Here is a 44,208-nt window from a genome sequence, read left to right as displayed (position 1 = left end):
GAAATTCTTTGATAGCTTCTGTAGAATCAGCGCCAAAAGCGGGATGCGGGTGAAGGGCAAACCGGTTGCCCGCACAGAAAGCTATCATTTGTACGCTGTTACAAAAGGCTGAATTCGTTCATATCGGGTGCGGGCTATTTCACCAGCCAGAGTAATTACCAATCAATCAAATACCGCCGGATTTCCATGCCTGTTGGGTACAACAAGCATGGGGGGGGGTTAAAATCGTCCCTGTAAGCAAATTGTATTGGCTCAGTATGTTGAACGCTTATGGGGCATTTACACGTCTTTGTCTTATTTTGGACACACTTGAAATGGGCAACCCATCAGGCACTGACCGTCTCACGCTTGTTTAATTCCTCTTCGCGCAATTCCCGACGCAGAATCTTGCCGACATTGGTTTTCGGCAAATCATCGCGAAACTCCACCTGCTTTGGTACCTTGTAAGCGGTCAGATTCTCCCGACAAAAGTCCACAACCTCTTTCTCGGTGAGAGGCTGACCGGCCTTGACCACAAACAGTTTGACATGCTCGCCGCTCTTTTCGTCGGGAATACCAATGGCCGCAGCTTCGGCCACTTTGGGATGTGTACTGACCACATCCTCAACCTCATTGGGATAAACATTGAAACCGGATACGATAATCATATCCTTTTTGCGGTCCACAATTTTGATATACCCATCATCCTGAATAACCGCCATATCCCCGGTATTCAACCAGCCCTCGCTGTCGAGCACTTCGGCGGTGGCCTCCGGGCGCTGCCAGTATCCTTTCATCACCTGGGGACCGCGCACGCAGAGTTCACCGGGAGAATTGTTGGGCAGGTCGTTGTTATCCTCATCAACAACCTTGACTTCAGTACCTGGTACCGGAATACCCACGGTGCCAAGCTGAACGCCACCGATCGGATTGAAGGAGACAACCGGGGAAGTCTCAGTCATACCGTAGCCCTCCATGACAATACAGCCCGTCATTTCCTCCCAGCGCTTGGCTGTATCGCGAGTCAGGGCCATACCGCCGGAAGCCGTGGTACGCAGCTTGCTAAAATCCAGCTCAGAAAACGCCTTGTTGCGCATCAGGCCATTGAACAGGGTATTCAAACCCACAAAACCGGTAAAGCGCTGGCCTTTCAGGGCTTTCACAAAAGCCGGAATATCCCGTGGATTTGGAATCAACAGCGAGTGGTTGCCCGAGGCTAAGAGGCACATACAGTGGATGGTGAAAGCGTAAATATGATAGAGCGGCAATGGGGCGATATAGTATTCTTCCCCCTCTTTCATACTATCGCCAAAAGCTTCGCGCACCTGTTCCATATTCGCAACCAGGTTCCGGTTGGTCAACATTGCACCTTTGGCAACGCCGGTGGTCCCGCCGGTGTACTGCAACACGGCGATATCTTCCGGCGCTCTTTCCACATCCCGCTGGGGCTTCCTGGCACCCAGGGCCATGGCTTCACGAAAACGCACCTGCCGGGCAAAGAAAAATTCAGGCACCATTTTTTTGATGTACTTGGCCACGCTGTTGATCAAGGTGCGCATAAATGGGCTGTGAAGATCCGCAATTTCACTGACAATCACTGTTTCAACACTGGTTTCCGCAACGACCTCAGCGGCGGTATCAGCTATATTGGCGAGCACAATTAACGCCTTTGCACCTGAATCGTTCAGTTGGTGTTTCAGTTCGCGATGGGTATAGAGCGGGTTGGTGTTGACCACCACAAGGCCCGCACGCAAGGCACCGAAGACAACCACCGGGTACTGCAGAACATTGGGCAGTTGAACGGCAATACGATCACCGGGCTTCAACTGGGTATGATGTTGCAAATAGGAGGCAAATCTGGCGCTCAGGGTATCGATTTCACCCACTGTCAGAGTGTGTCCCAAACAGGAGAAAGCTGGTCGGTCACTATATTTGGCGCAAGCGCCCTTGAATACATCGAGTATGCTGCGATCAATGTCCAACTCTTTTCTCCCATTCCGGATTGTTGTTGTCGCCACCCAATTCCTCAGACTTTATAGGGGAAACCAACCAGGGTGCCAGCGACAATTTATTTATTGTTTGTCATATTCTGCAAAATAGCGCATAGCGGGGCATCTATGCCTCTACTAACAGGTCTCCACTCTGTGCGGGAAATAAACTTGCCAGTGCAGCCGCCAACTCCCGGTCCCCGAAGTATCGGACATCTCCCAGCAAAAAAGCATGCCGCGCGTTTAAATGGCCGTCCAGTATGGCGCTGAGCGTTTGGTTCGCCATTTCCAATACCAGTGCCGGTGCGCCTGCCTGTCCAAATTCGGATACCACTTCGAAATTGTCCGGCGTCCCCGCTATATACACGTAGAAATCACAGGCATCCGGCAGCCGAAACTGTACCCGAGCAAGTGGGTGCAAACAAGCCAGGTGTCGCAGACGCGTCTGCACTGAGTCCGGCAGTTGCATTGGAATCCCCCTGATATTAGCCATTTCAGCACTGCTAAGAAAACCGCCGGTGAATCACCGGCGGTTTCTATTGTTTAGGGGGTTAGAACGCAAAATGTGCTGCGTCCAACTCCATCAGGGAAGCCGCACCACTCTGCATGGCGGTGGCATGGCTGGTTGTGCGGGGCAGAATGCGCTCGAAGTAGAAACGTGCTGTGGCCACTTTCGCGCGATAGAAATCAGCCTCATCGGCACCTTCGGCCAGCTTCAGGTTGGCCGCTCGGGCGGCGCGCGCCCACAGGTACGCCAATACGGTGTAACCGGAGAACATCAGGTAATCCACTGAGGCCGCACCGACCTCATCGGCATTTTCCATGGCTTTACTCCCCACCTGCAAGGTGAGGTCGCCCCACTGCTTGTTCAGCGCCTGCAATTGAGTGACAAAAGGCGCAAGGGCTTCGTTGTCAATTTCCGCCTGGCAGAACTTGTGTATTTTCTTGGTAAACCGGCGCAGCAGCTCGCCCTGGCTCAGCAGCACCTTGCGGCCCAGCAAATCGAGTGCCTGGATACCGGTAGTCCCTTCGTAGATAGTAGAGATACGCGCGTCCCGCACGTTTTGTTCCATACCCCACTCTGTAATATAGCCGTGACCACCGAAGCATTGCAGGCCCAGGTTCGCAGACTCAAAGCCCACTTCAGTAATAAACGCTTTGGCGATCGGGGTCAGCAGGGCCAGCAGATCCTCTGCCTCTTTTTTTGCTTCCTCACTCCCCCGGTAAGTGATATCCACCAACTGGGCACAGTGAACGACCAGCATCCGGCTGCCTTCGGCAAAGGCCTTTTGGGTCAGTAACATGCGGCGAACATCCGGGTGCACGATAATTGGGTCAGCCGGACCTTGCGGGTTTTTGGTGCCGGACAGGGAGCGCATCTGCAAGCGCTCCCGGGCATAGGCAAGAGATTTCTGAAAACCGATTTCAGCATGTGCCAGTCCCTGCAGGGCAGTACCCAGGCGCGCGGTGTTCATAAAGGTGAACATGTAGTTCAGGCCTTTGTTCGGTTCGCCGATCAGAAATCCCTTGGCCCCATCGAAATTCAACACTGCAGTGGCGTTGCCGTGAATACCCATTTTATGTTCGAGGGAACCGCAAACCACACGGTTGCGCTCGCCGACGGAGCCGTCTGAATTGGGCAGGAATTTGGGCACAATAAACAGTGAAATACCCTTGGTGCCCTCTGGGGCATCCGGCAGGCGTGCCAGTACGATATGGACGATATTTTCGGTCATATCGTGCTCGCCGGCAGAAATAAAAATCTTGGTTCCGGTGATTGTGTAGGCGCCGTCGGGACCGGGCTCAGCTTTGGTACGCAAAATACCCAGGTCGGTACCACAGTGTGGTTCGGTCAGACACATGGTGCCGGTCCAGCTACCCTCGACCAGCTTGGTCAGGTAGGTACTTTTCTGCTCTATGGTACCATGGGCTTCCAGGGTGTTCATGGCACCGTGGGAAAGGCCCGGGTACATGCCCCAGGACCAGTTGGCGATACCCACCATTTCGCTCAGCACAGTCCCCAGTGATGGTGGCAGACCCTGGCCACCGTATTCCGGATTATGCGGCAATGCAGGCCACCCCGCCTCCACGAACTGCTGGTAGGCCTCTTTAAAACCCGTGGGGGTAGTGACTTCACCATCACTCCAGGTGCAGCCCTGCTGGTCGCCGATCTGGTTCAGTGGCGCCAGCACGTTTTCGCAGAACTTTGCCCCCTCCTCCAGGATGGCATCGACAACATCAGGAGTAACCTCCCCATATCCAAGCGATGCGTAGTGCGCATCTGAGCCCAGCATCTCGCGCATCACAAAACGCAAATCGCGCAGTGGCATTTTGACATCGGTCATCCTGATACCCTCAATTCAATGATTTTCTGGGCCGAGTGAAAACTGGCCAGTCATATTTGTGACTAAATTATGCTATTGGTTCATAATAGTAGTAAGCCGGCAGCGCCCTCTATGGCGAAATCCGTCCAAAATGGTGACAAATCGAGGCGGGAATTGGAAAAGGTGTGACCAATGGGATCACATGTGCCGACCGGCAGCGGCGCGGCCACTCCGGCGATATTCTCCCGGTGTAATGCCTGTCCACTTTTTAAAAGCACGGAAGAAGGCGCTGGACTCGTCAAACCCGAGCATTTCCGCAATCTGGCTATTGGAGAGGTCCGGACAACTCAGATAGTGGAAGGCGGCCTCCATACGGCACTCATCTTTCAGCTTCTGGTAGGAGGTGCCCTCCTGTTGCAGGCGACGGCGCAAGGTGGTTATCGACATATTGAGCCGCTCCGCCACCGCCTCTGCCGCGGGCATGGACTCGCTCACATCCCGGTTCAGGATGGTCTTTACCTTGGTCTTGATACTGTTAGCACTGCCGTCACTGATCACCAGATGATAAGGAGCCGTACGGATAAAATCCTCTACTGTTTGCGGACTCTGCACCACCGGGTATTCGAGATAGCGGGCGTCGTACTCAAGGGCGTTAAACGGCTGGTCGAAAAGCAGTTCTTCCGCCTCGCTCTGGGCCAGACTGCGGAACTCTTCGGGGCAGGGAAAAGAAAAATACAAACGCGCCAGGGGTATCTCGCGCCCGGCCAGCCAGCAATAGAAGCGATGCCAAACAGCCAGGGTGGTGCGAATCACGCTGGGGCTGGTGGATGCGAGTAACTGCTCGAACTCACCTTCTCCCAGTGAGCTGATACCGCGAATCTCAACACGCCCGCGCCCAGAATCTCCGGATTCCAAGGCCGGTTTCACCTTAAAGCCACGGCAAATCTCCATAAATTCGGCACAGAGCGCAATCGCCTGGCGCAAGGTGACACAGTTCACCACGGCCAGGCACAACAGGCGAAAAGAACCGGAGCGCACCCGCCCCCCACTGAGCATGCCAAACCACTCGTTCTGCACCAGCCACATGACACGCTGGTACAAACGCCCGTATTTGATGGCCGAAAAGGCCGCGACACCATGTAACTCCGACTCGCCAATATCCACTGAAGCCAGCAGCTCACTGCGGTCACAGCCGTGGCGTGTTGCCTCTTCCAGCAAACGCTCCAAATAAGCAATGGGTATGCGGAGTTCCTCCTTTGCTGATGCCATCGATCTACTTTCGCCTGCGCAACCAACTGAGCAAGGCCCCGAAGCCCATCGCCACTAAAATGATGACAAACAGGACTACCAGTATAAAGGCCAGATAGTACACAACATGCTTTACGGGCAGGTCCCAACTAATAACCGCCGCGGCGACAAATGCGACACAGGCGAGAACACTGATGATAAAAGAGCGGCGACTTTTATTGGCCATGATGACTTGAATATAGTGATTTTGAAAAAAGGAGAGATTACCACTTTCTGTGGCACTACCATTGTATTGTCGGTGTTAGGTACCGGTGCGGCGTCGAATCGTGAAGGATTGGCAGGTTCCTGTCAACGACGCAGGAGGAGCGAATGCCCAGAAGAATGCTGGAACCCGAGGATCAGGTTACCCTGAAACGCCTGTTCCAATGGCTGATGTGCCTGACGGTGATTATCTCCCTATTGATGCTGGGAATCGCTTTTTTCGCTTGAAGCGCAAGGGGGTACCCCAGTGTGCGGGATCAGCTATTGCCCCACCAATCCGCCTTTGGCCAGATGGTTGGGATCCAACAGATCCTGCAGGGTCTCCCGATCCAGTGTGGTCATTTCCAGGGCAACATCCAATACTGGCCTGCCGCTGCTGTAGGCCGCCTTGGCAATCTCGGCGGCTTTCAGGTAACCGATTACCGGGTTCAGCGCCGTTACTAAAATCGGGTTGCGCCCAACTGTGTTCTCAATGTGCACCCGGTTCACGGTAAAGCTTGCGATGGCGCGATCTGCCAACAGCAGGGTGGCATTGGCCAGGAGGTTGATACTTTCCAGCAGGGTGCTGGCCACTAGCGGCAGCATCACATTCAATTGGAAGTTACCGCTTTGCCCTGCCACGGTGATGGTGGTGTCATTACCCATCACCCGTGCCGCCACCATGCCTGTGGATTCGGCAACTACCGGATTCACCTTGCCCGGCATGATGCTGCTGCCAGGCTGCAACGCCGTCAACTCAATTTCTGCAATGCCCGCCAATGGGCCACTGTTCATCCAGCGCAAATCGTTGGCAATCTTCATTATTGCCACCGCCAGTACCTTGAGCTGTCCAGACAGTTCCACCGCCGTATCCTGGCACGAGATTGCAGCAAACAGATTGTCCGCCGGACGGAACTGCTGGGAAGTGTGCGCACTCAATTTTTGCGCGAACAGTTCGGAAAAATCCGGCGGAGCATTGAGCCCGGTACCGATCGCCGTGCCCCCCTGGGCCAGTTGCGCAAGGCGCGGCATGGTGATGCGGATGCGCTCGCGGCAGGCTTCTATCTGCGCCGCCCAGGCATCCACTTCTTGGGCCATGGTCATCGGTACCGCATCCATCAGGTGGGTGCGACCGGTTTTCACCACATTCTGCACCTCGACAGCCTTGTCGCGCAGACGGGTATGCAAATGCCGCAGAGCGGGCAGTAACTTATCCCGCACGGCCAGCAGCGACGAGACGTGAATCGCGGTGGGAATGACGTCATTACTGCTCTGGCTCATATTGACGTGGTCATTGGGACTGATGGACAGACCACTGCCGTCTCCAGCGAGGTGCGCAATCACCTCATTGGCATTCATATTCGAGCTGGTCCCGGAGCCGGTCTGGTAAATATCAACCGGGAAGTGACTGAGATATTCAGGATCACCGAGGCGGTTACAGGCGCCGATAATGGCCGCTGCCTGGGCCTGGCTCAGCAGGCCCAGGTCTCTGTTGGCCTCTGCCGCCGACTTCTTGATCAACACCAGGGCGTGAATAAACTCAGCCGGCAGGCGATGGCCACTGACGGGAAAATTTTCTACCGCACGCTGGGTCTGGGCCCCGTACAATGCCTCCCGTGGTACCTGCACCTCACCGAGGCTGTCTTTTTCGGTTCGAAATTTTTCGCCCATTTCCCTCTCACAGGGTGCGTAATACGCACCGGTCAAGGATTGCTATTGGCGCCGAGGAAACTATTCCACTTCGACCGTAATCTTCTTGGACATTACCGGATTTTGGTGGGGAATATGCAGATAGTTGCCCAGTACCAGTTGCAGTGTATGTTTGCCAGGCGGCAGGGTAATTTCGGTTTCGGTCTGGCCACCCCCATAGTGAATAATATTCTTGCTCGCCGGTAACGGTTTGCTCAAATCCGGCAGAGTATCCACATCAATCAGCAAGTGGTGATGCCCGGTATTTTCAAGATTCACACCCGCAGGTGCCACACCCATACCGGACAAACCAAACCGCACGGTAAAAGTCTGGGAAACCTTTTCACCATCCTTGGGTGAAATGATATAGAGCCTGGCACCCTCCGGCGCCTTGCTGACCATATCGTTTTTGGTGCCCTGTTCCTCTGCGTACGACAATGCAGACAGCATCAAGGCGCTGGCAAAGAGTAGGGAATTGGCTCTGGTCATGTTCCATCCTTCCTGATCAGGCGCGGGCTGGCGCCATTTTTTAATTCCACTTGGCAAGCCATGGTGGCCGTACAACGGCATCCGGCGACATGGGCACTTTAGCAGATCAACGCTGTTCTGAAAGAGGTTCTCCGTGAATGTCGTTGCCGCAAAAGCCAACGTCAGTGAAGCGGAACCTCCATTTTTCAACCACTCCGGCGCAGCGGTCGCCTCAGATACTCACCCGCCCCTCCTGGGTCCATTCGCAGCGCACCCGCATATCACCACTGCCGGGCACATGGTAGAGGTCAGCGGCCTCCCAACTGAAGGAGTGCACACCGGAAAGCTCGGTTTCCAGATGCACAGTAGCCGATACCCAATACATATTATTGAGTAGCTCTTCAAACTTCTGGATCCACAGGTTCCACTCATACTCCACTGCGCGGTAAGAAGCGCCAAAGTGAATGACATCGGTCTGGTACTGAGACTGTTTCACTTTAATAGTAGGAATGGCAAACATATCGCGGCAGAGAAAGGGCCATTCATCCGCGCCAGGCAAGGCGAGGACTGCCTCACGATTGACTCGCCGGCGGTCACTGCCGCCGGTAAGACTGTTACTGTCCTTGATACAACCGTAGACTATGGATTCCTGATCGCCCTGAAACATTCGTTCCATTCCTTACCGCAGCGCCACCGGACATCAGGTATCCAGGGCAATATAGGTTGAGAGCCCCAACTTTAACGGCGCAGTGGACAGAAAGCCATAACACCAGCAGCAAACATCACGGCTGCAGAGAGATTGGCTGAAAAACAAAGCTGATTGCGCAACCCTGAAAACGTCACCACAACCCCGATCCACCCTGCCAGGGGAATTCCACTAAAGATCAAACCCGCGCTGGCGCAGCATTTCCAACAACGCCTCTTCATCCATCACCGGAATATCCAGCTCACGCGCCCTGTTCAGTTTCGACCCTGCACCCGGTCCGGCTACGACACTATCGGTTTTGGCGGAGACGCTACCGGCCACCTTCGCACCAAGGTGTTGCAGATAATCCTTGGCTTCACTGCGGGACAGGGTTTCCAGCTTGCCGGTCAGCACCCAGGTCTGCCCGGATAAAGGCTGTTCTTCCCCTCCGCGCTCCTCCGCCCGCCAGTGCACGCCTGCCTGGCGCAAGGCCTCTATTTCCTCCAGAGCGTGGGGCTGTTGAAAAAACTCTGCAACGAAGTGAGCAACGACCGGGCCCACATCCTCCACTTCCTGCAAGGCCTCATCGTCCGCGTGCATCAATGCTTCCAGGTCACCAAAATGCCGGGCCAGGTTCCGCGCTGTCGCCTCTCCCACCTCGCGGATGCCGAGTGCATAAAGGAACTTCGCCAGGGAGGTCTCTTTACTGTGTTCCAGCGCATTGAGCAGGTTCTGTGCAGACTTTTGCCCCATGCGCTCAAGCCCTGCCACCTGCTCTAGATTCAAGTGATAAAGGCCGGAAACCGAGTGCAGAAGCCCTTCATCCACCAACTGCTCCACCAGCTTGTCTCCCAGACCGTCGATGTCCATCGCCTTGCGCGAAGCGAAATGTTTGATCGCCTGCTTGCGCTGGGCACTGCAAATCAGACCGCCACTGCAACGGGCCACCGCCTCTCCTGGTGCCGACTCCACCGGCGAGCCGCAGACCGGACAGTGGGTCGGAAATACTATGGGACGGGCATTGCGTGGGCGCTTACTTTCCACCACCGAGACCACTTGGGGGATCACATCGCCGGCGCGCCGAATCACCACCGTATCACCGATCCTGACTCCAAGGCGCTGGATTTCATCACGGTTGTGCAAGGTTGCATTGGACACTGTCACGCCGCCAACAAACACCGGCCTGAGTCTGGCCACCGGGGTTACTGCGCCGGTGCGCCCCACCTGGAACTCCACATCCAAAAGCTCGGTCATTTCCTCTTCCGCGGGGAATTTGTAGGCCACGGCCCAGCGCGGTGCCCGCGCGACAAAACCCAGACGCTTTTGCAGAGAAATGCTGTTGACTTTAAAAACAATACCGTCGATATCGTAGGGCAGCGTATCGCGCTTTTCCCCGAGCGCATTGTAATAGTCGATACAGGCGCGGATACCAGTGACCACACGCATTTCCCTGTTGAGACGAAAACCCCATTGCCCAAGCAGTTGCAGGGTTTCCATGTGCTCTTCCGGCAGGGATACGCCTTCCACAAGGCCGGTGCCATAGGCACAGATCTCCAGGGGTCTCTGTGCAGTGATACGGGAGTCCAACTGGCGCAGACTGCCGGCGGCTGCGTTGCGGGGATTGACGAACAGTTTTTCGCCGGTGATTGCGGCCTTGCGGTTCAATTCGGCAAACCCCGCTTTCGGCATATAAATCTCACCGCGCACCTCCAGCACGCGGGGATATTTCGCTATGCCTGTATCCTGCCGCAGACGCAGGGGCACCGAACCCACAGTGCGTACATTCTGGGTAATATCTTCTCCAGTTGTGCCATCGCCACGGGTAGCCGCACGCTTGAGAACCCCATCGCGATACAGCAGGCTGATCGCAATGCCATCCAGTTTAGGTTCGCAGGCATATTCGATTGGCCCTGTGCTGTTCAGGCGCTCACTCACGCGACGGTCGAACTCCAATAGCTCTTCATCGCTAAAGGCATTCTCCAGCGATAGCATCTGCACCTCGTGGTGCACTTGGGCAAAAGAGGCTAGCGGCTCGGCACCGACACGCTGAGTGGGCGAGTCGGAGGTTTGCAGTTCCGGGTATTCCCGTTCGATATCCTGCAATTCACGCAATCGGCGGTCATACTCCACATCCGGCAGATCCGGATCATCCAGCACATAGTACTGATAGTTGGCCTGTTGGAGGATTTCTCGCAGTGCCTGAACCCGGGCGCGCGCAACGCGGGGAATAATTCGATTACTCATCAATTCAGTCGAGTGAAAACGGGTTTATTATTAAGAAAACTGGACTCTACGCGTAACCGCGGTTCCGGTCCGCGACCAAACTCCTGGCAGAATTGGATGGAGCCATGGCTTGGCGCCATTGTCGCCTAACAAAAATGGCCTAAATCCCACATCTGCACAATCAGCTTTGTGCCAACGCCAGGGCCCGGCAGCGCTGGTATTCCACCACACGCTGGCGATAGTGTCCGGCAGTCTGTGCGGTAAAAACACTGCGGTTTTCATCCTTGAGTTCGCCACCGAGCAACTCGGCAATTTTGTAAGCGGTGGACAGCAACTGATCAAACGCCTTAATGGCCTCCCCCTCAACCGGCAGCGCCAGGAAAAGGCTGACGCCGGGTGTGGTAAACTCTTCCATCTGAGTGAGATCAAACACACCCGGCACCACAATATTGGCGAGGCTGAAAATCACCGAGCCATCGGCACCGCCACCCTCATGGTAGTGAAATATATTCATTTCCCCGAAGCGCATTCCCGCGGCCAGCATCACGCGCAGCAGGTCATTGCCTTCGAAACAATCCCCCTCTGGCGCCATAACATTGATCACCAGCACTTCATCGCGCACCGGAGATTTTTCCTGGGACTGTCCCGTGTCGCGGGAAAGCGTCTGGGAATACTGGTCGTCAAGCACCTCCTGGCGAGGATTATCCTCCTCTGGCGGGGCCGACGGATGTGATTCAGTGCCGAGCACCTCCAGGCTTTCGAACTCATTCAACTCCGGCTCGAAGCGCTGCCCATCCACTATGGATTCCATCAATGTGGGTACCTGCTCCTCAAAATCCAGCATGCCCTGTTCCTGCAGATTACGCGGTGGCGTACTGCCTGCCAGGGGCCTGCGCGAGGAGATAAAACTTTCCTGTACCTGGCGGTTTACATGCAGCGCATCCTCCAGTGCCCGGCGCTGGACCACGCGGACCTGTCCGGGCAGCTCACTGGTTACCTGTCTCGGTTTCACTTTGTCATAGGTGCCTGCTGAAACGTCGTCACCGCCCTCCGTGCTCAGCCGGGTTCCGGACACCGGATCGGCATCACCATCTACCTCAAATTGCATTGCCCTGGATAACTTCCGGGAAACCTTCACTGCAGCACGCTGCCGCACAATTGCGCGGCGCACTCCATCGAGTACTGCCACAAGCACCACGACTATTAAGATTGTAACCAGCCAGTTGTTCATTTAAGTGCCTCTCATTTCTGCGCCCTATGCGGAAGCCAGCTCGGCTGCTTCTTCCACATTCACCGATACAAGGCGCGACACTCCCGGTTCGTGCATAGTCACACCCAGCAGCTGATTCGCCATTTCCATGGCGAGCTTGTTGTGGGTAATATAGATGAACTGAACGTGCTCTGACATTTCTTTAACCATTCGTGCGTATCGACCAACATTAGCGTCATCGAGTGGAGCATCCACCTCATCCAGCATACAGAAAGGTGCGGGATTCAAGCGGAAGATGGAGAAAACCATTGCGATCGCAGTCAGCGCCTTTTCCCCACCGGAAAGGAGGTGAATAGTACTGTTGCGCTTGCCGGGCGGGCGCGCCATGATCGCAATACCGGTATCCAGCAAATCATCCTCGGTCAGTTCCAAATAAGCATTGCCGCCGCCAAACACCTTGGGGAAAAGTTCCTGCAGGCCTGCATTGACCTGATCAAAGGTTTCCTTAAAGCGGGTTTTCGTCTCTTTGTCGATTTTCTTGATTGCATTGTCCAAAGTCTCCAGCGCTTCTGTCAGATCACCATATTGGCGATCCAGATAGTGCTTGCGCTCCGACTCCTGCTTGTATTCATCAATGGCTGCCAGGTTAATGGGCCCCAGGCGCGAGATGCGCGCAGCCACCAGTTCCAAATCTTCCTGTATCTGGGCGATGGTCAAATCCCCTGGCATTTGTGCGATCAGCAGATCCACATCGTGATCGCTCTCTCGCAGCTGTTCCGCCAGCCCGCTGCGCTGCACCTCCAGGGTCTGGGCAGAGAGGCGCGCCTGTTCCAGTTGGGCCCGTACCTCCTGCAGGGCCGCCTCCACTTTGTGGCGTTCCTGCTCCTGCTCGCGCAAGTCGGCCTCCACCGCCTCGAGTTTGCCACGCGCTTCGGCCAGCTCGGCTTCCGCTGCAAGGCGCGCACCTAATTTCTCTTCCAGCGCTCCCTGAATGTCCCGGGACGGATCGTGCGTCTCGGCCATCTGTTCCTGCAATTGCGTGCGGCGGCTACGCAGCCGCGCCAACTGCTCATTGATGACCTGCAGGGTGCGCTCCAGAGACACCACCTGTGTACGCACGGACTGCTCGCGCATGGCCAACTCATGGGCGCGGTCCTTGCCTTCGCGTGCACGCTGGCGTGCAGTATCCAAAGCTTCGCGCAATGCTTCACGACGTTCCATTAACCTTTCGCGACGATCTGTATCATCACTCATGGCCTCAACCGCTTCTTGCAACAACAGGCGCGCCTCGGAAAGGGATTCCGCTTCCAGGTTCTGCTGCTCGCGCACCTCGATCAATTCCTGCTCAATGCGGCTGTGGCGTTCACTCACCTGCTCGGCGCGAGCGCGACGGGCAGACAGTTGGCTGCGCAGTTCTGCTTCGAGACGGCCGAATTGCTCGGAATCGCTGCGCGCCTGCTCGATCTGACCATCGAGTTCGGCGACCTGCTCACGCAGGGACTCGCGATGCCCGCTGAGCGCACCGATTCGCTCCTCACACTGCGCAAGCTCCTGAGCCAACACCTCCAGTTCCTGCTTGCGCGCCAGCACACCGGACTCAGCATCGCTGGCGCGGCGCACACGCAGCCAGTTGGGTCCCAACCAGAGCCCATCGCGGGTCACAATGGACTCCTGATTTTGCAGGCCCGAGCGCAGTGTCATCGCCTCGGTCAAATTGTCGGCAGTATAGATACCCGCAAGCAGGCCTGCCAGGGAGGCCGGTCCCCGAACCACGTCCGCCAGGGGTGGCAAATGGCCCCGAACCGGGGCAGCCAGGGCACTGTGATCAATAAATACCGCCTGGCCGTTTTGCAACTGCGCAAGCCCTTCGGTAAGGCTTTCCAAACGCTCGACGCACACCGCCTGCAGCTGTTCTCCCAACACCGTCTCAACCGCAGTTTCCCAGCCTGTGTCTGCCTGTATTTGTCCGGCCAAACGCGGGCTGTCAGCCAGGGCCTGCCGCTGGAGCCAACTCTGCACCGCTTCCCCCTGCCCGAGTGCCGCCTGCTGCAGGGCCTCCAAAGAAGCCTGGCGGCCCCGTCCGGTTTGCAATTGCAACCGCAACTGGTCCAACTCCGTGGCCAGATCGCCCTCGCGAGCACGTAATTCCTGCAGACAAGCACGCCATTGCACCATTTGCTCGCGGTGCTCTTCGACCTGTATTTCCAGCTCGGCCAACTGCTCACCCAACTGCAGGGTTTCCCCCTCATCAGTGGCAACCTGTAGGCCGGATTGCTCAGCAGCCAGCTTGTTCACTCGCTCCAGCAATCTCTGTCCGGAGGTTTCCAGGTGCTGGATACGAGACTGTTGCACTTCCGCTTTCTGGCGCGAGCCCGAAGCGACCTGGTTGAACTGGTCCCACTCACTCTGCCAGTTGCGCATGCGCTCCTCTATCTCAAGCAGCGCACCGGCGGACTCCTCCTCTGCCGCCAGCACCATCTCCAAGTCTGGTACGATAACCGTCAGCTCCTCTTCGAACTGTGCAGCCTTTTCCCGATCCACCGCCAGAGTGGACTCCGCTTCAAGGTATTCCTGCTCGGTTTGTGCCAGATCAGATTGCAGCCGCGTAGCGCGTTCGCGTGCGTGGTCGAGAGTCTGCTCCAGGCGTGCAATATCCGCACCCACTGCATAGAAGCGCCCCTGAACCTCATTGAAGCTGTCGGACAATTCATGATAGCCCACACGCTTTTGCTCGATACCTGTGTCGCATTCAACCTGTCGGGTCACCAGCGCCTCAACAGCGAGTTCCAACTCGCCAATCTGCTGCTGCTTGTCAGTGGCCTGTTCATTTAACCCGCGATATTTCAGTGCCTGCAAATTTGCCTTGTGACTGCGTTCCTCCCCCTTAAAACGACTGTACTTCTCCGCTGCGGCGGACTGGCGCTCAAGGCGTGATAGCTGGCGGTCCAGTTCGTCGCGGATATCCGCGAGGCGTTCCAGGTTTTCGGAGGTACGTCGCATGCGGTTTTCAGTATCGCGACGGCGCTCCTTGTATTTGGAGATACCGGCAGCCTCTTCGATATAGACTCTCAACTCCTCGGGCTTGGCATCAATCAATTTCGAAATCATGCCCTGCTCAATGATGGCGTAGCTGCGTGGGCCGAGGCCGGTTCCCAGAAACAAATCCTTCACGTCTCTGCGGCGGCATTTTTCTCCATTGAGGAAATAGTTGTTCTGCCCTTCGCGAGTGACTTTGCGCTTGACGGAAACCTCGGAAAAGGCAGCGTAAGCACCGGGAAGCTTGCCCTGGGAATTATCGAAAACCAGCTCGATTGAGGCCTGGCCAACAGGCTTACGCCCGCTGGAGCCATTGAAAATGACATCGGTCATGGAATCACCGCGCAGGTTCTTCGCGGACGATTCGCCCATCACCCAGCGCACCGCATCAATGACATTGGATTTGCCACAGCCGTTGGGACCAACCACTGAGCTGAGGTTTGTAGGAAAAAAAACGGTGGTGGGGTCTACAAAGGACTTGAAGCCCGCGAGCTTGATGCACTTCAGACGCATGTATTCTTTAACTCGGTATCTCTTATCTTTGCCGGCCAAATCCTCAAGCCGCCGATTGTACATGGCGCTGTCCGGGCTTTCAGCGCTATTTTTAACAGTGGCTATTCAAAAGGATTTTCGACCGGTCCGGCCAGCGCTCAAGTCAAGCTGTTGCAACTGGTACTCATCAATGGCATTTCCGGCAGATCTGAAATCACATGGCCACCGGCAACAGCACAGTTTGGAAATAGTTATGCGCCCTCGCCCAGTTGAGCGCAACCTTGTGCTCGCGTCGTGGCCGAATATAGAAACTCTGTGGGGGCTTCAGCCAACCCCATTGAATTTCTCGCAAAAGCGCAACAAGCGCCAGATCACAGCCACCTAGAGTTTCCGATCAATCGTGATGGACTGGGTCTTTCCCCAGTTTTCCCTGGAGAGAGACTCAATGGTACCCTGCCAATCGCCAGCCAGGGGGCGCGCATCGCCGTTCAGGGCCAGACGCGCCACCAGTTGCACGGAATCCACCGTAGCGATGGAGCGCCCCGGCATCATCGCGCGCGACTCATCCAATACCACCTCCACCGGCAGCTGGCCCGCATTCAGACGCACTATCGCCAGGGGCATTGGGCTGTCTGCGCTACGCGCATAAATATAGACCGGCGTAGCGGAGTCTGCAGCGATCTCTCCGCTCAAACTCACCTGTACACGAATCGCAGGTCCGCCCGGCGCTTGCGAACTGGCGGGCGCCATCGTCGCTTTAGGGTTATCGGCAAGGGCCTGCTCCGCCCGCGCCACCCCGGCAGCCAAGGCCTCTGCCGCAGCCGATCCACGCTCGAGCTGCTGCAATGCACGCTGCCAGTACTCGCGCGCCCGGCGGTAATCCCTGTCTTCGTAAGCGGCTATCCCCGCCAAACCCAGGGCGGTACCATTGGCAGGCTGACTTTCCAAAACCTGTTTGACCAGCAGGCGAATCTCTTTGGTCATCCTAGAGCCTCCGGCAAAGAACAGCGCCTGTGCCAGATCGGCTTTTACCGACGCCGCCTGGGGCTCACGCTCAACCACAAAGCGATAAGCCGATACCGCACCGGCGATATCCCCGGCAAGCAGCAACCGCTGTGCCAAAACATAGTGACTGCGCAAATCCTCCGGATGCTTCTGTACCCAAGCCTTTAGCTGGCTGGTAATGCGCGCCTCTGAAGCCGTATCTGCCCGCCCCTGGTAGCTGGCCACAATCTCCCGGTAGAAGGCCACCTCGCCGGGGCGTTCGGACCAGACATAAACGCCAACGGCCATTATCGGCACCAGCAGCGCCAGGCCGATTAATACGCCGGCGCCGCGCCGGTTGGGCGCAGCGGCTGGTGCCCCACTCCGCACGGCCAGCAGCTCCCGGGCCATTTCCGTTTCCAGTTGGGCAACCTGCCTCTCATCCATCGCGCCCCTGCCCAAAGCGTCCTGCAGCTCGCTGGTGCGTGCCCGGTACAGCTCAATCATTGCAGTGCGCTTGCTGTCATCCGAGCGCCCGATACGGGTGCTGCGTATGGCCGGCAGCAAAAAGACCAGAGCCAGCAACAGCAGCAGAATGGCCAACCCAAACCAGATATCAGTCATTTACTCTTTTTCCCGCTGCCAGTCCAATCGCCCGGATCATGACCCAGCAGCTTGTTCAATCGGCGCCGCTCATCGTCACTCAGTTCACCGCTATCGTCACCCTGATCTGCGCCTGTGCCACTGCGGGAACGCACCACAATCAGGATCAGCGCCAGCAAGCCTATCAGCGCAAATAGGCCAGGGGCCAGCCACAACGCCAAGGTGTTGCCTTGAACCGGGGGACGGTAGAGAATAAAATCCCCATAGCGCGCCACCATATAGTCAACAATCTCTCTATCGGAGAAGCCTTCCTCTAGAAGCCGGCGAATCTCCCGGCGCAGATCGACAGAAATCGGTGCATTAGAATCAGCCAGGTTCTGATTCTGACACTTTGGACAACGCATCTCCTCAATCAACACCCGATACCGCAGCTCCAGATCAGGGGAGGACAGTTTTTCAGCCTCCACCACCGCCTGCGCTGCCACAGAAAGGCACAGCAAACCCAGTGCCAACACAGTTCGGCCCAGCCAGCACTCCCGTCTCACAGTGTCTCTCACATCCAATCTGCCGGAAATTTGTTGATTATAACAGCGTCACCAAGCCGCGGACACGCCCGCAAACCCCCGCCCAAAAGCCTTGATACACTGATCGGTAAAAAATAAAAAAGGCGTTGACGCCGCAAAGAATATCATTAAGATACGCAGCTCCTGACACGGGGTGGTTAGCTCAGTTGGGAGAGCGACGGCCTTACAAGCCGTAGGTCACAGGTTCGACCCCTGTACCACCCACCACTTCCCCAGCGACTGCATAGCAGGGCCTTGATAGGGAAGAGAAAAATGCGGACCGGTAGTTCAGTTGGTTAGAATGCCGGCCTGTCACGCCGGAGGTCGCGGGTTCGAGTCCCGTCCGGTCCGCCATCTGTAAAAAGTCCCGCCCGAAAGAGCGGGACTTTTTTATTTGTGCAAACAGCCCATTGCTGCCCTTTTACTCAACTCTCTGCCAGTTACCGCACAATCAAGGCTATTCGTCCAGCGGGGGGATACACAGATCCCAGTTGGTACAGCCTGTCAGTCGGTGCGCCACCCCTTCAAATCCAGAGCCGCCAGGGCTTCAAGCCGGCTTATCCCCCACCGGTGCCTGAAGAGCTTCACCGGTGCGGGGACAGTGCCCATAGAGCCTGCTGGTTGCAGAGATCAAATACTGCCGCGGTTAGTGCATACAGAGACTATGGATAGGTATAACTGGCCTGCAGGCCCAGAGGCATGCCCAGATTCCAGTAAATCACCAAAAACAGGGACCAGCACAATAGGAATACCACGGAATAGGGCAGCATAATGGATACCAGGGTACCAATCCCCGTATTCTTTACGTAGCGTTGGCAGTAGACAACCACCAGGGGAAAGTAAGGCATCAGCGGTGTGATGATATTTGTGGACGAATCGCCCACCCGATAGGCCGCCTGGGTCAGGTCTGGAGAGAAACCAATCTGCATCAACATGGGTACAAAAATTGGCGAAAGCAGTGCCCATTTGGCGGAGGCGGAACCTACAAACAGGTTAATAAACGCCACCAGCACAATGATGCCCATCAGCGTTACCGGGCCTGGCAGGTTCATGGCAGCAAGGAGGCTGCCACCCTCCACCGACAGCAGGGTGCCGAGGCCGGAGCGGGCAAACTCGGCAATAAAGAGCGCACAGAAGAAAGCCATTACCACATAGTAAGCCATGGAGCCCATGGTTTTCGACATTGCATCAATCACATCCTTGCTCTGGCGAAAGGTTCCGGCCACATAACCAAATACAACACCGGGGATGATAAACAGGAGGAAAATCAACGGCACGATAGATTGCATTACCGGGGCACTGAAGGAGGCCAGCTGCCCCTGGGCATCGCGCAGTGCCGATGTTTCCGGCAGCATCCAGGCCACAAGCCCGACTACACCGGCAACCATCACCGCTACCGCCAGATACATGGCCTTTTTTTCACGGGCACCCAGCGACTGCATTGCCGGCATATCCTCTTCATCACCGTCAATAGCAACACCCTTTAAGCGCGGCTCAATGACTTTATCGGTGAGCCACCAGCCCAGCAAGGTTACTACCAGACAGGACGCCGAAGTGAAAAACCAGTTGTTCAACGGGTTAACCTGCATCTCCGGATCGACAATCTGTGCCGCGGTTTGGGTAAAACCCTGCAGCAGGGGGTCGATGGCAGAGGGGACAAAGTTTGCTGAAAACCCCCCGGAAACCCCGGCAAAGGCCGCGGCGATACCCGCCAGGGGATGGCGGCCGGCCGCATAGAAAATCACTCCGCCGAGAGGAATAACCAGTACATAACCGGCGTCCACTGCTGTGTGACTGACAATGGCCACCAGTATCAACATCGGGGTCAGCAACATCTGTGGGGTCACAGCCAGAAGCTTCTTCAACACCGCGTTGATAAAGCCACTCTGTTCCGCTACACCGACCCCAAGCATGGCCACGAGGACGACACCCAATGGCGCAAAACTGGTAAAGGTCGTCACCATACCAGAGAGAAAGCGCGCCATCTCACCACCGGAAAGCAGGTTGGTTACCTGAATGGCCTCACCGGTAGCAGGGTGCAGTGTGTCAAAACGCACACCGGACAACACCCAGGACAGCGCCCAGACCACCACCATCAGAACCAGAAAGAGCACCGCCGGATCGGGCAGCTTATTGCCCACCACCTCAATACCGTTGAGTGCCCGGTTGATCCATCCATTCTTGCTGGCGGCATCGGCACCTGCAGAAGAATTTGCCTGAATGTTTTCCATAATAAAGCCCTGTACTTTCGTTATTTTTTATGACTTTGTAAAATCACGGGGAAATCTCCAAAGCCATGCCCCCACTGCATTTAAACCCCGGCTAACAAATCTTGCGGATGCCGACCGCGTGGCGCAAATTTTCCATAAAGGGTGCCGAATAGGCCCGCGCCTTGGCTGCGCCTTTCTCCAGCACCTCCTCAATCAGTTCCGGACTGGCGAGCAGCGCATGGTAACGCTCGCGAGCCTCACCGATCTGGCCATCAATCAGTGCAAACAGCCGCTGCTTGGCCTCGCCCCAGGCAATGCCCTCCTCAAACTCCCTGCGCATTTCCGCTGCCTGCACCTCTGTAGCAAAGGCCTGCCAGATGTGGAAGACCGTAGAAGTATCCGGGTCTTTGGGCTCACCCGGCTCCAACAGATTGGTTTTGATCTTATTGATATGCTTTTTTAGCTGTTTTTCCGCCAGAAACAAAGGGATGGTATTACCGTAACTCTTGCTCATCTTGCGACCATCCAGACCCTGTAACACCGCCACATGATCGTCCACTACCGCCTGCGGCAAAGCGAAGTGCTCCCCGTAGTGATGATTGAATCGCTGGGCAATATCCCGGGCCATTTCGATATGCTGCATCTGGTCCCTACCCACGGGCACCATATTGGCATTAAACATCAGAATATCTGCAGCCATCAGGATCGGGTAGCTGTAAAGCCCCATGGTGATACCAAAATCAGAATCCTCCCCATCGGCACGATTGGCATCCACTGCCGCCTTATAGGCATGCGCGCGATTCATTAATCCCTTGCCGGTCATACAGGTCAACAACCAGGTCAACTCGGGAATTTCATGGATATCGGACTGACGGTAGAAAACCACATTGTCGGTATTGAGGCCCAGGGCCAGCCAGGTTGCGGCGATTTCCAGGGTGGACTGATGCACCTGCTCGGGGTCCTGGCACTTGATCAGCGCGTGGTAATCTGCCAGAAAGTAAAAAGACTGATTCCCCTCATCCTGACTTGCGGCAATTGCCGGTCTGATTGCACCCACATAATTACCCAGATGAGGGGTGCCGGTGGTTGTAATACCGGTTAATACGCGCTGCTTGGTCATAAATCCTTCGTATTCCATACTATATTCAGGCAACAAAGGGCGGATAATACCCTGTTAATGGCTGCGATTGTATCAACCGAAGGGAGGGACCGATAACCCGACCCCGATACAGTGGCTCAGAAATGCTGGACATTGCCACGCCTCCCCTGCACCTGGGGACCAAGCCGCACTGGTAATTCACTATCCGAGATTACCGTAAAGAGTTTGACTACCAAGCTTTTTCTGCCCAAAGACTGTTTCGAGCCATCAACTTTTATCCAACACTGCCTAAGACCCCACCCTTCAAACGCAAGGGTAATGCACCGGGAGGTATTCCGCTGCTCAAGCCCTGGCAAAAAGCAATTTGAACATTGAATACAGGGTGGTTCAGGATGCTGAGAAAGATACAAGTACCGGTTAGTATCGAAATCACTCTAATTACTACGACATCTTGAAGACAGCCTTCACTCCCCTTCAGGTATTGAATACCCATTACGCAAACCCAGGAAACAGATGTGCCTGAAAAATATCCTTTGACACTCAGGACCTGGCTTGTGGGTATTTTTTACCGGGCTCAATCACAGGCAGGACAAATAGCGCAAAATAGCATTTTAAACAGCCGTGAATAACGCATGGCCGGGAGGCATTATTGAAAAATACTCTGTATGACTTCAGATCGGTAATCGAACATGGTGCCAACCCTGGAAAATAGAACTTCACCGCTGATCCGAACAGCGCTCATCTTGCAAGAAGTCTATAACTGCCTGAAGGTGCCCATAATCTGGCTGGCAATACAGCGTTCGCCCTTCGCGATTTTGTGACAGTAAATTTGCCGAAACAAGGCTTGAACGGTGGTGGGACAAGGTTGAGTTGGGAATGCTCAATTCTTGCTGAAGAGCACCCACCGCCAAGCTCCGATGCCCCGACTTGACCAGGCGTTTAAAAATCGCCAGGCGGGTTGGGTGCAGTGATGGCATTAATCATCGGCAGCGCAGGGGCAAGTTTGACCGAAGTCAAACTATTGAAATCCATTTTCAGGAATCAGATGATTGCCACCTTCCTGGTAGTCATCCTGGGCATGGCCACTGGTGCAGGATTTCTCTACCACTTTCTTTTCTAATATTACTGGCACTATTGCCAGCGGTTTCTCGCACAGGCAAAGGGGTGCGAACACTTCAGCCGGACAGGTAATCCCCAGCATTTATGAGCACCGCAGATCAAAGGTTTGCACTGCGAACCCTGTACCAATACAGGGTATATAAGCCATGAACATACCCGGTTGGAACAACCGGGTAAATTGCCTGGTTAAGCGGGGGCTGGGGAGGATAAAAAACGCGGCAGTACCCCAGTGGGGTTTGCCGCGCGCCTCCTCCAGCTGACACTTTGGGTCGATACCGGGCAATGGCTTTAACCGTGCATTTCCAGCAATAGCGTATTCAGGCGCCGCACATAATCCGCCGGATCTGCCAGCTGATTACCCGCCGCCAGGTTGGCCTGATCCATCAGTATATTGGTGAGATCCGCAAAGCGGTCTTCATCCTGCTCCTGGTCCAGACGCTGCACCAGTGGGTGAGACGGGTTCAGCTCGAAAACAGGCTTTGTCTCTGGCAGCGCCTGTCCGGCCTGCTCCAGAATGCGGCGCATTTGCGGCCCCATATCCTGTTCAGTAACCACCAGGCACGCCGGGGAATCCACCAGGCGGGTTGTGGCGCGCACAGACTCAACGCGGCCATCCAGAACCGCTTGTACCCGCTCAACCAGGGCACCGGACTCCTGCTCGACTTTCTCGCGCTCGGCCTTATCCTCCTCGCTTTCAGCTTCCCCCAGATCCAGGGCGCCCTTGGCCACATCCTGAAACTGCTTCCCGTCGAACTCATTCATGTGACCCACAAACCACTCATCCACCTGATCGGTAAGCAGCAGTACCTCAATGCCTTTCTTGCGGAACACTTCCAGATACGGACTGGATTTGGCAGTGGCGAAGTTATCCGCGCACACATAGTAAATGGCCTTTTGGCCTTCTCTCATACGGCCAATGTACGCTTCCAGTGACTGGTCCTGCTTCTCTGTATCGGTATGGGTGGTGGCAAAACGCAGCAACTTGGCAATTTTTTCCTTGTTGGAGAAGTCCTCGGCCGGGCCTTCTTTCAACACATTACCAAACAGGTCCCAGAATTTCTGGTACTGATCTGCATCCTTTTTCGCCAGCTTGTCCAGCATATCCAGGACGCGCTTGGTAAGGGCGCTCTTGATCGCATCGGTGTTGCGGTCCTTCTGCAGAATTTCGCGGGACACATTCAGAGGCAGATCATTGGAATCCAGCACCCCCTTCACAAAGCGCAGGTACAATGGCAGAAACTGCTCGGCGTCATCCATGATAAAGGTGCGCTGAACGTAAAGTTTCAGACCGCGAGCGGCATCGCGTTGATAGAGGTCAAAGGGTGCACGCGCAGGAATATACATCAGGCTGGTGTAATCCAGCTTGCCTTCTACCCGGTTGTGACTCCAGGTCATGGGATCGTCGAAATCGTGGGAGATATGCTTGTAGAATTCCTTGTATTCCTCGGACTTCAATTCGGACCTGGGACGGGTCCACAGTGCCTGGGCGGCATTGACCGCTTCAAACTCAGGGGCTTTCTCTTCCTGCTCTTCACCTTCTGCCGCCGGTGCCTGCTCTTTCAGCATTTCCACAGGAATCGCAATATGATCGGAGTACTTCTTGATAATAGAGCGCAGGCGCCAACCGTCGGCAAACTCCTTAGCGTCCTCTTTCAAGTGTAATACCACGCGGGTACCCCGCTGGGGCAACTCGACAGTTTCCACCGAGTATTCCGCCTCGCCATGGCATTCCCAATGCACTCCCTGATCTGCACTGTGGCCTGCACGACGGGTAAAGACATCCAGCTTGTCGGCAACAATAAATGCAGAATAGAAACCCACACCAAACTGTCCAATCAGGTGTGCATCCTTTTTCTGATCGCCGGTCAGCTGCTGCATAAATGCAGAGGTACCGGATCGAGCGATGGTGCCAAGGTTTTCAATCACTTCATCGCGACTCATACCAATGCCGTTATCGGTAATTGTCAGGGTACCTTTTTCCTTATCAAACTCAACCCGGATACGCAGGTCGGTATCTTCAGCTAGCAACCCGGGCTTGGACAGCGCCTCAAAGCGCAGCTTGTCTGCAGCATCGGAAGCGTTGGAAACCAACTCGCGCAGGAAAATCTCCTTGTTGGAGTACAGCGAGTGGATCATCAGGTGCAGTAGTTGCTTGGCTTCCGTCTGGAATCCATGGCTCTCTTTTTGGGCCTCAACGGTCATTTATCAGATCTCCCCAGTCACGTCTATCAGAACAGGTAACAGATATTGGGACCCACTGGCGGGTTTCAAGGGGAGGAAACCAAAGTGATACTCGGAAAATTACCGGCCTCTACCGGCCTTGGCAGTGGCCAAGCTGCCTTTACCGGTGATGTCGATCACAAAATTTGCGGTTAAGTCAGAGATCACGCGGGATTCCGCGTTCATTAGAATTGCAATACCAACCTTCTGCTTCTCGGAGTAAGCCACCGCTGCACGAAAGCCCGCCACCCAGCCACCATGGTAGATGATGCGGTCATCTCCAATCGTGTAGAGGCGCCAACCCAAACCATAGCCGGCATGGGACAGGTAATCCCGCCAGATACGGTGACGCATATGGCGCTGAGTGGCCACGCGTTCGGTAGTCATATCTTCAATCACTTCAGGAGACAGCACTTTCGGGTAGTAACCCATCTGTGCCTTCAACCACTGGGCCATATCGGAAATGCTGGCATTGACACCGGCGGCAGGGGCAGCAAAATAATACTCTTTTTCCACTTTCACCGGTCGCCAGCCCTTGCCGGTCTGCACATGGGGCGCGGCGCGGTTGCCGGAGGCCATAAAGCTCTCCCAGCCCACAGAGGCATTTCGCATATTCAGGGGAATAAAAATACGCTGCTTGAGTTGCCTGGCAAAAGAGACTCCCGTAGCTTCATAGATAACATCCTCTATCAGGCTGAACAACACATTCTGGTAGCCATAACATTTTCCGGGTGTGCAGCGGGGGTCGATATTGGCAAACTTTGGCAGTATCTTGCTGAGCGGCTTGTTGCTCTCAAGGTAGTCGTCATAGGCATTCGGAGTCAGACCCGAGGAGTGGCTCAACAGGTGCTCCACCTGCAGCTGGCGCGATAAAGCCGGGGTTTTGAAAGTCAGGTCGGGAATATAGTTGACCACCTTGTCGCTCCAATTGAAGCGCTTTTCATGCTCCAGCATGGTGGCCATGCTTGCAGCGAATGTTTTCGATACAGAAGCCAGGCGAAATACCGTGTCCCGGTCCACCTTGCCGGCCTTGCCCCTGGTCCGCACGCCGTAGGTACCCATAGCAACCACCCGGTTACCATCAACAATAACGTAGGCGCCACCGGGGATGGACTTGCCCACCATCAACTGGTGAAAGTAACGGTCAAATGCCTTGGCCCTGGCATCAACATCAACTGCACGCGCAGGCAGCACGAGTGCGCCCACAAACACCATTAGTGAAAGGATCCACGCTTTCCCGATGCGCAGTTGATAGACGATATTTGGTAGAATTGCAGGTCTCATACGTAAATCGAGCCGCCAAAGCAATCCAATACTTGCTGATAAGACTAGCAGTCAGTAGCTAAAAACTCTATTTAGGCGCCACATAAGACTGACCGCAAGATTCTAGTCACAAACGGCCACCTCCCACAGGAACACCTGCTCCGCAACTCCAGGCTGCTTTATTGGCGCATATAAAAACAAAAAACCGCCTTTCGGCGGTTTTTTAAACTTGGAGGTTTTCATCCGGCTGATAGCCGGGTTTATAATTCCTCAGCGTGCTCACTCAGGTAAGCTGCGACACCCTGTGGAGAAGCATTCATACCCTTGTCGCCCTCCTGCCAGCCTGCCGGGCAAACTTCTCCATGTTCCTGGTGAAATGCAAGGGCATCAACCATGCGCAGCATTTCGTCCACATTGCGCCCCAGCGGCAGATCATTGACAACCTGGTGACGAACCACACCTTCCTCATCTATCAGGAAGGAGCCGCGGAAGGCAACACCTGCATCGGCCTCCACATCGTAGGCTTGGCAGATTTCGTGCTTAACATCAGCAACCAGCGTGTATCTCACCGCACCAATGCCACCCTCGCTCACCGGGGTGTTGCGCCACGTATTGTGTGAAAACTGGGAATCGATGGAAACGCCGATAACCTCTACGCCGCGCTTTTCGAATTCGGCAAAGCGGTGGTCAAACGCAATCAGCTCAGAAGGGCATACAAAGGTAAAGTCTAATGGATAGAAAAAAACTACTGCCTTTTTCCCTTCAATAGTTTCTTTTAGGTTGAAAGAGTCGACGATCTCGCCGTTACCCAATACCGCCGCCGCAGTGAAGTCCGGGGCCGGCTTGCCTACCAAAACTGCCATAAATAACCTCCTCAATCCAATGATGGTTTGTTGATGATGTATGAAATGCTCAATTTATACGCAACAGCTATAGATCAATAAAGATGTGATAGTGGGGGGCTATGATACACACCCTCTGATTCCAAACCCATAAATTTTTTAAATGAGGTTGATAGCAAAACTGCGTCACCTGATCCGAGCCCAGAATGGGCAAAATGGGCAATTAGTCACCATTCGGCCGAAGAAAAAGGCAGCCTGGGCTTAAACAAGGAGGGCTGTGGACTATATCGAAATATTATTGACACTCATTCTCAACTACAATAAAGTTTGCACAATTGGTATTGAGCGAAGCTAACGAAGCTATGTATGTGTGTATCTGCAAAGGCATAACCGACCGCCAAATCAAAGAAGCTGTCTATGGTGGCTCCACCTCTGTCAAGGCATTGAGGCATCACCTCGGCGTATCCTCACAGTGCGGCCGGTGTGCGGAGCTGGCCAAGGAAATCATTGAAGAAACCATGAGCGTAGGCATGATCACTTCTGCCAACACAGGCCTGCTTTATTCCGCCAGTTGATCCCGATTTTCCCCATCTGCTCTTCAACCACCATCCATCGCAGCTTTACACGCCGGGCAAAAGCTGCCACACCAAGCACTAATTGACTGACTTAAAAAGCACTTCGCCCAAGGTTTTCCAGGCAATTGGCACCCTTCCTTCACCAGTTCCCAAACACTCTATTCCAGCCTGGGACCGCAAGCCAGCATCATTTACCTCCTCAAGCACCCTGCAAAAACATCCACAGAACTACCACCCCGGGTAACCGATGATGCCCACTGCCATATTCCCTCGGCGTTTTTGCGCCAGGCTCCAATAACCATTAAACGTTTTAAACACAAAAGCTACTGATCAATCAAGCAATCCCCATTGCAGATTACTGTGTGGGGGGAAGCATATCTTCTTGCAAGCACTTATGAGCGCGCGCTGTAAGCTGGCTATGGCCTTACAAGGAGATTTTCCCAGCATGTTTCAGATGAGACGGTTTTTCCATTTCTCAGCATCTGAAGAATAAAAATCGTTCTCAATCATACTCTCGATTTAATCCGATAATTATCGAGCACAATCTTTGCTTCATCCCTATTCTGTAAGCCGAAAACGAAATCATTTTCGTTGGAGCTTTTGGCCGGATTTGTGTTAAAACCCCTGCCTTTTATGCTTTCTGCAGCAAATAACTTTTTCTTGACTTGCCGTATTTCGCAACGCACACTCGGCCCGAATTACCGTTGTCGCCCTACAATAAGTTATGAAAATCGGTCAGCCACAAAATTTAACCACCAGCAATCCTCAATGGCTATGATTAACCCAATATCAGTTGACTTGGCGGGTTATTCAAGAACAGGAAATCGCGGTCACTGGCTGGCGCGAATACTGGGGATAGCGGCAGCCGCATAGAGTGATGCCGGCATTTCAAGAGCGGCTGTCAATCAGGCATTCACCGCCACCCGAATTGGGCTGGCAAGGCCACAGGAGCAAAAGTGATGAAAGGCGATCCCAAAGTGATCGAATATTTAAACACTGTACTGGGCAATGAACTGGTAGCAATCAACCAGTATTTTCTGCACGCCCGCATGTACGACAACTGGGGATTAAAGGCGCTGGGCAAGCAGGAATACCACGAATCCATCGATGAAATGAAACATGCCGACTGGCTAATCGAGCGGATTCTTTTCCTGGAGGGCATTCCAAATCTACAGCATCTGGGCAAATTGCTGATTGGTGAAAATACCGAGGAAATGCTCAAATGTGACCTGAAGATAGAATCTAAAGCGATTCCCGATCTGCGCGAAGCCATTGCCTACTGCGAATCTGTACGGGACTATGTCAGTCGCGAGCTTTTGGAAAAAATCCTGGAGTCCGAAGAGGAGCACGTGGATTGGTTGGAAACGCAACTGGAACTGATTGACAAGGTGGGTATCCAGAATTACCTGCAGTCCCAAATGGAAAAAGCATCCGATTGATGCTTTGCAGCACCACTGCACTACCCGCTACCAGCAATACCGCGGCCAAAGCCGCGGTGAGTTTATCGTTTTACCGGTCAGTATCTGCCCGCGAATTCCTTTCCAGCAATAGGACTTTACTGATCATCTTCACCCCCGGCAGCCGCCTTATCAATCAGGTTTTTCAGTTCGCCATTCTCGTACATTTCCATAATGATATCGCAGCCACCAATCAACTCCCCTTTTATCCACAGCTGTGGGAAAGTTGGCCAGTTGGCATACTTCGGCAATTCAGTGCGAATGTCCGGATTGGACAAAACGTCCACATAGGCAAAGCGCTTGCCGCAGGCCATCATCGCCTGGGAGGCCCGCATGGAAAAACCGCATTGGGGGGCATTGGGGCTACCTTTCATGTAGAGCAGAATGGCGTTGTCAGCAATCTGCTGTTGGATGTTCTCCAATGTGTCCATAAGTATGAAAAACCTCATGTGATGGAAGCAAAAGAATCATTCAGTGCTTACCGCACCGGCACCCAGCCATAGCGCACTGGCTGAGCATTGTACCCCAGTGCAGGCTAAAAGAAGTACCTGCCCCTGTACATATCAAGCCCCAGCCGGCGAATTCCTTAAAGAATAAAAAGCCCAATGAAGAGCATACGCGAAACGTAGCTTGTGCTAGCATGGCGGGCACCGAACATTTCGCGGGATAGCCAGCTTAAGACCGAACTTTCTGCGGAAACCCCAGCATACTTTCCACAACCAGTTAAGGAGGCGCCACTGTGGCTACCCCCACGCTGATGGACACTTATGGTGAGAGAACCCTGACTCTGACCCGGGGAGAGGGTAACTATGTGTGGGACCACCAGGGCCGAAGATATCTGGATGCCATTTCCGGCATTGCAGTGTGCGGTCTCGGTCACTGCCATCCCAAGGTCACCGAGGCTCTCCAGGATCAATCCAACATCCTCCTGCACGTCTCCAACCTGTACAACATTCCCGCACAGCAACAGCTGGCCGACCGACTGGCATTCGTGTCCGGTATGGACAATGTGTTCTTTTCCAACTCCGGGGCCGAGGCCAATGAAGCCGCGATCAAACTGGCCCGCAAGCTCGGCAGTGAAAGGGGTCTGGCAACACCACAAATTGTGGTGATGGACGGTGCCTTCCACGGTCGCACCCTCGCCACCCTGACGGCGACAGGGAATGAAAAAGTGCAGCGGGGCTTTGCCCCCCTGCCCGAAGGTTTTCTGCGAGTACCGTTTAACGATGTCGCGGCTATCGAACAGCTCGCAGCAGAGCACCACAGCATCGTCGCCATACTTGTCGAACCGGTACAGGGCGAAGGTGGTATCCGCGTACCCGATGCGGACTACTTGCCGAAGCTTCGCGCTCTTTGCGACCGGCAAAACTGGCTGCTGATACTGGACGAAATACAAACTGGTAATGGTCGCAGCGGCAAGATGTTTACCTACCAGCATACAGGGATAGTGCCGGACGTACTCACCACCGCCAAAGGACTGGGCAACGGTGTCCCCATCGGCGCTTGCCTGGCTCGGGGCAAAGCGGCCCGGCTGTTTACCACCGGTAGCCACGGCTCCACCTTTGGCGGCAACCCCCTCGCCTGCCGCGCCGGCCTCGCTGTTCTGGAGACACTGGAGAGAGAGTGGCTGATCGAGCGCGCGGAGAAACTGGGTGAACACTTATTGCAAGCACTGCGGCTGCGGCTCACTGAATGCCCTGTGGTTGTGGAAATTCGTGGTCTGGGCCTGATGATCGGCATAGAGATAAACCGTCCCTGTGGCGAACTGGTGGAAAAGGCCCGAGCACAGGGGTTGCTGATTAATGTCACTGCCGGCAATGTGCTCCGCCTTCTGCCGCCACTCACACTGACTGATAGCGAGTGCCATCAATTGATCGATGCCATCAGTACCCTGATTCAACAATTTGCACGGTAAATCGCCCAAGAGGCCAATGCAGGAGAGCAACACATGGCGATCAGACACTTTCTCACTTTGATGGATTTATCCGCAGAGGAACTCAAACACATCATTGAACGCGCCATCGAACTGAAAAATCTGCGCCGCCAGGGCATCGCGACCGACCTTTTCCGCGGCAAGGTACTGGGAATGATTTTCGAAAAATCCTCCACCCGTACCCGTGTTTCCTTCGAGGCCGGCATGGCGCAAATGGGCGGGAGCGCCCTCTTTCTGTCCCCACGCGACACGCAGTTGGGGCGTGGTGAACCCGTTGAGGACAGCGCACGGGTGATCTCACGCATGGTGGATATGGTTATGATCCGCACCTTCGACCATCAAACCCTGGAGCGCTTCGCCACCTACTCGCGGGTTCCGGTGATCAATGCCCTGTCCGACAGCTACCATCCCTGCCAGTTGCTCGCCGATATCCAGACCTATATGGAGTACCGCGGCAGCCCTGAGGGCAAGGTGGTAGCTTGGGTCGGCGATGGCAACAATATGTGCCACTCCTATATCAATGCTGCACGTCTGTGCGGCTTCGAACTGCGCATTGCCTGCCCACAGGGTTACGAGCCGGATGACAATCTGGTCGCGGCAGGGAGGGAGCAGGTAAAAGTTGTGCACAAGCCCGTGGATGCTGTGCGCGGCGCCGACTGGGTTGCCACCGATGTCTGGGCCTCCATGGGACAGGAGAGAGAGCAACAGGTGCGCACCAGGACGTTTGAACACTTCCTGGTGGATCACCAGTTAATGCGCCACGCCAACAGCAATGCCCTGTTTATGCATTGTCTACCAGCCCACCGCGGTGAAGAAGTCAGTGCCGACCTCCTGGAAGACGAAAACATCTCGGTAGTCTGGGATGAAGCGGAAAACCGCCTGCATGCACAAAAAGCATTGATGGAATTTTTACAGGAGCACAGTGCTTAACAGGCGGTTCCGGCGCACACGCGGTAGACCTCACCATTACCTGCCGATAGTGCCTGCGCCAATGCTCAGTGACCCTCTTTCTACCGACTCTCCCGCTTAGCAAGGTTTCTTAGGCAGGGAAAGAGGCCTGGGGCAAAAAACAGCTATCCATGCACTTTTTGGGCAGTAAAAAATTTCTCAAATTGAAGGATAAGGAATAATTTTACGTCAATCTTTGGAATAATTGAGTAATGAATTGCTTAGATGGTAAGTATTTTCTAATAATTATTGCTTTTGTTAATTTAGACAGTCTCGTCTATTTAAAAAAATTGTAAGGGTCTGTACCGGCTTTTTTCCCCAGGGTCCAATCTCATTGCAGCTCAATAGTGGCGGGGCCTGGCAAAGGAGTGACCACTGACTTATTGTGTCTACCCACAATATATCCACAAACAACCACAAGGTTATTCGCCTTGAATTGGTGCTCCCACCGCATTATCTTGTAGCCCAATCAGGGATAACCCCCTATATATTGGGGTAATGATTCAGAAGCACTCCCAAGTGGCAGGACGGGTTCCGGCGGTCCGCCTAACTTTTGGCAATGGGCGTCAGAGGTTTTTGATTCAAAGCGGGATCGCAGGCATTTGAACCAGAGGCATTTTCAGCCAAAGATACCAGCCAATATACCCTTGCTGGGAGCGGCACGTTGGATCGCCTGTTCCAGAGCGAGAGGGGCTCACTGGTAAAGCAATGAACCCGCTATTTACAAGCTGCCCCGCACACAGGCGAACGGGCAACAGTACAGATTTTCGGAGATTTACATGCACACAGAGACAGGGCACCCTCAAACCGTGCCCGGGGAGAAATCGGGTACCAGCAGCGGCCAAACCAGTGGCGGCACCACCCTGATTGCCACCGCACCGGGCCAGATCCGCGTCATCAAGCGCAACAGCACCGTTGTACCTTATGATGATGGCAAAATTTCTGTCGCACTCACCAAGGCCTTTCTGGCTGTTGAAGGCGGCACTGCCGCTGCTTCCAGCCGTGTCCACGAACTGGTCGACGAACTGGTAAAGCAGATCAGCGCCACCTTCAATCGCCGCATGCCCTCTGGTGGAACCATCCACATCGAAGAGATCCAGGACCAGGTGGAACTCGCCCTGATGCGCGCCGGGGAACACAAAGTTGCACGGGACTATGTACTCTACCGTGAAGAACGCGCCCGTCTGCGTGCCGAAAGGGACAAGCCAGGGCAGCAGGTGGGACAAGCCGACACCCATCCGAGTATTCGTGTAAAGCTCAGCGATAACCGCCTGGTGCCGCTGGATATGGAGCGCCTGCGCACAGTTGTGCGCGAAGCCTGTGAGGGTCTCAAGCACGTCAATAGTGAGACAATCCTGAGTGAAGCCCTGAAAAACCTGTACGAAGGTGTTTCCGAAAACGACATCAACACCGCATTGGTCATTACCGCACGCACCCTGGTTGAGCAGGAGCCCAACTACACCTATGCCACTGCCAGCCTGCTGCTGGATAAGCTGCGTGCCGAAGCCCTGCGCTTTCTGGGCATTGCAGGGCGTGCCACACAACACGAGATGGAAAGGCTTTACTCTTCCACACTGCCCACCTACATACAAAAAGGGATTGAGCTGGAGCTGCTCGACCCGGCCCTGGCCACCTTCGACCTGGAAACCCTCGGCCAGGCGCTGAAAGGCGAACGCGATCACCAGTTCACCTATCTTGGCCTGCAAACTCTATATGACCGCTACTTTTTGCACAGTGACGATATTCGCTTCGAGCTGCCGCAGATCTTTTTTATGCGTGTCGCCATGGGCCTGAGCATTCACGAAGAAAACCGGGACGAGCGCGCAGTTGAGTTCTACAATCTGTTGAGCTCCTTCGACTACATGAGCTCAACCCCGACCCTGTTTAATGCCGGCACTCTGCGCCCGCAGCTGTCTTCCTGCTACCTGACGACGGTGCCGGATGACCTGCACGGCATTTACGGCGCTATCCGTGATAATGCCATGTTGTCCAAATGGGCTGGCGGTCTCGGCAATGACTGGACTCCGGTGCGCTCCCTGGGTTCCTATATCAAAGGCACCAACGGCAAGTCCCAGGGTGTGGTGCCCTTCCTGAAAGTGGCCAACGACACCGCAGTAGCGGTAAACCAGGGCGGCAAGCGCAAAGGCGCTGTGTGTGCCTACCTGGAAACCTGGCACTTGGATATCGAGGAATTCCTCGAGCTGCGCAAGAACACCGGTGACGACCGCCGCCGCACCCACGATATGAACACCGCCAACTGGGTGCCCGATCTGTTTATGAAGCGTGTGTTCGAAGACAGTGAATGGACTCTGTTCTCCCCGGCGGACTGCCCGGACCTGCACGACTTGTTCGGTAGCGCGTTTGAAGAGCGCTACGCACACTATGAGAACATGGTCGCAACAGGCGCTCTCACACTGTACAAGAAGATCCGTGCGCTGGACCTGTGGCGCAAGATGCTGGGGATGCTATTCGAAACCGGCCACCCTTGGATCACCTTCAAAGACAGCTGTAACCTGCGCAGCCCACAGCAGCACGCCGGTGTGGTGCACAGCTCCAATCTATGCACCGAGATTACCCTCAACACCAAAGCCAGTGACGAGGTTGCCGTCTGTAACCTGGGCTCGGTCAACCTGGCCCGGCACATCGCTGAAAACGGTGAACTCGACCGCGCCAAGCTGGCAAGTACTGTGAAGATCGCAGTGCGCATGCTGGACAATGTGATCGATATTAATTACTACGCCGTTGAAAGCGCGCGCCAGTCCAACGTGCGCCACCGCCCCATTGGACTGGGAATGATGGGCTTTCAGGACGCACTGTACAAAGCCGGGATTGCCTATGCCAGTGACGAAGCGGTTGCCTTTGCCGATTGCACCATGGAAGCCATCAGCTTTGAAGCGGTCTCCGCCTCCAGCGATCTGGCTGTTGAGCGCGGCAAGTACCCAACCTATGAAGGCTCGCTGTGGAGCAAGGGTATCCTGCCACTGGATTCTATCCAGATCTTGAGCGAGCAGCGTGGGTCGCAGTTTATCAAGCAGGACACCCGCTCCACTCTGGATTGGCATGGCTTGCGCGAAAAAGTAAAAGCCCAGGGTATGCGCAACTCCAACGTGATGGCCATCGCTCCAACGGCGACGATTGCCAATATCACCGGAGTTTCCCAGTCAATCGAACCGACTTACCAGAACCTGTATGTGAAATCGAACTTGTCCGGCGAGTTCACCGTGGTAAACCCCTACTTGGTGCACGACTTGAAAGATCGCGGCCTTTGGGATCAGGTGATGGTCAATGACCTGAAATACTACGAGGGCTCTGTACAAAAAATTGACCGCGTACCGGATGACCTGAAAGCGATATACCGCACCGCATTTGAAGTGGAGCCACGCTGGATCGTGGACGCCGCCAGCCGTCGCCAGAAATGGATCGACCAGGCCCAGTCCCTGAATCTGTATATCGCCGGTGCCGATGGCAAGAAGCTGGACCTGACCTACCGCATGGCCTGGCTCCGCGGCCTGAAAACCACTTATTACCTGCGCGCTCTGGCCGCAACCACCACGGAAAAATCTACCGTGAACAGCGGCGCTCTCAATGCCGTCAGCGCGAGCGGGGATAACGCTGTGGTCGCAGCGGCCGCTCTCGCACAGCAGGCGCCCGTAGCAGCAACAGTGCCCCAGGCCTGCTCTCTGGATGATCCAGACTGTGAAGCCTGTCAGTAAATTCGGCCCCTTGGGGCCAGTACCCACTCTCGGGGGAGAGCGTCGTAACCGCAGGTGCGGGCATGACCATGCGCAGCGACCCCGGCCCACCCGGCAAAAAAACATGCCGGTATACGTTAACGGGCCGGGGATCGTTTGCGATCTGCTCACCACGGACACTCCCCAAAGCAACTGGGATAAAAACTGCCGTACCCGGGTCGCACACAAGCACAAGCTTTCACTAAAACGGCACATGCCGACGGGAATAGGCAGGTTAAAAGCCAGGTGCGCTTGATCTGACACAGAGTTTTTTGTGCCCGGACAGGTTAAAAATACCGGCAACACATAGATAACTGCCGGTAAAAAACTGGTGTGCCACCCCTGACTATCCTTACCCTGTGAGTATCAAGTCAGGAAAACCAAGGACAATTTATCGAATGTTCGATAGCAAAACTGATCAAAAGGGCCAACTATGCTGAGCTGGGACGACTTCGACACAAAGCCCCAACAATCCGACAAAGCAACCGAACCGCGACCGGCGCCGGAGGCCCGGACGAAATCCACCCACGAGCCCAGCACTTCTCGCCCGGTGGAAGCCACAACGCCGCCAGCCAGTTCGGCGTCGCCTGCGGTCCAAGGCGGCGCCACTGCCGTTGAAGCCGCGCGCGCAGCAGTTGCCACCATAGATCCGGCCCCCGGCCTGGAGGAGCTGGAAATGGGCGCAGCCCGTATTCAGGTGGATGAGAAGCGCATTATCAACTGCCGCGCTGACCTCAACCAGTTGGTGCCCTTCAAATACGACTGGGCCTGGCAAAAATACCTGGACGGTTGCGCCAACCACTGGATGCCACAGGAAATCAACATGAATAAAGATGTGTCCATGTGGAAAGACCCCAACGGTCTGACCGGGGACGAGCGTCGCATCGTGATGTATTCCCTTGGCTACTTCTCTACTGCAGACTCCCTGGTGGCAAATAATTTGGTGTTGGCCATCTATCGCCATATCACCAACCCGGAGTGTCGTCAGTACCTGCTGCGCCAATCCTTTGAGGAAGCCATACACACTCATGCCTACCAATACTGCGTGGAATCTTTGGGGATGGATGAAGGCGAAGTGTTCAATATGTATCGCGAGGTGCCCAGCGTCGCCAAGAAGGCTGCCTGGAGCCTGTCCCACACCCAGGCCATCGGCGATCCAAACTTTAAAACCGGCACTGTGGAGACCGACCAGGAGCTGCTGCGCAACCTGATCGCTTTCTATGCAGTTACAGAAGGTATTTTCTTTTATTGTGGCTTCAGCCAGATTCTGTCCATGGGCCGCCGCAACAAAATGACCGGCGTTGCTGAACAATTTCAGTATATCCTGCGCGATGAGTCCATGCATCTGAACTTCGGTATCGACGTGATTAACCAGATCAAGCTGGAAAATCCACACTTGTGGACTGCGACATTCCAACAGGAAGTGACCCAGATGATCCTTGAGGGCATGGAGCTGGAAGTGGCCTATGCCCGTGACACCATGCCCCGCGGCGTACTCGGTATGAACGCAAACATGATGGAGGAATACCTGCACTTTATCGCCAATCGCCGCCTCAGCCAGTTGGGCTTGAAAGAGCAATTCCCCGGCGCCCAGAACCCCTTCCCCTGGATGTCTGAAATTATGGACCTGCGCAAGGAGAAAAACTTTTTCGAGACACGGGTTATCGAATACCAGACCGGCGGTGCACTAGTGTGGTAAATCCCAGCAGTGAACTATTCCTGCTTCCCCCAAAGAGGGGCTCCATTCGGAAACCAAAGTGATTACCATTAACAGAAGTGCTATCTGTGAATGCCTATATCAATATAAAAGGGGCTACCTCAGATTCAACTGAAGAAATTCCGCAGAAAATCAAACAGAGAGAAAGAAATTACTACAAGAAACCGTCACTCACAGGAAGAAACGTATTGAAACGGGCGCAAGCCCGTTTTTTCTCTACCACAACCGAATGGCAATACAAGGGGGTAGTATTCGCTTCAGAACCACACGCCCTAAAGATGGGCGTGAAAACACCTATCGCCCCACCCCGGATCCCCTCTCCTCCTCTGCCGATGTCCAATCGCGATACCGCATTTATACAATGGCCATTAGCCCAGTGTGCTACCTTCCCATGGGGATTTGATGGTCAGTATTGGTGGGTGATGCCCACTTGGGTCAGTAAATATCATTTGCGATAGGCTTATTAGGAATAGGAAGGATGCTAATTAGCCACATACTCGTGCGAAGCATCCGATAAAGAAGACCTGAGTAAACAATTTCTCGTGATACTTCGCGACAATTGGCATTTCTTTCGCCTCACATTGTAGGAGATTTATGCCGCTAGGGAATATTATTGCTAATCTATTGCGATTAAAACAAGATCCTGAATAATAGCCTAGGAGAAGGAGGAAGGTATGAATGGAAAATGCCTCTGCGGTGCTGTCGAGTTTCAGCTGGATGAGCCACTACCCTGTCTTTATCAGTGTCACTGCTCACTTTGTCGCAAGTTGACTGGCTCCTCGTCAGATACGGCCATGTTTATTTCCCGCGATCAGTTTCGCTGGGTGCGCGGTCTAGACAAAATTTCCTCATACAGGACCAACACAGGCTATCGCTCAGACTTTTGCAACTGCTGTGGCTGCACAGTACCCCATCTGATGGGTAAAACCAGCTACTTTTGGGTTCCAGCCGGTCTTATTGATGGCGAACTGCATAGTCAGGTAGTAGCACACCTGCATGTAGAGTCCAAAGCCCCCTGGGATATCATTGGCGAAAGAGGTGTACGCTTTGCAGAAATGCCAAGCATGGAGGTGTTAAGCCGGCTTCTGCATGAAAGCAATGAGAAAATTGAAAGCAACTTGGTTTAGGCATAGGGGCTTGGGGAGAGAGCCAAATCATTGCCGATCCCTGCAGGGTGAAGTGCCACTCAACGGGCAGGAAACTGGATTTAGGCCATGGTATTTCCACAGTAGACCGATCACTGCAGCCCCTGCTCTTTGGATTGGCCTTTCACTTCGCAAACTAATCAATTTTGAATAGTCACGCAATAAAAAAAGCCCTTTCAAACCATTTTATAATGGCCAGAAAACACCTGGAAATGGATACGCCGGCAGGGAGTGCCGGCGTTGGTTTAGGGGATAAGTATTCCCCCCGCAGCCATCAGGCAGTATGTCCAGCACGCAGCCATTCGGCCACACAAAAAGCCAACTCTAAAACCTGATCGGCGTTCAGTCGTGGATCACATTGGGTACGGTAGCAGCTAGCGAGATCAGCCTCGGATATTTTCCAGGCGCCTCCGGTACATTCAGTGACGTGTTCACCGGTCATTTCCAGATGAATACCGCCTGGATGGCTACCTTCGGCCCAGTGGATCGAGAAAAAATCCCGTATTTCACGCAGGATTTTCCCAAAATCCCGTGTCTTGTAGCCATTGCCAGCCTTGACGGTATTGCCATGCATAGGGTCTGTGCTCCACACAACGCTTCGTCCCTCTTTTTGTACCGCCTGTAGAAGTGCAGGCAACTTGTCACCCAGGGCATCTGCGCCCATACGAGTAATCAGGGTGAGTCGACCAGCTTCATTTTCCGGGTTGAGCCTGTCAATCAGGCGCAACAGTTCATCAGGCTGCATAGCGGGACCCACCTTCACCCCGATGGGGTTGCAGACACCGGAAAGGAATTCAACGTGGGCACCATCAAGCTGACGGGTACGCTCTCCTATCCACAGCATATGTGCAGAGCAGTCGTACCATTTGTCGGTGAGGCTGTCGATGCGGGTCAGGGCCTGTTCATATTCGAGTAGCAGCGCTTCGTGAGAGGTGTAAAGTACTGTCTCACGAATAGCAGGGGTATTTTCCGAAGTTACCCCGCACACCGCCATAAATTCCAATGCTTCCTGCAGGCGCTCCGCCAGCTGCGTATATTTGTTCCTTTGGGGGTTGTTTTTGAGATAGCTCAGATTCCATCCGTGCACCTGATGCAAGTCTGCGAGACCACCCTGGGCAAAGGCACGCAACAAGTTCAACGTAGCTGCCGACTGGTTGTAGGCTGTGATCATACGCTGTGGGTTTGGCTCGCGCGCCTCCGCAGTAAAATTGATGCCGTTGATAATATCACCGCGATAACTAGGCAACTCAATACCATTAATAGTCTCGGTATCTGCGGAGCGGGGCTTGGCATATTGCCCGGCCATTCTGGCAATTTTTACCACCGGCAGGTTCCCGGCGAAAGTCAGTACCACTGCCATCTGCAGCAACACCTTAAATGTGTCTCGAATCCGGTTGGCATTGAAATCTGCAAAAGACTCAGCACAATCCCCTCCTTGCAGCAGAAAGGCTCTGGCCTCCGCCACATGGGCAAGCTGCCGACGCAACTCACGGGCCTCGGCGGCAAATACCAACGGCGGTTGGCCGGATAATTGCCCCGTCACTCTGGCCACTTCCTCTGCAGAAGCGTACTTTGGTTGTTGGTGTGCAGTAAACTTTCGCCAGCTCTGCGGGGTCCAGGCTTGGGTTGAGGATTCAGACACTGGAACTCCTAGCTCAACTTCCATCTTTCACTCTAACTTCAAGGGTAAATCGAAAAGGGATAAGCAGGGTATCCATTCCAGATGTACCGAATTTACAACACACTGGCAACTGCCTTGCAGAAGTACTCCATATTGCGGGAACCCAGGCCGGCAATACTGATACGACTGGAGTCCACCATATAGATAGAGAAGGTCTTTTGCAGCTGTTGGACCTGCTCGGGACTAATACCAAGGAACGAAAACATCCCCTTCTGTTGGCAGATAAAATTGAAATCTCCCCGAGCACCGGCAGCGGTGAGTCCTTCCACGAGACCGGCGCGCAAACCATTGATGCGTTCACGCATTTCCGTCAATTCAGCCTCCCAGTTGGCCTTCAGGCCCGCATCTGTGAGAATAGATTCTACAATCGCGGCGCCATGGGATGGTGGCATGGAATAGTTGCCACGAATAGTGCTCAGCATCTGACTATGGCCCTTGTCTGCATTCTCACCATTGGCATAGATCACCATGGCCAGTCCGACACGCTCCCGGTAGAGGCCAAAGTTTTTGGAGCAGGATGCCGCTACCAACATCTCGGGTACGGATTCCGCCATGAGACGCAGACCGTAGGCATCGTCCTCCAAGCTGTTGCCGAAGCCCTGGTAAGCTATATCAACAAAGGGAGTAAAGCCCTGTTTTGAGGCCATTTGCGCCAGTACTTTCCACTGCTCACGAGACAGATCCGCGCCACAGGGATTGTGACAACAGGCATGGAGCAACACTACATCACCCTCACCCACAGTCTTGAGAGCTTCCACCATTTGGCCGAAGAGAAGACGGTTGCTGGCACGATCATAGTAAGGATAGCTCCTGATATTCAGGCCGGCATTGCCTAGCAGCGGTACATGGTTTGCCCAAGTCGGATCACTTACCCAGGCGGTAGTACCCGCTTCAGCACGATTGATCAGCTCCGCCAGTACACGCAGGGCACCACAGCCACCGGGGGTTTGTGCAGAGCGTACCCTGCCCCCAACTAGGGCCGGGTGCCCAGCACCTAAAACCAGCTCCTGCATGGTGCTGTTAAATCCCGGCGTGCCGGCAGGACCAATATAAGCTTTGGTTTCCTCACTCTGCAATAAACGGGTTTCCGCTTCCTTGACGGCCTGCAAAACCGCAGTGTGCCCAGCTTCATCCTTGTAAACCCCTACCCCAAGATCGATTTTGCAGGGGTTTTCATCCGCGCGATAACTGGCCAGTAAGCCCAGGATAGGATCTGGCGGAAGACTGCCTAAATGTTCAAACACCTGAAAACTCCTTCAACTATTTCACTCACTCGTCGGTCAGTCCGTGCTCAGACCACGCCTTGGCACGGACCATCAGTTTTTCAATAAGACTATCCAGTTGTTTTCGCTCTTCATCGGAGAGCGAAGCCACCAGATCATTTTCATACTGCCGGGCTAAAGGTACTATGCGCTCATAAACGCTGCGACCCAACGCTGACAGGTTCAATACCTGGCGCCGACGGTCGAAAGGATCTTCACTGCGCGAGATGTAATCGTGCTTTAACAGGGAGGAGACAGCACGGCTGATCGCCACCTTGTCCATGGCGGTCTGTTCGACAAGCTCTGCGGCAGACAGGTCGGGAAAACGCCCAAGGATTGCCATTACACGCCATGCGGGAATAGTGAGATGGAAGCGCGCACCATAAGCCTGAGAAATGGCGTTGCTCACACGGTTTGAGAGTACCGACAGTCGGTAAGGCAAAAACCGTTCCAAGCGTAAACCACTGGGTTGCACCGGCGTATCCTGGTCATTGCTCATGGCTGCTCTTACACCTGTCTGTTTATAAATCCGGTTTGTACCAGACGTTCAATTTAACTAACATTGGTTTCAATTGTAACCGACAAATACGCAAATACCCTTCGAGGAAATCTCGGCATTGTGGGAAAATTGATAGCTCATTATAGGGCTTTATGCGCCATTTTTGCTAACCATTTGCAGGCAAAATGCGAGAAAGATGCGCGATGCCCGTGTAAGCCGGACAATCCCCCCCCATCCAGCAAAAGCGAGGCCATCCATGCGAAAATGGATAAGCTTTCCCCGCATTGAGGGGAACACCAGCCGCCAGGCTCATGCAGACCTCCCGCCAGATACTTTTGAGCGGGAAATGGGAAAAGAGGGGTTTTTTGGTCCCAGCACTCACTTTTATCACAGACACCCACCCACCGGCTGGAGCGCGTTTGAAGGGCCTTTACGCCCGCACGCTTTCGACAGTACGAAAATGATCCACAAAGGAAAAAGCCCCTGGGACCAAAAACCAATCCTGCGCAATGACAACAGTCTGGTCGCGCTGTGGACCTGCCACAAGCCTATGGACCACTTGGTGCGCAATGCAGATGGGGACCTGCTGCTTTTTATACACAGTGGCAGAGGCAGTCTTTTTTGTGACTTTGGGCATCTGCCCATCCGCGATGGCGACTATATAATCCTGCCGCGTGGTACCATGTGGCGGTTGTCCCCATGGGAGGAGGACTCTCTGGCACTACTGATGGTGGAGGCCAGTGGCGGTCACTTTCAGTTACCGGAAAAAGGAATATTGGGCGCCAATGCTATTTTCGACCAAGCAACATTGGATGTGCCCAGCATTGACCAGGCATTTCTTGCCCAGCAGGGAGAAGTCGAGTCTCGGGTGGTTGTGAAAGCCCGCCAGCAACTTTCCACCATTACTTTTCCTTTTAACCCCTTAGACGCCACTGGCTGGACCGGTGACAATTTGGTGGCGCGAATCAATTGGCGGGCTATCCGCCCCGTGATGAGCCATCGTTACCACCTGCCTCCTTCTGCCCACACTACGTTTGTAGGGCCCGGATTTGTGGTTGCTACTTTTACACCGCGCCCACTGGAGAGCGACCCCGGTGTACTCAAGGTCCCCTTTTTTCATAACAATGATGATTACGATGAGCTGATTTTTTATCATCGCGGCAACTTTTTTAGCCGCGATAATATCCACCCGGGTATGTTAACGCTGCATCCTGCCGGGTTTACCCACGGCCCCCACCCAAAGGCCTTTGAAGCCGGCAGGAAACGGGTCAGAAGGGAAACCGACGAGGTGGCCGTAATGATCGACAGCCGAACGCCATGGGACATATTGCCAGATGCCCACGCCGTGGAGCTGCCGGAATATGTCAACTCCTGGAAGGCACGGTAATCGTACTGCCCGCAGACTGCCACAGCATCACGCTCAAGAAAATAAATGAAGGTACCGGTAATATCCTTGCCGGAGTAGCCATAGCCAGAAACAGGAAAGACAATGGATCTTTACGGATACTTTCGCTCCTCCGCGAGCTATCGGGTACGCATCGGCCTCAACCTGAAAGGCCTCGCTTACAAGTACCATCCGGTGAACCTTCTCAAAGGAGAACAGCTAGGCAAACACTATCGCGAACTCAATCCTCAGGGACTGGTTCCCACACTGGAAGATGGCGACATACACCTGACCCAGTCAATCGCTATACTGGAATGGCTGGATGAAGCTTACCCTGAATCACCGCTACTGCCTGAGAATCCCGATGACCGCGCCCATATCCGGGCCCTGTCTTACAGTATTACATGTGATATTCAACCTATTCAAAACCTGCGCGTACTCCAATTCCTGCAAGCAGAATACGGTATTAGCGACGAACAAAAGGTCCAGTGGCTGCTACACTGGGTTGACCTTGGCTTCTCAGCACTGGAACAACAATTGCAGCCGACACCGTTCGCTGCGGGGAACAGACCGGGGTTATTTGAATGCTGCTTGCTGCCGCAAATTTACAATGCCGAGCGCTTTGGAATGGATATGGACAACTACCCCAAGATTCAGCAGATCGCCAATGTCTGTGCCGAGCTACCCGCTTTTACCAAAGCCCGTCCAGAGCATCAACCGGACAGCACCTTATAACTTAGCCCCAGCACATTGCCTGGGCAACATTGCGCAGGCAATGCTGAAATATCCTCACTTATATAACCCGTTAGCTTGGGAAGAATAATTTTTCGATGCAAAGTTAGTAAATATCCACCGGCAAAGCCGGTGGCTTTAATCGTGAACCGCTCAAAGCGGTCTGTACGGAACTAACGTTCCTTGAGCCCCCAAAGAGGGCTGCCTATATCTTCATACCAAGTTCAGTTGCTCTACTCGCCGATCTTCCTTCTCCTGATGACGAATATACTCCCTGATCACATTCTCATCACGACCAACGGTGGACGCAAAACAGCAGCTTTCTACGATACTTTGGGATAAAAACTATGTGGTACTTACACTCCCATTTCGTGTGACTTAAACTGTCCACTTGTCTCATGGTGACTCCTTTGTGTGTTGCTTGGCGGCTCACACATTGGAGTTACTATGGGACTTCCGGATCTGTCTAACTATGCGTGCCTCCCCGGCAAAGCCGGGGGGTCTCCCTTTTGGACTAGATGCCTCCAAACAACTGTTCAGCGGAGTCGAAACGCTCAGTTATCTGCGATCTTAGTGGGGCAAGTAACAGCTGTATTTCTCGCAATCATCGATAATGTCGATTTTAATACCCAATTGTATATGCCCGGCAGAAAATGGTA

The 44,208-nt window shown here is 54.3% G+C and carries 34 protein-coding genes, 2 tRNA genes and 1 pseudogene; 13 read left to right on the top strand and 24 right to left on the bottom strand.

Going from position 1 to position 44,208, the window contains the following annotated elements:
* Positions 1-326: 326 nt before the first annotated feature.
* The 13 genes from Q5Y71_RS11320 to Q5Y71_RS11260 form a co-directional block, all read right to left on the bottom strand.
* Positions 327-1,961, bottom strand: coding sequence for an AMP-binding protein (locus Q5Y71_RS11320; RefSeq protein WP_301417829.1), 1,635 nt, complete (start codon positions 1,959-1,961; stop codon positions 327-329).
* A gap of 133 nt (positions 1,962-2,094) precedes the next feature.
* A complete protein-coding gene (locus Q5Y71_RS11315) occupies positions 2,095-2,460 on the bottom strand; it encodes an SCP2 sterol-binding domain-containing protein (RefSeq protein ID WP_306042261.1) in 366 nt (121 codons plus the stop codon).
* Between the two features lie 58 nt (positions 2,461-2,518).
* On the bottom strand, positions 2,519-4,312 hold the full coding sequence (locus Q5Y71_RS11310; RefSeq protein ID WP_306042260.1) for an acyl-CoA dehydrogenase C-terminal domain-containing protein: 1,794 nt from the start codon (positions 4,310-4,312) through the stop codon (positions 2,519-2,521).
* Between the two features lie 177 nt (positions 4,313-4,489).
* On the bottom strand, positions 4,490-5,560 hold the full coding sequence (locus Q5Y71_RS11305) for an AraC family transcriptional regulator (RefSeq protein ID WP_306042259.1): 1,071 nt from the start codon (positions 5,558-5,560) through the stop codon (positions 4,490-4,492).
* A gap of 4 nt (positions 5,561-5,564) precedes the next feature.
* Positions 5,565-5,765, bottom strand: coding sequence for a hypothetical protein (locus tag Q5Y71_RS11300; RefSeq protein WP_301417822.1), 201 nt, complete (start codon positions 5,763-5,765; stop codon positions 5,565-5,567).
* 296 nt (positions 5,766-6,061) lie between these two features.
* Complete coding sequence (locus Q5Y71_RS11295; RefSeq protein ID WP_306042258.1) at positions 6,062-7,450, bottom strand: aspartate ammonia-lyase; 1,389 nt, start codon at positions 7,448-7,450, stop codon at positions 6,062-6,064.
* A 60-nt stretch (positions 7,451-7,510) separates the two neighbouring features.
* Complete coding sequence (locus Q5Y71_RS11290) at positions 7,511-7,957, bottom strand: DUF4399 domain-containing protein (RefSeq protein ID WP_301417818.1); 447 nt, start codon at positions 7,955-7,957, stop codon at positions 7,511-7,513.
* Positions 7,958-8,168: 211 nt separating this feature from the next.
* Entirely contained in the window at positions 8,169-8,603 is a 435-nt protein-coding gene (locus Q5Y71_RS11285) for a hypothetical protein (protein ID WP_306042257.1), read from the bottom strand.
* A 210-nt stretch (positions 8,604-8,813) separates the two neighbouring features.
* Entirely contained in the window at positions 8,814-10,865 is a 2,052-nt protein-coding gene (gene ligA / locus Q5Y71_RS11280; protein WP_306042256.1) for an NAD-dependent DNA ligase LigA, read from the bottom strand.
* A 160-nt stretch (positions 10,866-11,025) separates the two neighbouring features.
* Positions 11,026-12,075 carry a cell division protein ZipA gene (gene zipA / locus Q5Y71_RS11275; RefSeq protein WP_306042255.1) on the bottom strand — a complete coding sequence of 350 codons (1,050 nt, stop codon included), beginning with the start codon at positions 12,073-12,075 and terminating at the stop codon, positions 11,026-11,028.
* 24 nt (positions 12,076-12,099) lie between these two features.
* Positions 12,100-15,603 carry a chromosome segregation protein SMC gene (gene smc, locus Q5Y71_RS11270; RefSeq protein ID WP_306042254.1) on the bottom strand — a complete coding sequence of 1,168 codons (3,504 nt, stop codon included), beginning with the start codon at positions 15,601-15,603 and terminating at the stop codon, positions 12,100-12,102.
* 360 nt (positions 15,604-15,963) lie between these two features.
* Positions 15,964-17,190, bottom strand: coding sequence for a c-type cytochrome biogenesis protein CcmI (gene ccmI, locus Q5Y71_RS11265; protein WP_306042253.1), 1,227 nt, complete (start codon positions 17,188-17,190; stop codon positions 15,964-15,966).
* On the bottom strand, positions 17,187-17,726 hold the full coding sequence (locus Q5Y71_RS11260; protein WP_306042252.1) for a cytochrome c-type biogenesis protein: 540 nt from the start codon (positions 17,724-17,726) through the stop codon (positions 17,187-17,189). The genes ccmI and Q5Y71_RS11260 overlap by 4 nt, the downstream gene beginning before the upstream one ends.
* 158 nt (positions 17,727-17,884) lie before the next feature.
* On the opposite strand from Q5Y71_RS11260, the gene Q5Y71_RS11255 reads away from it, so the two are divergent.
* Both Q5Y71_RS11255 and Q5Y71_RS11250 read left to right on the top strand, forming a co-directional pair.
* Positions 17,885-17,960: transfer RNA gene (locus Q5Y71_RS11255), tRNA-Val, on the top strand.
* 49 nt (positions 17,961-18,009) lie between these two features.
* Positions 18,010-18,086, top strand: a tRNA-Asp gene (locus Q5Y71_RS11250).
* A 308-nt stretch (positions 18,087-18,394) separates the two neighbouring features.
* Here the strand turns inward: Q5Y71_RS11250 and Q5Y71_RS11245 are convergent.
* From Q5Y71_RS11245 to Q5Y71_RS11235, 3 genes are all read right to left on the bottom strand, one after another.
* Positions 18,395-19,963 (bottom strand): AbgT family transporter, encoded by a 1,569-nt coding sequence (locus Q5Y71_RS11245; protein ID WP_306042251.1) that lies wholly within the window; start codon positions 19,961-19,963, stop codon positions 18,395-18,397.
* A gap of 91 nt (positions 19,964-20,054) precedes the next feature.
* Positions 20,055-21,062, bottom strand: a complete 1,008-nt coding sequence (locus Q5Y71_RS11240) for a tryptophan--tRNA ligase (protein WP_306042250.1) — start codon at positions 21,060-21,062, stop codon at positions 20,055-20,057.
* A gap of 695 nt (positions 21,063-21,757) precedes the next feature.
* Entirely contained in the window at positions 21,758-22,018 is a 261-nt protein-coding gene (locus tag Q5Y71_RS11235; protein ID WP_306042249.1) for a helix-turn-helix transcriptional regulator, read from the bottom strand.
* On the opposite strand from Q5Y71_RS11235, the gene Q5Y71_RS11230 reads away from it, so the two are divergent.
* Positions 22,012-22,161: a hypothetical protein gene (locus Q5Y71_RS11230; RefSeq protein ID WP_306042248.1), complete on the top strand. Its 150-nt coding sequence runs from the start codon at positions 22,012-22,014 to the stop codon at positions 22,159-22,161. The genes Q5Y71_RS11235 and Q5Y71_RS11230 overlap by 7 nt on opposite strands.
* Positions 22,162-22,448: 287 nt before the next feature.
* On the opposite strand, the gene htpG is transcribed toward Q5Y71_RS11230, so the two are convergent.
* The 3 genes from htpG to Q5Y71_RS11215 form a co-directional block, all read right to left on the bottom strand.
* Positions 22,449-24,362, bottom strand: coding sequence for a molecular chaperone HtpG (gene htpG / locus Q5Y71_RS11225; RefSeq protein ID WP_306042247.1), 1,914 nt, complete (start codon positions 24,360-24,362; stop codon positions 22,449-22,451).
* A gap of 99 nt (positions 24,363-24,461) precedes the next feature.
* Positions 24,462-25,664 (bottom strand): serine hydrolase, encoded by a 1,203-nt coding sequence (locus tag Q5Y71_RS11220; RefSeq protein WP_306042246.1) that lies wholly within the window; start codon positions 25,662-25,664, stop codon positions 24,462-24,464.
* Between the two features lie 239 nt (positions 25,665-25,903).
* Positions 25,904-26,506: a peroxiredoxin gene (locus Q5Y71_RS11215; RefSeq protein WP_306042245.1), complete on the bottom strand. Its 603-nt coding sequence runs from the start codon at positions 26,504-26,506 to the stop codon at positions 25,904-25,906.
* Between the two features lie 341 nt (positions 26,507-26,847).
* On the opposite strand from Q5Y71_RS11215, the gene Q5Y71_RS11210 reads away from it, so the two are divergent.
* Positions 26,848-27,060 carry a bacterioferritin-associated ferredoxin gene (locus tag Q5Y71_RS11210; protein WP_306042262.1) on the top strand — a complete coding sequence of 71 codons (213 nt, stop codon included), beginning with the start codon at positions 26,848-26,850 and terminating at the stop codon, positions 27,058-27,060.
* A gap of 959 nt (positions 27,061-28,019) precedes the next feature.
* Positions 28,020-28,499 carry a bacterioferritin gene (gene bfr / locus Q5Y71_RS11205; RefSeq protein WP_301417787.1) on the top strand — a complete coding sequence of 160 codons (480 nt, stop codon included), beginning with the start codon at positions 28,020-28,022 and terminating at the stop codon, positions 28,497-28,499.
* A 116-nt stretch (positions 28,500-28,615) separates the two neighbouring features.
* Here the strand turns inward: bfr and grxD are convergent, their stop codons facing one another.
* The gene (grxD, locus tag Q5Y71_RS11200) at positions 28,616-28,948 is read right to left on the bottom strand and encodes a Grx4 family monothiol glutaredoxin (RefSeq protein ID WP_306042244.1); all 333 of its coding nucleotides are present in this window, start codon (positions 28,946-28,948) and stop codon (positions 28,616-28,618) included.
* A 308-nt stretch (positions 28,949-29,256) separates the two neighbouring features.
* Here grxD and Q5Y71_RS11195 point away from each other — a divergent pair, with 308 nt between their 5' ends.
* From Q5Y71_RS11195 to Q5Y71_RS11170, 6 genes are all read left to right on the top strand, one after another.
* Complete coding sequence (locus tag Q5Y71_RS11195; protein WP_306042243.1) at positions 29,257-30,432, top strand: aspartate aminotransferase family protein; 1,176 nt, start codon at positions 29,257-29,259, stop codon at positions 30,430-30,432.
* A gap of 33 nt (positions 30,433-30,465) precedes the next feature.
* A complete protein-coding gene (argF, locus tag Q5Y71_RS11190) occupies positions 30,466-31,380 on the top strand; it encodes an ornithine carbamoyltransferase (RefSeq protein ID WP_306042242.1) in 915 nt (304 codons plus the stop codon).
* A 797-nt stretch (positions 31,381-32,177) separates the two neighbouring features.
* A complete protein-coding gene (locus Q5Y71_RS11185) occupies positions 32,178-35,111 on the top strand; it encodes a ribonucleoside-diphosphate reductase subunit alpha (RefSeq protein WP_306042241.1) in 2,934 nt (977 codons plus the stop codon).
* Positions 35,112-35,562: 451 nt separating this feature from the next.
* The gene (locus Q5Y71_RS11180) at positions 35,563-36,828 is read left to right on the top strand and encodes a ribonucleotide-diphosphate reductase subunit beta (RefSeq protein ID WP_306042240.1); all 1,266 of its coding nucleotides are present in this window, start codon (positions 35,563-35,565) and stop codon (positions 36,826-36,828) included.
* 86 nt (positions 36,829-36,914) lie between these two features.
* The gene (locus Q5Y71_RS11175; RefSeq protein WP_306042239.1) at positions 36,915-37,304 is read left to right on the top strand and encodes a hypothetical protein; all 390 of its coding nucleotides are present in this window, start codon (positions 36,915-36,917) and stop codon (positions 37,302-37,304) included.
* Between the two features lie 216 nt (positions 37,305-37,520).
* Positions 37,521-37,973: a GFA family protein gene (locus tag Q5Y71_RS11170; RefSeq protein WP_306042238.1), complete on the top strand. Its 453-nt coding sequence runs from the start codon at positions 37,521-37,523 to the stop codon at positions 37,971-37,973.
* Positions 37,974-38,265: 292 nt separating this feature from the next.
* Here Q5Y71_RS11170 and Q5Y71_RS11165 read toward each other — a convergent pair whose 3' ends face one another.
* From Q5Y71_RS11165 to Q5Y71_RS11155, 3 genes are all read right to left on the bottom strand, one after another.
* Positions 38,266-39,657 (bottom strand): class II 3-deoxy-7-phosphoheptulonate synthase, encoded by a 1,392-nt coding sequence (locus Q5Y71_RS11165; protein ID WP_306042237.1) that lies wholly within the window; start codon positions 39,655-39,657, stop codon positions 38,266-38,268.
* Positions 39,658-39,725: 68 nt separating this feature from the next.
* Entirely contained in the window at positions 39,726-40,916 is a 1,191-nt protein-coding gene (locus Q5Y71_RS11160; protein WP_306042236.1) for an amino acid aminotransferase, read from the bottom strand.
* A 25-nt stretch (positions 40,917-40,941) separates the two neighbouring features.
* Complete coding sequence (locus Q5Y71_RS11155) at positions 40,942-41,433, bottom strand: MarR family winged helix-turn-helix transcriptional regulator (protein ID WP_306042235.1); 492 nt, start codon at positions 41,431-41,433, stop codon at positions 40,942-40,944.
* A 256-nt stretch (positions 41,434-41,689) separates the two neighbouring features.
* Here Q5Y71_RS11155 and Q5Y71_RS11150 point away from each other — a divergent pair, with 256 nt between their 5' ends.
* Together Q5Y71_RS11150 and maiA are read left to right on the top strand one after the other, a co-directional pair.
* Complete coding sequence (locus Q5Y71_RS11150) at positions 41,690-42,820, top strand: homogentisate 1,2-dioxygenase (protein WP_306042234.1); 1,131 nt, start codon at positions 41,690-41,692, stop codon at positions 42,818-42,820.
* 102 nt (positions 42,821-42,922) lie between these two features.
* Positions 42,923-43,552: a maleylacetoacetate isomerase gene (gene maiA / locus Q5Y71_RS11145; protein WP_306042233.1), complete on the top strand. Its 630-nt coding sequence runs from the start codon at positions 42,923-42,925 to the stop codon at positions 43,550-43,552.
* Between the two features lie 307 nt (positions 43,553-43,859).
* Here the strand turns inward: maiA and Q5Y71_RS17575 are convergent.
* Positions 43,860-43,949 (bottom strand): annotated as a pseudogene (locus Q5Y71_RS17575) (transposase); the annotation flags it as partial.
* Between the last annotated feature and the right edge of the window lie 259 nt (positions 43,950-44,208).

Source organism: Microbulbifer sp. 2205BS26-8 (genome assembly GCF_030731025.1).
GTDB lineage: Bacteria > Pseudomonadota > Gammaproteobacteria > Pseudomonadales > Cellvibrionaceae > Microbulbifer > Microbulbifer spongiae.
The sequence above is the reverse complement of the archived record's forward strand: the minus strand, read 5'-3'. Positions and strand labels throughout refer to the sequence as shown.

Excerpts from the sequence above, each read along its gene's own strand:
- Q5Y71_RS11215 (WP_306042245.1), bottom strand. The coding sequence starts at position 26,506 with ATGGCAGTTTTGGTAGGCAAGCCGGCCCCGGACTTCACTGCGGCGGCG.
- Q5Y71_RS11155 (WP_306042235.1), bottom strand. The coding sequence starts at position 41,433 with ATGAGCAATGACCAGGATACGCCGGTGCAACCCAGTGGTTTACGCTTG.
- Q5Y71_RS11165 (WP_306042237.1), bottom strand. The coding sequence starts at position 39,657 with ATGGAAGTTGAGCTAGGAGTTCCAGTGTCTGAATCCTCAACCCAAGCC.
- htpG (WP_306042247.1), bottom strand. The coding sequence starts at position 24,362 with ATGACCGTTGAGGCCCAAAAAGAGAGCCATGGATTCCAGACGGAAGCC.
- Q5Y71_RS11290 (WP_301417818.1), bottom strand. The coding sequence starts at position 7,957 with ATGACCAGAGCCAATTCCCTACTCTTTGCCAGCGCCTTGATGCTGTCT.
- Q5Y71_RS11185 (WP_306042241.1), top strand. The coding sequence starts at position 32,178 with ATGCACACAGAGACAGGGCACCCTCAAACCGTGCCCGGGGAGAAATCG.
- Q5Y71_RS11295 (WP_306042258.1), bottom strand. The coding sequence starts at position 7,450 with ATGGGCGAAAAATTTCGAACCGAAAAAGACAGCCTCGGTGAGGTGCAG.
- Q5Y71_RS11300 (WP_301417822.1), bottom strand. The coding sequence starts at position 5,765 with ATGGCCAATAAAAGTCGCCGCTCTTTTATCATCAGTGTTCTCGCCTGT.
- Q5Y71_RS11240 (WP_306042250.1), bottom strand. The coding sequence starts at position 21,062 with ATGACCAAGCAGCGCGTATTAACCGGTATTACAACCACCGGCACCCCT.
- Q5Y71_RS11315 (WP_306042261.1), bottom strand. The coding sequence starts at position 2,460 with ATGGCTAATATCAGGGGGATTCCAATGCAACTGCCGGACTCAGTGCAG.
- Q5Y71_RS11285 (WP_306042257.1), bottom strand. The coding sequence starts at position 8,603 with ATGTTTCAGGGCGATCAGGAATCCATAGTCTACGGTTGTATCAAGGAC.
- argF (WP_306042242.1), top strand. The coding sequence starts at position 30,466 with ATGGCGATCAGACACTTTCTCACTTTGATGGATTTATCCGCAGAGGAA.
- zipA (WP_306042255.1), bottom strand. The coding sequence starts at position 12,075 with ATGAACAACTGGCTGGTTACAATCTTAATAGTCGTGGTGCTTGTGGCA.
- Q5Y71_RS11210 (WP_306042262.1), top strand. The coding sequence starts at position 26,848 with ATGTATGTGTGTATCTGCAAAGGCATAACCGACCGCCAAATCAAAGAA.
- Q5Y71_RS11220 (WP_306042246.1), bottom strand. The coding sequence starts at position 25,664 with ATGAGACCTGCAATTCTACCAAATATCGTCTATCAACTGCGCATCGGG.
- Q5Y71_RS11180 (WP_306042240.1), top strand. The coding sequence starts at position 35,563 with ATGCTGAGCTGGGACGACTTCGACACAAAGCCCCAACAATCCGACAAA.
- ccmI (WP_306042253.1), bottom strand. The coding sequence starts at position 17,190 with ATGACTGATATCTGGTTTGGGTTGGCCATTCTGCTGCTGTTGCTGGCT.
- Q5Y71_RS11150 (WP_306042234.1), top strand. The coding sequence starts at position 41,690 with ATGCGAAAATGGATAAGCTTTCCCCGCATTGAGGGGAACACCAGCCGC.
- Q5Y71_RS11230 (WP_306042248.1), top strand. The coding sequence starts at position 22,012 with ATGGCATTAATCATCGGCAGCGCAGGGGCAAGTTTGACCGAAGTCAAA.
- Q5Y71_RS11310 (WP_306042260.1), bottom strand. The coding sequence starts at position 4,312 with ATGACCGATGTCAAAATGCCACTGCGCGATTTGCGTTTTGTGATGCGC.
- smc (WP_306042254.1), bottom strand. The coding sequence starts at position 15,603 with ATGCGTCTGAAGTGCATCAAGCTCGCGGGCTTCAAGTCCTTTGTAGAC.
- Q5Y71_RS11170 (WP_306042238.1), top strand. The coding sequence starts at position 37,521 with ATGAATGGAAAATGCCTCTGCGGTGCTGTCGAGTTTCAGCTGGATGAG.
- Q5Y71_RS11245 (WP_306042251.1), bottom strand. The coding sequence starts at position 19,963 with ATGGAAAACATTCAGGCAAATTCTTCTGCAGGTGCCGATGCCGCCAGC.
- Q5Y71_RS11235 (WP_306042249.1), bottom strand. The coding sequence starts at position 22,018 with ATGCCATCACTGCACCCAACCCGCCTGGCGATTTTTAAACGCCTGGTC.
- Q5Y71_RS11305 (WP_306042259.1), bottom strand. The coding sequence starts at position 5,560 with ATGGCATCAGCAAAGGAGGAACTCCGCATACCCATTGCTTATTTGGAG.
- bfr (WP_301417787.1), top strand. The coding sequence starts at position 28,020 with ATGAAAGGCGATCCCAAAGTGATCGAATATTTAAACACTGTACTGGGC.
- ligA (WP_306042256.1), bottom strand. The coding sequence starts at position 10,865 with ATGAGTAATCGAATTATTCCCCGCGTTGCGCGCGCCCGGGTTCAGGCA.
- grxD (WP_306042244.1), bottom strand. The coding sequence starts at position 28,948 with ATGGACACATTGGAGAACATCCAACAGCAGATTGCTGACAACGCCATT.
- maiA (WP_306042233.1), top strand. The coding sequence starts at position 42,923 with ATGGATCTTTACGGATACTTTCGCTCCTCCGCGAGCTATCGGGTACGC.